A 47,444-nucleotide genomic window follows, 5' to 3' on the forward strand; every position below is an offset into this window, starting at 1 on the left:
CGTTGTCTCCAGCCTGGTTAACCTCGACAGGAGTCGCCGCATAAAAAAAATAACGCTTGAGCGTTAGAGTGTACTCGATATCACCGCCGCTACCGCCTGACTCTTGCCACGTGAATGACTCGATGCTACAGGCTGTATTGATCTCGTAGCGGTCCGTAACCAATACAAAACGGATCGGGCGCTTGGAACGCCTCCATTTTTCCAAATAGTACACGTATGGATTAAACTTAAGGCCGCGGCGTGTCATCGGTGCCAAAACCGGAGCTGCTGAAAACGGGTAATTACGAGCCGGGAACAACCCGTCAAAGCTATACGAAGTAAGTTTAGGGCTCTTTATTACGGATATTTCCCCCACTTTTTCGATGTCATAGGTGGCGGTATTGCTCCCCTCACCCACCTCTATACTGCTTGGGTTAACCGGCAATTGAAGCTCATCCGCTTTGTTGTCCCAGCTTAGCCAAATGCCGTATGCCATTATGCATACACCCCTTTAGCCGACGCCGCAACCTCTTTTTCAAGACCACCCGTGAGTTTAGTAATAAAGCCGCTCATATCCACATCTTGGCTGAAATGATTATCTCCGCTTACTTGCACGATAGGAGTAAGAGTCACGAAATTCTGAATGTTCTTCATCTCGGCCAACTCCCGCATTGTCTTAAGATCCTCGCTTGTGATATCGACGGAATCCTCGATCTTGCCAACCTTGCCGACTTTATCAATATTGTTGGAGCCATTGCCGTTTTCGAGCTGTCCCTTAATCTTGTCGTAAATGGCTTTGGCATCCCCAACAAGATTATCTGCGTCTCCGAATGCGGCCATTACAGCATTGTAGCCCTCCATAAACGCATCGTAGTATTCAGATCCGTTTTTGTACTGCTCCAACGGTGTCTGCTGCAATGCCGGGTTATCAGCCACTATTTTGGCTGCTTCATTTTCATAACTACTTTTGAGTTTTTTCAAGAAGTCTGACACTCCTGAAGGAGAATCCGTATCTACTGTGATAGTTTGAAAGCCTTTCAGACTCTCAAGACCAGGAATCTCACCCAGCTTCCCCGCCAATACTCCAACAGCCCCTAAAATCTTATTGATTGCTCCCCCGACGCTCTTTACAAAAGAGTCAGCGAATTTCTCGGCGCCTTCCGCCCATGTGATCATGAAGCCTAAAAAATTGCTACCTAGATTAAAAAACAGCAATTTAACAGCGGCAACAGGGTCAATCATGAAATTGTGTATGAAATCACCTAGTATGGTCCATCCGTTCTTGATGTACGTGAATACATTTTGTAAATACACTCCGAGAAAATTAAAATAGCCGGCAATCCCCGCGATAATTTCGGGTGTCGAGATCCCGAGGTAATTCAGAACCTCCAGGACTCCAACTAGCGCTAAAATAATCAACAAGATCGGCCATGCTGCAATCGCCCAATCGATCAAGAAAATAACTGCGACGGCAGCTGCAACAACCCCGATAGCCAGAAGGACATTTTGCAGGGTTTTTGCATGATCGATAATGAAAGGTATGACAATTCTCGCAGCAGCAGCGAAACCTGCGAGACCTAATTTAATTGTGTCGAAGAACGGCTGAAACTTCCCCTCTTTAAATGCCTGCTCAAGCATATCGAATAGAGGTTCTAGCGCTTTAAGCGCATCCTTACCAGTCTGCTTCAGCTGGTTTTTAAATCTGGATAAAATGCCTTGCCATTTAGCCGCGGGGGAATCTAGCATTTTCATGAAAGCTTCTTTGGACATATTCTGCTGATTAAGCAATGTATCCATGCCCTTAATAAAACCATCCATATCACCCGCTTTACCTGCAGCTAAGGCATCACTATCTTTAAGGGTGGCCTTGTTAAAACCAAATCTCTCAACAATCGATACATAGTCACCCGATAATAACTCTTTCATCGAGAATGCGGCACCTTCGAGCCCCTCTGCAGGGTTGAGCTTCTGTAACCTCATCGCCATTTCATTTAATTGCATAAGCTTTTCGGGGTCCTTTGTATTGCTCAAGAAGGACATTGAACCTGACAAAGCCTGGTCAACATCTTGCCTCAAGTCCAGAGCTTGTTGGACGATGGCATTATAGGTTGCTTCGCCTAAAGCCCCATCCCCTTGTCGGGCACTAAAGGTATCGATGATTTGTTGCTGCTCCATAGCGCCACCAATGGTTGCTCCTATTAATGCTTTGCCACCTTGGTACCCTAAGTATCCGCCAGCAAGCGCGCCCAGTTGCCCGGCCATTCCACCAAACCCGCCTCTTCCTCCACTACCGCCGCCCCCGCCACCTCCACCGCCTCCAGGAGGTGGGATATTACGAACGGCGGCCGTCAATTCCCTGACTAAGTGAATAAGCTCCTGGAGCAAAGTGGTAAGGTTTGAGCTCAAGTTCACAGTTGCTACAATCGTCCCAATACGGGATAGAATTTGCATCCTCAGCGCTGTTGCTTGTAATAATGCTCGGGTAGTATCAAGCTTAATTTGGACAGTTATAGGCGCATGCGAAGATAACCCGCTTAACTGTGAATTTAATTGATTACGCAATTGGGCCAGATTAATCTGCATATGGGGCTCCAAGCGAACATTGGCATTAATATTGCCTATGCCACTGATCTGCATCCGCAATTGATTGCGCACTGCGGTAGCATCCACATGAATCTGAGGAGTAATATTTATTGGCGTAAGCGCTCCATCAATACGCCCCCTCAGCGCTGCCGCCTCTTGAACTGCTGCCGCCCCATCCAAAGTGACTTGAACAGCAGAAGCAGTTAAACCATTACGTATTTGACTCTGAATATCCGCTATCTTTTGTGTAACATCCGCAGCGTTAATAGCAACCTCAATAACCGCAGCAGAACCCGAAGCGGATATCGTCTGCCTAAGCTGCTGCATTTGTGCAGCTATTTCAGTTGAATTAACTGTGGCATTAATAACCACCGAAGGACTATGAGAACGAATCTGTTGCTCGATTTGCGTCATTTGCTGAGAAATCCCTTGGCTAGATAACGTCACAGCAATTTCTACATCAGATGCAGCTGAGGACACGGCATTTGCAATCTGCTGCACCTGCGCAACTGCCTGTGAAGCATTTACCTTGACCTTAAACTCTGCCGGCGCTTCGACAAGGCGCCTTAACCTCTCCATTGCAACGATAGCAGTATTAACTTGATTAATTGTTTTTCGCAATGGCGAGGAAAACTGATCCATCATCTTTAGATAGGTTGATATTGTAGGCACTCTTAACCTCCTTCCTGCTGAATAAAAAAACAGCCCCAACGCGGGGCTGTTTAATCATGGCTTTTTAAAGGCTATTTCAAATGGATATGTCTTGTCGCCGAAATAGATAAGCTTTTCTCTTTTGCTGTACTCCGCTTGTTCTTTGTCGTCCATTCCCGGACTCTGACCAACAGTGAGTTTAGCTGTGTTGTCGTAAATCACAACATTTCCGAGTAGGCCGCTATTTTCTGAAAAAGCCTCCTTGGAATACAACTCCTTCACTATTTCGTCAGCTGATTCAATTGTCACTTTACCCTTTAATTGCTGGACAGAGTAGTGTCTGCTACTAGGTGTATATTTGATAATCTTAAACGCATATTTACTCTTATAATTATCATCTACCACCATGTCTTTTGGAAGACCCGACTCTTCATATATTTGCTGAGCTGTCTTCGGTGTTTGAGCAGCAGCCGTATCCTTCTTGAATTGGCCAGGTTCAAAAACTGAAAACACTATAATAGCAAACAAAGCAACAAATGCAACCATCACAATAGCGAATATTTTCGCTCCCTTACCTCTTGTTACTTTCTTCACACTCATAATATACCGCCTTCACATTTTAGGAATATAGTACCAAAAATAGAATAGGGCGGTCTAGCTTAATTTGTAAAATCCTATCATTTTTTGCTTTTGAGCTTCGCCCGCTGCTTACTCTCAGCTTCCACCCTAACCTTGATAAAAGCTATTAATGATGCTTTCTTGCGCGAAGGAAGCTCAATAAAATCCCATGGCATTATATTCATCTCATGGAGGGCGTAGTAAGCAAGGTTCGCTTCCGGATCGCCCTCTTCAATTAGTTTTTTACTTCTTCGACCAATTCGTTAAGATCGCGGTCAAAGCCGTTGAGCTCTTGGACTTTTCCTACAAGGCTGGCGAATTCGCCAGGAAGGAGCATTTTTTTAATAAGGACGTCCGCCCCTCTGACATTGTATGATTCCTGCAATTCTGCGTTTTGCAAATCAGGATAGAGGACACTCGCAACGACAAGCTTCGCAATATATGCTTCGCTGTCTGTTTCATTGGTTTTCACTCCGTTTTTCCCCTTGACTTGTTTGGTAGCCGACTTCCGCAACCTCTCATTTTCTTCCTCGGTCATTGTCTTAAGTTGCCAAGGGATAGGGTTGCCGTCCTTGTCCTTCATACGATCAGACACAACAAAGTCAACAGTAATATCCGAAACAACGTTTTGTTTAAAAAATGCGCTCAAGCTCATAATATATTCCTCCGTTTATAAGGCGCCAACTAGACGCCTGTGATTGTATTGAATTGGTCAAGCATATCGACATCGGAAAAAGTGAAGGGAATTTCCTCATCAAGCATATCGTCACTGGTTGCGTCAAATTTAGCAATGACGATACTGTCCATATTGCAATCCTTAAGCAAGATGCTTTGTTTACCCGCGTCAGAACTTGGGTCCTCGTTTTCAACGACTAAATCAAACCAGTTATCTTTACCTGTTTTGACATAATCAATCATCATTTGACGAAATAGGCTTGTGACGTAGTAAATGGTCATGCTTCCGCTTCCGGTCCATCCTGCAGCACGCTTACCCGTATTTGTCTTTCCTAGTATTGGGACGTCGATCTTGTTTTTTTCGATGTTTGCCTCAAGCGATTTTGCATAAAACAATTCTTCTACGCGACCATCAATTTTAGCGTAGGCTACCGCCTGTTTGCCACTAATTGCATCCATTTCTCGAAATAATTTTCTCAAGTTACTTCACCTCGACATTCATGTAAATTTTCTCAATGCTGTCTACCGGCTGGATGTACAAATCAATGAGGACAGCGTCAGCTTCACTCCCAGCTGCCACAATTAAATCGGTCTGGCTATCAAAGTTTTGAATAGCATTGATACCAGTTAGAGTATCCAGGTAACTGATGTACTCGCCCTTGAGGAGATTGCGGCCAGATGCATTATTATCGATTTTCCCGATATAGAAATTATCGAAAGTACGTTTCATGTCATTCGCGATAGAATCCAGCACCCGGACAACTCTGTTCTTGCGGAACGCCTTGCCTTTATCCGGCGTCAGCGATTTGAAAGTGTTAATATCCTGCTCGATGACGGCTTGACCGTTCGCAGCAGATATGACCAGCTCACCGTTATTAAGTGCTGCAATCGTCTCTGTATTGGTGAGCCGTGGAAATGCATCCACCGCGTTAGGGATGGCTCTATAGGTCAACGACTCATTAACCTCCGCGGCTGCGGCCATAGCAGCAACCTCCCACAGAAGCATTTCGGGAGAGACCTGCAGACCATCCGACGTAATGATGCCATTTTTCAAGCTCGTCACGCCTTCATTGTCAGCGGCTGGATAAGAGACAAGCACGGCAGCAACCTTTTTGCCTTCATCCTCCCTTTGGCGGCGGATATAAGCCACGGCAAGCTGCTTGCTGGTGGAGTCTGTCAGCGGCACTCCGAGCACGTTATAATCCTTGCCCTCGAAAGCAGTAAGCGCCGCTGAAAAGTCGGCTCCGCTCGCGGTACCGTCCGTTCCCCCGATCAGCGAAGCGCCGGCAGAAGCGGTAAGCGCCCCGGTACCCGACCAATCGATAAATTTATTCGCGGCCATATCAGCAATTGTAGTAACGGTTTGAGTGTCTAATACCTCGCCATCCAGCAGCGTTTTAACATCGAAGGCGGATACATTGTCAATATTGGCCTGAACAACCACCTGCAGGTCATTGCCGCGTGTACCGCCCCATTTTGCCGTTGCCATAAGCGCACCGACCGTCACCTTAGCTTTGACCGCCCCTGTACCTCCAAGCCTGTACAGCAGCACCTTGGACGCATGAGACATTGCTGCTGTAATGTGCCTAATGCGCGCATCCTCTGCGCGGAAGCCGATAAGCTCAAGCGCCTTGTCGGCATACTCCGCCGCTTCCAGTACGATTACGTTCTCAGGATCTCCCCACGGGAGCGGTGCCGGGAAAGCAGCAACTCCCCGCTCGCCTAACGTACCGAGTGCCTGAGCCTGTGATTTAAAATTGATATATACGCCTGGGCGCACCTTGTTTTGCGTGGTCCATGTACCTCCAGCCAATTACCTCACGTCCTTTCTTAAATAAGACTCAATGGCCGCTACCGCTTCCTCATTCGTATAGGAGCGATTCGCTTCCAGCACGGCGGCCAGAATGTCTCGTTCCTGCGGGCTGAATCGCTTAGAGGTCAAATACTGCTCCTTGGAATACGCAGGAACAGGTGGCGCTTCAGCAACCTCATGCGCTTCATTTTTTGTCTTGCTGCTCATCGCAGTTCCTCCCTCAAATTCATTTTTTCCATCGGTGGTGTTACTGTTGGCTTTTTCCAAACCATCAAGCGGAAGCTCACCGAAAAGAGCAGCACACCGTCCACTACTTGAATATCCATGTCTTGCCCAAATGCTGGGCGCCCACCGACCGTTATCCATTCAAGTGCTGCCGCTAATTGCTCCGCCATGTCATAAGCTTCATGATTGGCTCGCTCCGGACCGAAATAATGCACTACAAATGGATGCTCGCGGCGGTACCGCCTGCCAAGTTCCCGCGTGTGGTCCACGTCAAGCAGGCGCACAAAAAAGTGAGGTGGATTAAGCTCTTGCTTGATCTCCTCGCCTGATATAGGGATGTCCGGGAACGCAGCATCAAGCGCCTGCATGAGTCCATGCCGAACATCATTTATGGTTACTTGCATGATCAATCCCCCAGGTATCGAGCCAAGAAGCGCTCAAGCTTACGTTCCAAGATGGGCGGCAACTCACGCTTCAATTCAAGGTGGGAATTGGTCATGAAAAACTGCCCCTCTACCCATCCCTTATGATTCGCCGTCCTATGCCCGTATTCGACGTAAGCGGAATAATAGGTGGGGTTGAATACCTCGACCTCGTACACACCGCCAGCTCCAGCACTGTTTTGCTGCAGCGTCCATGCCCGGCGTAAAGCGCCGCCCGTTTTGGATCCGTGGCTGCTTTTGAAGCTGACTCGGATCGTTCGAGCGCGGGCCGTGAAACTCACCCGCTTTCCATCCTTTGTGGTGAAGCTAACCTGCCGCTCCGGAATATTGGCCGTAAAGTTTACCCAGCCGCCGCTGTCGTAGCTGCCGACGGGCGTTCGCCTGACCACCTTTGCTAAAAAACGGTTTCCCGCTTCATTAGCGAGCTCCATCATAAATGCGGGCATGGCTTGTTCCATAGCGACCAGGTTATCTCTGAATTTTTCAAACTCCGAAAAATCAAAGGTGCCCATCCCCGCCATCACGCCCACTCCGTTGCTTCAAGCATGATTTCCTGATGCGACGAGTAAGGCGGAAATGGTTTGCCGGCGCTGTATGTCTCCACCTGCCCTGTCGATTTCCGCGTGATGGCGATAACGTCGCCCTGCAGTACTTCCAACTCCGGCGCAAGAAAGAGCTTCGCATCATATTTGATGTTATTCTCGGCTACTGTCTGCCCGTTTCGCGGAAGCCCGGTCTGCGAAAGCTTACAGCGCTGTTCCTCATATATAGGCTGCAGCGTCTGCTTTGTCTCCTTGGTTACCGGGTCCTTTGCTTCAATGTGTCGGCTGATCGTGCAGCTGTCTTCATACATTTTTTCAATTGCCCGGCGATGCTTCCGGTAGTTTATAGCCATGCTACCACCTCATTTTGCGATACCGATTGAGGTCATGCTTGTAATTAAGCACAACCTCCTCGATGATCGCTTTACCCGTATTGATCACACCGCCCGCGGCGCTCCCAGCAGAAACAGAAGTATCCCCCACTTTGACGTTAGCCGATTCGCCGACCGTATCCTCAACCTCTTCCACGTTTGCCAAATCGACGCGGACCGCATCGATCGTCATAGAAGCCCACGTAAAGAGCAAGCCCCGCGGCAGACTCTCAATGCCGCAGTAATGCAAGATGCGATGCTCGATCTCAGCAATGTACGTATCGATGAGCGGTTGCAGCGCATCGTCCTGAAGCAGCATGCGCGCCTTGATGATAGGCCATACGTCAATGACCGTTATCATAGACTACTCCGGGAAGCGGACAACGTCCGCATCCTGCAGCCTCTGCAGGTCACTAGCATTAATCGTTGTACGCTCGCCTTTGCGGTAAACTCGTCCCGCTTCGCGGACGTTCTTTGTCCAGATAACATCTACCGTTTCGGGCAATTCATTTTCTTTTTCTTTTGCAGCAGCCATTTTCGGTTGCTCCTTTCTGATTTCAAATAAAATAGGAGGGGCCGAGGCCTCTCCTACGCTACTTTAGCAATGAAAATAGTGTCCATTGTCTCGAAAGATGGGAGCACGATTTCAGAAACGATGGTGTTTACATTGACTGGGTGCGGTTCAACGATAGTTGTAATCGCTACACCAGTATTCACGATTTGCACTTCTGCCGCAGTAGAACCAGACATTAAATCCGCTTCCTCCGGCGTTGTACCGTACCAAGTCGTACCCAAGTTGCCCTCAGGGAACAATGTGAAGTAATCGTCAGGATAGAATTGATGTGTACTGCCATCCAGCAGTGCATATTTTTTGTTATACACAACAATCGTAAGCCCGAATTTATCCAGCAAATATTGTCGCATCATTGCATCGGTAACGATAACATTTTGCCATCCTACTGGATTCATGTCTTTTAGGAATCCTTGGTTACGCATGATGTATCCCCACGTCTTACGAGTGCAAAGCCCGCGTTTAGGTCGAACGCCTGTGTCTTCTTCGATTTTATCCTGATACCCCGTAATATGGCCGGCAATATTGGCAGTAGGTGAACTCCATTGCTCCGAAACGTCCGTAATGGTCTCTTTGTGGTCAGGATTGAAGCGGTAGTCATAACGTTGATCCTGACGTGTCGCCGCGGATGTAATCCTAATTTCCCCGCTAGAAAGTAGCTGCATGATTTGGCGTTCGGGAATAACATCGGCGCCACTTACTAGCGTTGCAATGTCATTATAGATTTGGCTTACCAATGGCATGATGTAAGCATCGTTAGAATTCTCCTGAAGCTTGAGCAATTCTTGGCGATCCTTTTCACCCAACCGCATTGCTTCACGGAAGAACGGCATTTCTGTTTCAACCTTGTCAAATCCAATGCGGTCCCGCAGAGTAGCTTTTGCATCAAATGCAGATGGCTGTAGTGATACAGGCAATCCCCGCGCTCCCTTAATCCAAGCAAGGTCCAATCCTAGTTTTTTCTTAGCTGGGAACAACGTCGCCCCCAGATAAGGAACAGCATTACTCGGGTTATTTGCCATAAAGGTAGCGATAGCCCTAGCACTGAAATAATCAAAAATAGTTTTCATTTGAAATATGCCCCTCCCCGCCTATTAGGCGATGAATGTAATTTGTTTAAGTGCTGTAATTTCGTCCGCGGTTGGCTGCACGGGCAGCTTGGTTTTGTCGATGTAGCCGTGAATGATCATTGCGCCCGGAGCTGGGCCATACGTAACATCAACGTCATACTGCAGAACACCCTCAGCATTGCTCACTCCTGTTGTAGTCACAGCTTTTTTCGCAAGCTTTGTCGGATCGGCCAGCATGCCGTTACCAATGATCGTCCCAGCAGGAACAATCTTCTTACCATCCACCGCAGTTATGCCGGTGTCATCCACCGTTACCGGAATATCAACGTAATGATCCGGAGTTTTGAGAATTTCTTTTGTGTTCCCATAGGTTTGTGAAGTGAACTTCATTTCCTAATCGCCTCCATTATCCAAAATAAAGTTTTTGCCCTTCTGCAGCCGCAGCATTCGTTTTTGCAAACTCAGCTACACGTTTGCCTAATTCTGCAGCTTCGTCCTTGCCGCCACCCGATCCACCAGCTCCGCCGCCTTCATTCGGCTTAGCGCCTTTGAATTGAAAGCTTCCATTACCGCCCTTGTCTTCCGGAACAAACAAGAATCCTTTGTCCTTTTGAAGCGTTGTGATTTGGTCGTCCAGACCGCCCTTCACGTTGCCAGCTTCGTCTAGCTCGATTTTACTGCTGTCGAGCTGACCGGCTACAATATCCAGATCATGCACCTTACCAGCAAGCGCCAACTTAATAGCGGTGCTGACACGTAATTGCTTTGCGTCAGCCTCATACTGCTCTTTGTTCGTTTTGTTCTCGGCCTGCAGCGTCTCGATTTTCTTCGTAAGCTCCGCGGTGTCGCCGCTGCTCTTCTTCAAATCCTCCAGCTGCTTGTCGCGGTCAACCAAGTTTTTCTCCGCTTGCTTTTTCGCATCGTTGATTTCCTTGAAACGGTGCTCCGGTACCCACGACTTATAATTCGTTTCCACGCCGCCTACAACCGCCGTAATCTGCGCGTCCGTTAGGCCCTGCGCTTTAAGCAAATCCTTCAACCACTCCATGTATATCAATCCTTCCACTTGGTATCCCGGGTGTGTCCGGTAATCGTCCAGTTTATAGCGTCATATGACAGGACAACAAAAAAAGCCGCTATTCAGCAGCCTCCACTAACTCATATTCACTTTCCAATGCCGCTTTGGTCATCAACTGCAGTTGGCCCGTGGCATCCTTGACGATAAACTCCCCTTTGCGGGCAATGATTACGCTGTATGCGTCACGGATCACCCGGAGCTGCGCGCCGTCCGAATTGTACTCTACCTGGATTAGCAAGCCGGTGAAATCCTTAATGGCCTGCGCGTTGTCTGGCTCGTTGGTAAACTCAATGGCATCGACAAAGACGCTCTTTTTATAACGCTTCATAGGTTGCCTCGAAGATGTCTGGTTTGCATGGATAAATCTCACCTTGAACACCACGAATAATGTAATCACCGGGCTGCGCTTCCATCACGCCCTCCAGCGTTTTAATAAACATTCGACCGTTAGAAAAACTAACTTGCCCCATCCTGATTCGATTAACAATCCATTCAGGGTCTTCGGACTGATCAAGTCCGCCAGTCCATCTAAACGCATCAATAACAACAGGCTTTTTACGGTATTTCCCCATAACTCAAGCACCTCCCAGCAAAATAAAAAGACACCCTCGCCGCAGCATGAGTGTCTTAATCAGATTATAGGTAATTCATTCAAAGCTTCTCGATCTGCCCGCTGCATTTGCTGCAGCAGCTTCTCGAAATCCGGCTTCACTGCTTCGGGAGCATTCGGCTTTAGAATGGCTGTGTTATTCCCAAACTCAATCCAGGGCGCCAGTTTCGGCGGAATAAGCGGCATCATAATAAGCCGGCCTCCTTTAATTTTCTTCGCAATATATTAATTACCTCCACCGACAAACGGCGGGGCTTCTCCGTTCCGACAACCTCCGCAAATGCTTCGGCAAGGAACTCTTTGCTGTTTTTATTGGCGTATCCGCTCAGCTCATCGGTTATGTTCTTCGGTAGGTTCGCAATTCCGAGGCTTTCAAGCGCCTCCAGCATAATAGCCTGGGACAGCACACCTTTTTGCACTCTGGACCATATCACCTGTGCATCATCAACCGATAACGCTACGCCTGTCCATGCGCCCATAACCCTCATAGCATGGGAATACTCCAACAAATGACCAAACTCGTGAATAAACAACGATTCCCGCGTGGAGCCGACAGGCCAATGCTTAGCCTCAACTGATGCCTTGATTATATCATCAATCTCGGAAGACTTATAGTAGCGTGATGACACCTGAAGGCTGGCGGCAACCTTGCCGTCGGTGTAAGCGAGGCTGGCTTGTGCGACGAAGTCCTCTGTATCAACAGCCTTGATCTGCTTTGCGAATCCCTTTATAGCTGGGAAGTCACTCATAGCCTTGTGCATTGCACGGTTAACTGAATTGACGCTCTCCAAATCTAAGCCGCTATAATCAGCAGCATCGAACCCGTAATCCTTAATGGCTGCCTGCTCAGCTGCTCGTATTGTCTTAGCCGGCACAAACGCTTGAGGAACTTGCTGCGGCTCAGCAGGAATGACTTTTGGTGGTTCTTGCGGCTGCGGATCGTCAGTGCTCGGCGGCTCCGTCGCATCCTTCGGTGCATGCTGCGCTGTCCAATCCTCATAGCTCATATTACCTGGCACTGAATAGGTTTTGCCGTCCGCTCCGCCACGAGCTGTGCGTTCCCCTTCTTCACCATCCTCGTAATAGGGGATGGTTGTCGAGCGGCAGCGCACATGCAACGGCGGATAGTTGCGCCCAGCCTGCGCCTCTGAAACAGGCAATATCTCGCTGTCCATGCCGCGGCACTCTTGCGAGGTCCGGCTATCTAGCGTTGCAATGAACTGGTACCGCTCAACGCCTGTTTGCTGGTAACCATCTAGGCGTGATTGCCCCGAGAAGTAAGCAGCCTCCGTCCGAATCAACGTCTCAGCAGCTCGCTTGCTGACGCCCATCCGCTTCGCAAAATCGTTAATAAGCTTGTCCGATGGCTCGCCGCGGATTAAATCCTGCGTCATGATCGTCTGCAGCTCCGCAACTAGCTTATCCCTGTCCCTCCAAATGCGCGCCGAGAAGTTGCTGCCGTCTGGCGCCCACGGCTTCGACAACACTTTATCAATCTGCCGCGAGTCCAAGCCGGCAAATGGTACGCCTTTGCCTATCCCGCGCTGCACCTCATAGATGCCTTTGTAATAGCCATCCTTGTAAATGCCACCCAACGCCCCCGCTGAACCCTTCTGCCGCTTCCCAGCCAATACCTCTACTTCCTGCTGCAGCTTTGTCTGCAACTCCTCCAGCCGGGTTATGTGCGCCTTCGCGCTGGCATTTTCGAGTTGTTTTAACCATCGCTGATCAACAGCGTTTTCTCGTCCAGCTTTGATATACTCGTCAACGGTCCAACGGAACTCCTTTAGCTCGTTATTGGTGAGGAGTTTACGCGCCTCCGCCATGCTGACGCCGTTGTTTTTAGCAAGTCGGCCATACCAGGCTTCCGTTTCCTTCTTTATTCGCGCCATGGCCTTGTCGTATTCGGCGTTCTGCGTCTTAATGTAATCCTCGCCCTTATCCAGCATCGATTCGTTCAGCTGATCCATACGGCGGGACCAATAATCAGCCGACCTCATGTGTCACCGTCTGTTTTAATCGGTGTTGACGTTGGCAAACCACCGGTAGCTTCTTCATCGGCATCCTTTTGCATTTTAGCCCTATCGGCTGCCTTTCGTTTCATTTCCGTCTTGGCATCCTTGACATATGGATGCTGCGCGACGAGCGTTTCGTCAGAGAGAATTCCAACGCTGTCCTTAATGCCGGTGATAATGGCCGCCTCGTCAACTGGCATATCGCGGTTAAAGATGAATTCCGCCTTTTCACCGCTGAAATCGACGCCTGTCGTATTGTAAAGGTGCTTGTCTATAAACCACCGAAGTTGCTCCAGCGATGCTTGAAACTCCGTCTCGATCAAGCTGGCGTCCATATCCAAATCGCTATAAAGGAAGCGCAGCGCTATACCAGAAGGAGCACTTCCAATATCTACGCCCTGAGTGTCCACACCGCGGCCGAACTCGTAAATGTCTTTGCGGGCTTGCTCCATATGCGTCTTATACGCTTCGCTGTTCATGTCGATGCTTAACGAATCAACACCGCCCTGATCCTCAACAAAAGCCGTACGGTATGTGGCCATGTTTTTTCGGAACTCTGATGCAGACTGGCCGCCGTAGTCTTTTACAACAAAGATGCTGTCTGGCATGTCCTCCAAATTGTTGCTGTTGTCAGATTTTTTATTGTCGTAGTCATCGGCCAGCGATTTGATGATTTCGACAAGTGGCTGCTCCTCTTCATTGTATTTCCATGCGATGAAGGGAACGCGCTCCCAGTTAAGACCCTGTTCCTTTCCATCGCTTGATTTGACGCTGAAATGAGCTCCAACCGCTCCTGCTTCCACGTCCGGAATAAACCCGGTACCTCCTGTGGTGTAACGTCGAACACCCGATGTATCCCACCATTCTATCTTTTTAACCTTTTTACGCTGCAACCCCTCGTATACCTCAACCTCGTACACGCGGATAATAGCATCCAACACGGTATGAGCTTCGTCGCGCCATAATGGTATGATCTCTGGGCTATTCATGAGTTTAAAGGATAGCTGGCCGTCCTCATCGTAATAGACATGCCACCAGGCGATGCCGTTATTCACCGCCGTTTTGCCAGTGCTTTTTAAGCGCCGGTGTTGATCTTTATTAAAAATATTGTCTAGTTGCTCCTGGTAAGCATCATTTTCCGCTTGGATTGTAATCGGCTTGCCTAGCAGATACCCTACCTTTTGATCAACCAATTTTCTTATAAAAGCGTTGGCCAGCTGGTTATTGGCAAGGTTAGCTACAGGCTCTTTTGCCCCGCTCGCGCCGATCGCTGTCCGCTGACGCTTGTTAATATCCGTATCGTTGCGATAGTACCTATTGCCAATCTGCATCCATGCAAGCTTGTGAGAACTGCTCCAATCACCTATTTCAAGTTGAATGATTTGCTCGAGCGAAGCTGCAGTTCTGGCTCCACGAATGATGATATTCTCTATCGCTTTTTGTTCATCGCCATTCGGCCATAACATTGTCATCATGGCTCCTCCTTTCATCGCTGCCCTGGGAAGAATACTCCGCTCCGTTCTGGCTGCGCAAACGCCAAAACGACCGCATCCGCCCTGTCGGGTGAATCCAGTCCACGTTTTTTCATATCTTCCTTGCGTTCCAATGCAATTTTACCTTTACTGGTCATGCGGTACTTACGCTGTGAGAGCTGCGTAACAAGACGTTCATCGTCCGGCAGCTCAATCATAGGAGCCTGCCCCTGTATATGCTTGGAGAAGGATTCCTGTAGCAGGTCGCGCAGGTCCGCCCACGTCTCGGTACCACGGTTTTCGTAATGTTCTTCTTCCTTCCGTGTCGGCTTACTGCCGTTGTTGATCGGCGTAACCCGCCAGCCCTTTAAACGATCCTCCCGGATGACTTCATTTAGCCGATCCGTGACGCCGCCGCCTACACCGCTGTCATCTACCTTAATTTCAACGTTGCGGAGCTGTGTGTGCTTTCGAATCATGTCCCTAGCAAGAGCGATAACCCAACCGGCCGTGACCATGGTATCTTGCTTATTGTACCGATGAAGCTTGAAGACCTTCATTCCCACCCGTGGTGCAATAACCGTTTCATCATCGCCAAATCGCGCAACGTCGACGCCCAGGTGTAGTGTGTCTCCAGCAGGCTCGACCGTGGCGTTAGCAGCCAGCTCGGCCAATTCAAGCGCAATGAAGGCATCAGCCTCGGCCTTCGGAAACTCTCCATACACTCGAACACGAACAACATCGCTTTCAGCGCCATACTTATCAATAAGCATTTGAATATTGTCTTTGCTAGTACGCTTACTGTCCCTGCTGTCTACCTTGTGTGTACGGAAACGGCTTCTGTCTCGGTTATGCGAATCATAAAAAACCCCACTCGTTCGAGTCGGGTTCCCGCACATCAGCAACTTATTTTCATAACCGGTTAATGTACCTATGATGGCTTCCATGATCGGATCGGCAACCCCTGAAGCCTCATCGACAATGAACAACATATAGTCTGCGTGGAAGCCCTGCATGTTCTCCGCTTTGGTGGCCGTCCTGGCTGTTGCGAACCAGCGTTTTTCATGGCCGATCATGTAGACCTTCGTTTTGGTCCATTTAAGCAAATTCTTTACCATGGAGCTTTCCAGCCACTTTGCCACCTCGGCCCATAGTACGTCGTTAAGCTGCTGCTTAGTGGGAGCCGTACATACAACCCTGCAATTCGGCCGACAACACAGATACCATATGACTAAAGCAGCCTCGAAGCCAGTCTTACCTACCCCTTGTCCAGAACGGACGCTAGTCCGCGGATATTTAGCCACGTCTATCATAGCTGCCCGCTGCCAGTCATCCGGATCAAAGCCCAGCATGTCCTCAGCAAAAGCGACCGGGTCATCCCAATACAAATCAAGCAATAGCGCAATGTCAGAAACGACGTTATACGGCTTACTCATCGGCAGCCGCCTCCGCCCGCAGCGCATTACGCCGCTCGGCAATCTCTTTCAAGGCATCTGTCCAACTTTGAGTCGAGCCAGTTCCACCCTGAAGCTTTTGCAGCTCTATCTGCAGCATAGCAATGCGGATTTGCTTTTCCTCATCAGCCATCCTATTTTTGAGCTCAACTGCCTTGATCTTCTGGCCCTGTACCCGAGTCAGCGCATCCTCAATACGGATGATGTCCTCAATGGCACGATAGGCCGTCTCCTCGATCTCCGTAACGACCAGTTCCTCCTTGGAACCGACAACCGTTTTTGTCTGGCCGGTCCGCTCATCATTGACAGGGAAAGCTTCTTTCTTCGTCCGGAGCTGCTGCAGCGTACGGCGCTGATTTTCGGTAAGCCCGCCCATCAGCCGCTTGATACGCTGCAGCATGCGCCGCTCCCGGATAGTAAATAGGGTGATGGCATCGTCAGCTTGTTTAATCGGATCCGTATCAATCTCCCCGAGTAGCTGCTGCTCATCCTCATCGAGCGTATCGAACCAGATTGATTCATGCTCGCCGGTGCGGACGGCTTTCTTGTTGCCCACGGGACCGCCCTGCCCACCACGATTACCCTTGGCATTCTTATTCCCTTTAGGAGCGCCGCCCTTATTGCCAGCAGCGTTCCTGTTACCCTTCGGGGCTCCTATCCGTTTGGTAACGTTACTATTCGTTTCATCGGTAACGTTACCGTTCAGGGCAATGTCCCAACTGTCTAGATTCTTCCACTTGCGAATCTGAGAATCACCGACCCCGAGTTCGGCGGCAATGTCCTTCAACTTCCGTTCGCCGCCGCTGGCCAGCCACATTTGTTTGGCAGCGTCTCTGTTCGGGCTGCGCTCTTTAGCCATTACATGATCACCACCCCCGTCTATAAACTTTCTACCATTTTTACCGATATATATAAAAAAACAAAAGGAGACTGAGCAATGAAAATCTTTTGCATAGTATTTCTACTGGTTTATTTCAGTTCAGAAATCTATTTTACTTTTCGGCGCTACCTGCTATTAAACCAACCGTTATCAAAACCTACAGACATTTCGCCGGTACCTGGCCACAAAAGCTCATTTAGAAGACGCCTAGCCTACGAAAGGTTGCCGGACGATCAATTTCAGATTATAAGCGAAGGGTTAAGATCATTAAGTACAAGCGACCCTATTGAAAAGATAATTGACGTTTACGCTAAAATACTTTTCACAACTTTGCTTGCTGTATTTACAATCGCGGTAACTGCGAATGCCGCTCTGCTCCCCCTATACGAAATGGATGAGTTAAAGGAAGGCAAGGGGGCATTCATAAAAACTTTCATATCTTATCTAGGCCTTTCTGACACTATTCTTTTATCCGCCCTAACTATTACTATAATCACTGCCCTTCACTTTTTCTTTTTTGACCTTAGAAACAATCTGACTCACGCCCATCTTACTACCATAGAAGCTATTGAAAAAAGCCGCCAGAACCAGCCGCAGCCTTAGAATAAATCATCCTTTTGCAACTCTATATCAAGCTCGATGAGCTTTCGGAGGTCATCGACTGTCTTTATCTCGATGTTGCCGTCTTGAAAGTCCCTCACCCAGCGGGCAATGCCTGCCTTGATGATCTTGCGGTATTGCTCCTTGGATTCGAGTATTCCCGCAATGGTCTCCAGCTCGTGCCGGCGCAGCAGGTCTTCGTTTTCAGTCGTTCCCATTGTTGTTCCCCTCGGCTTTCCGTTATGATGGAATGCGAGATAGCGGGTATATCTGCAAAGTGCCGCGCGCGGCGGACCGCTATCTCAGCCGGGGGAACCTGGTTCAGGGGAGGGGCGTTCGTGCGCCTCTCCTTTTTATTTACTCAGCCATTGCTCATGAATCTGCTCGGCAATGCGCTGCATCATCAGCGGTGGAACGCTCATACCGCATACATACTGGACATCAGCATCCATAAAGTCATAATCGGCTGGGAACGTCTGCAGGCGGATAATATCCGTATCACTTATTCGGCACGGCTCGTCATAGCGTACATAGAACGAAGAAGACAGCAGCGTATTGGCCACTTTGCCACGCCTCATTAACCGAGTATTGAAACTTGACTGTTTCCCCTCATGCCTCAACGAAATATCTCCCATATCTGCATCAACAGGACGCCGCTTATGCCACCGCTGATATGTGACTCCTCCAGCCTTCAGAGGCTTGCCCTCACCGCCTTGAATATCACCGTAAAGTACAGGCGGTTCATTGAATTCCAGCTTCAGCAACGGAAAATTGAGGTCATTCCTTGCAGCAATAAAGATAAGGCGCTCCCGCTTTTGAGGAACGCCCATAGTCGCCGAGTTAAGAAGGAACAGCTGCGGTCTGTATCCAATGGACCGGAGCCTAGAAAGCACCAAGCTGACATACCCGCGAGCCTTTCCGTTTATCATCCCCGTTACGTTCTCGGCCACAATAACCCGCGGCTGCAGCAGCTCGGCAACATCAAGGAAATCAAAAAAAAGGTCATCCAGCCGCTGTACGGCCTGACCTTCCCTGAATTTATGCTCGTTGCCCCATTTCTTATCTCGCTGCCCTGACATCGAAAATACGCTGCAGGGCGGAGATCCGTCCAGGATGCTCAGGTCAAATAACTCCTTCGGCAGTTGGCTGGCTGGAAGCAGCTTAAACTCCTGTATAGGCATCTGAAACGGAAAGCGGGGGTTATGATTCTTCTTGTATAGCCGCATCATCTGCGGATCGATTTCCACATTCCCCAGCACCGTATAACCCGCCCGCTTGTAGCCCATTGTTGAGCCGCCGCCGCAGCTGAAGCAGCTAAACACGGTCCGACCATGCTGCGGTACAGCCGACAGATCAGACAGCCGCCAATCCCATGCGGGGCGGGTCATGTTGCATCCTCCTGGTCAAACAGAAAGCCACACCGAGGGCATTTACAATCAAAGCGGGATTCATCGAATTCATCGACGTCCAGCTCCTTATTGTTGAAGTCACCCAATTGGTCATCTGGCGGCTCCGTGAAATCAGCGATTAGGCGGTCTGCTTCGGCTGGATCAAATCCCGATAAGTCCAGCTCCGCTCCACCGGCCTGCAGCTCATCCAACAGCCGGGCTAATGCCTCATCATCCCAGCCGCCTGACACTTTGTTAAGCGCAAGGTTAAGCAGCCTCTCCTGCTGGTCATCCAGGTCAACGACGGAAACGGTCAGCTCCGTATGCCCAAGCTCGTTAACCATGATCTTATACCTCTGATGACCGCCTACCATATTCCCGGTGCGCTCATTCCATACGATCGGCTCCACGTATCCAAAGCTTTCGATGCTACGGCGAAGCTTTTCATATTCGGGATCTCCCGGCTGCAGATCGATGCGCGGGTTGTAGGCTGCTGCATTAATTCGGTCTATCGGTATGGTTTGAATGTTCATGATTTTCCCTCCAATAAAAAAAGCACCCGAGAGGGGCGCTCTATCATTATAAAAACGCTGACCAAGGACCTATTGAAAAAATAAGAATGACCCCTACTCCTGATCCAAAATAAAAAGCTCCTTCTGGTCTTCTAAAGACTCTTTTCAATAGAACTACGCCCAAAAGTCCGGGTGCTATAATCCAAATAATTATCGGATATAACATATTACTCATGATTCCTGACACCAATTCACTCACTCAATCATCCCCCTTTGATTTTCTTCCAGTATCCGACAAATTAAGACACTGGTCAAGGAAGAAACTGCAGAAGGAATAATCCCCGCCGCTTGCTGCGGCCGATCCGCCGGAAGCCCGCAGACAAAAAACAAAAGCCCGGATTCGAACTCCGGACTTTCGACGAATCAACGTATGTGATTATGCCGTCTGGAGGCGGCTGTCCCCATTCATCCATTGTAGCAGCGATAGCGGTCCTTATTAGACTGCTGCTTAAATGCTGGGACTCGTTGCGAAAGATCGTACATTCCCACGCCTGAAGGCCGTCGTCACGGATGCCTGACCATGTAACCCAAACAGCATCCGCTGCTGCTGTGCGCAGGACGAGGTTATGCCCAGGGCGGGTAAACATCGGGTGACCTACATGCTGCCGGGAGTAATGACGATCGGCGAGTTGCCGGCATGCTCGATCTCCTTTATTGGTGAGCAGCCACGGACCATATTCAGCGATATCAAGCATGATCTGGAGCATGATGTCTGTCTCCCTTCAATCGGCCTTACACCGAATATAGGTTTTGGAAAACGCGTCTGCTGCTCCCTCATTTCCTGAGCCCAAACTTTAAGATTCTTCAACATATTCTCGCTCGAAATCGGCAAAGCGACCATCTCCTTGTGTTAAGTCGGTTTTCATCAGGTCGCCCGCTGGACACCCTCTCAGAAACCACCAGCGCCGCCCTGTGCTCCTCTAAGAATCATGTCGAATGTTCGGACGTCAAAAAACCCTGCGCCTTAAATCGGCAACAGGGCATATGTATTGAAGCAAAAGAAAAAGCACCCCGAAGGATACTTTAATCTTTGGATTTTCCTGTTTGATATAAAAATTCTAATTCTTGTATCGCGTGGCTAAGGGCATTCACTCTTCCAACAGCTTCCCAATGGACTTTTTCATCTGGTTGTCCCTTGTCAATAATATCCTGTTTCTTTTGGCAGTGTTCTTTCAAATTGTTTATTATTTTCTGAACCTCGTCATTGTATTGCAAAACATACACCTCCCCCGAAGTCAAAATTCGACATAAGGAAGGTTTTTCCTTCTTTTCAAATCAGAAGCCGCCCCAGCCAAAGGACGGCTCGTAGCTTAGGAGCCAAGGATTGTCGACTCCATGTTTTTTAGAGGGTTATCCCCTCTTGAGCAGTCCGGAATGTCCGAACCATTCAGCAGAGGATAAAATAGCCGCCCCCGGAGGAGCGGCATATAAGAGGAGGAGGTCGGTTAACCTCAGTTGGCACATTACTATAATATCACGGCTAGAGCCTAATGCTCTGCCGCTTTTCTGCCAAAAATCAGCCATTTATCTGCCACTAATCTACGTAACGTTCCAGCCTCAAGGCGAATGCCAGTTTATAGATGGCATTGGACTTGATCCTATAATACTTCCGCTCACTCAAGTGAAGTTCGGAGTATACGTTGTAATCGAATGTCTCTCCATCCTCCATGTAACGCTTCTGTATAAGCTGGCGCTCGAGCTTGCCCAACCGTGAAATTACCTGTTGGACCTGTTCGCATTCTTTTTCAAGTCGCTGCTCTGTATCCACGTTATACGTAGCGGTATCCTCTACCGGGCTGCTGGTAACATTCGTCGCGCCGTGAAATCTAGGCTCGGGCGATGAGGTCATTTTGGTCTCTCGACGAATGAAGCCGAGCTGCGCGAACAGTCTCGCTGATTCCAAACGCTGCTCCACCGCTTCCCGTGTTGCTTCTCTATCTATCTCCCAAGGAAATTGCAATTGTGTCATTCCCTGCACCTCCGTTATAATTGGTGATGCAGGTTTAATAATTTCAAACTCCCCCGCGGGCCGGCCAAGGTGCGGGGGATTGTTTTATTTACGCCAGGTCCATAAGCCCTGCTGTCCCTTCGCCGGGATCGGCGTTTGAAGCCTGGTTACCCCCGACATCTCCCAAGCAAAGCGACCTTGGGTGTAATCACCGAATTTGTCTTCTTGCAAGCTGATTCTCTTGGTTGTGCCTCCTGCACCGTTATATAGAGTTGGCATCCCGCTTTCGTAATCTTCGCCAACCGACCAGCACTCTGAAAGATTCGCAATGGCGACTACCGCCCCTGTAGGCAGGTTATCTGCTGTATATCCATGCTTGGCCAACGTTGACTTGATTGGCTCCGTCTCACAGGCTCCGCGGTCTATCTTCTTCGCCGCATGAATAGCGATTTTGCCGCGGTACTTAGTAGGCCATCCGCGTGTCTCGAAGCCCTTCTCTTCGAGCGCCAATAGCGTTGCCCAGGGCTCCCAAACGGTAATTGCCTTCATTTCTTCGAATTCATTCATCCTTTTTAGTCTCCTCACTGACAAGTACAATCCCTCGCTTGCCCATACGCTTGATGTATCCTTTGCGCTCCAGCATCTCCGTGATGTGATGAGCGGTCGAAGAAGAAGCGTACCCCATGGCATCCTGAATTTCTCTTGTAGTTGGGCTGTATTGATTACGACGGATGAAGTCTGAAATGAATCTGTACGCTTCAGATTGCTTATTGCTTAACGGTTTGAGATTGGCAGGAGGAGTTGGCTGCCCCAATTCAGCTTTCAAACTCGCATTCTCTTTTTCGACGCGCATCACCCGTTCGTGCCAGCGCTGTATGCTGCCATGCATCTCGTTATTCTCAAGAATCAGCGAGTCTACTTTATCTAGCAGCCCAGTAAGCCACTCGCGAGCTCCAACGATGAGAGCGGCATCCTCTTCGCTTATATCGATCGTAATGCGGTCGTCATTCTCATCATAGACGTTGAGCTCTCCAAATTTTCCGTAATTGGCTGTCCATTTGCCCTGGGAAGCAGCGGCCACGACCTTTCGAATTTTCTGCCTTTCTGCTTCGTTGAGTTCAATCATTGCCGATCCCCCATTCGCTTTTTGCTCATCGCTTTAAATGCACGCTTATGAAACTCCTTTGCGTGAGCCTCAGTGATCGTTGTACGCATGAAATCATAGGAACACTGCGCAGTCATAACCAGTTGCTCCTTCTTAACGCTTGGCGGCACATGAAACAAAATGAACTGTGCAGCATCGTGAACCTCATCTGGCCTGCCATCTTCGTATTGAATAGTAATCTTTGCCATGATGTATCTCCTTAAAATAAAGTAGGCTGCTCCACCGGCGCCTCTACCACATAACCTTTATCGACCCAGCTCCGCGGAACGGTAAGTCTGCGCACCAGTCGGCCCTCATGTGACTCCATGACCGTATCACCGGATTTGCGGTGAATGCCGCGTTCTGCGGACAGCCGTTCAGCCAGTTCCGTCCACATCCAATAGGTGACTGTCGATTTGTTCATTGCCGTTCCTTTTCATCCGTCTGAATCGGATACCCTTCCGAATCAACCTGCAATTTATAAATGATTCCGCCAAGTCCAATTCTACTGTTGTTCAATTTTTCAATTTCACTCGGAAGCAGCGGCCTGCAATCACTTTTCTGGTACTTCACTTCCATGAAGCCGAAACCTTCAACAAAGTTTCCGATGAAGTGGTCTTCGGTTTCCGACTTTACAATAATAAGCTCATCTTCTTCCCGGCGGATATCTCCGAGTTTGTGAATCGCCGGGCTTCCGCCCTTAACAATCATATAACGAGATCCGGTCATTACCGTTCACCCTTTCAATTTTACTAGCGTACATATTCCGCTCACGCTGACGCCGTTCAAACTGCGTCATGCAAGCAAATTCAATCTGTTCCCAATCGCCCATATCTTTGTCTTTGACGTCAATAACGATATAATACGGGATTACCAGAAACTCTTTGCCGCACTCGCTACAGTGTGGACGATCATACGCATAACACCCGTACACTTCGTCGGTCGGTATGTCCTTAATATCAAAATCAGCATTCTCAAATACCACGAAACCTTTGCATTCAGGTTGATTACACTTGTGCGCTTCTATTGCCACGCTAATTCCTCCTCATTACTTTGCTGGACACCATTTCTTTGACGTCTTCAGCGTTAGGGGGCTGGGATAAGTCATATCACCGAAGCCAACGAAATTATAGATCGGGCGGCCCCTATCGTCCGTCAGGTCTTTTGTTTCCGGGTGAACGCAATAATATTTTTTACGTCCCAGGCGGTTCCGTTGCGATTGCATTCTGCCTTGTTCCTTGCAGAAATTGCAATATTTACACTGCCGTTTCATGTTCTCCCCCTATTCATTGAGCTTCTAACCTGTCAATATGGTGGGATCTCAACCAAGCTAACAGTTCATTAAAACAAAATGATCATTAGAATACCGAGGATCGCACACCCAGCCTCGCCTCTGCATTCACTCCACTAAAGTTCAGCGCCAGCTTATCCCCTTATGCCATCCTGGACGAGAAAGGATGCTTTTTACTTTTAGCAGCATCTCCTTATCAAACCAGCCAAAATGGCATTCATTGTGAGGGATGCCCAGCACATTCGCCAGGCGCCCGTAAGCTTGAACTCGCTTTAGGTTTTTGTTTCCCTGCCACACTGGATCAAACAAAGCGTGGCATTCCTTTTTCAACTTTCGCATCTCACGGTTAGCGAGCCGGCCAAGTGGAGTGTTGGTGCCGGTATGAACGCCGACATAAGCGTCACACCTGGTGCATTTGTAACAGCGGCCGTTTCCATACACCTTGCCGTAAATGACCGCATTGCTTGTATAAACGACGACGCTGCCACAGTATGGGCAGCTCGTCGGAACAGGATAGTTGTCAACCTTCTTCATTTTCTCTTTCTCCCCCGCGTCCTCTCACTGATTTTCCCTATGAGGTCCGCCATAATAATGCCTGTTCGCGTCAGATCAGCATCCTTTTTGATTAGCCCTCTTCTATTCATAATTGCTAATTGTCCGCGAGTAAGCAGTATCAAGTTGTCAGGTTCAAAATTTCTCTTGTTGCCATCACCGAATATAACTGCATGGCCCTCTGGGACGGAACGTTCGTTTTGCTGCTCCCAAACAATCAAGTGCTTCCCACGCCATTTATTCGGATCGGCTATTTTGATATCAACATATTCATCACTGTTTACCCTCTCCGAACCTACTGGCACGTAATTGTGAGGTTTGTGACCCTTCCGATATTGAGTAACTTCCCCGCCATTAGATAGCCCTTTTGTGTCTTTATTAAATGGCACATGCCCTGTTTCAAAACGACCGGTTAACCCACTGCTAATCCTGTTGTTAGCCTTAAAGCCTTTCATTTGCTCTTTTGATAGATTCGTATTGAAATTCTTGTTAAATAAGCTGGCCAATTCTGCATTTCCCTTACCCAGGGCATTGTTTTTGATGAATTCCCGTTGTTCCATCGTGTAACGGTGAATCATCTGCTACCCCTCCAGCATTTTGGGAATTGTGGTGTTAGCGTTCATCCGATCATCAACTAGCTTTCTAGCTTCCAAAACGAGAGAGCCGTTTGCAATGATCTGAGAGGCCACACTTGTAACAGCCCTAGCTCGGCTGATTTCCTCGTTCAATTTTTCCCCGGTCAGCTCTTCATCTGCTAACCGCTCCAGTTGAGCAAACAAATGGTTATTCAAGTCTCCTAGGGTGTTTCTCAATTTAAACAGCCTCCTGCTGCGCTGTGACGTTATCGATGTGCCGGCTGTTGTAGTAGCCGAAGAAGTCATGAACGAATTCAGCAACGCTTTGGCCAGGATGCAACTCAGCCAGATCAGCGGTTACGAAGTTAACTACCCGCTGCAGCAGATCAAACAACTCCTGCATGACTCGCTCGCGATCGATGTCCGCGGCTTCGACATCCGAGCTCAAAGCTCCCACCGCATCATAAATGCGAGCTCTCTCCACATTGGCGATGGCCACCGACAAAATCGGCATACATAGCGTGATAATGTCGTTCTCTTGAATAGCAGCTTGCTCGGCAGCCTGCTCGAGGGTAGCGAGAAGAATCTGCTGTTCTTCGTCCATTTTCTTAAGCTTTCGCCCAGCCTCAGCAGCCTTATCCGAAGCACTTTCAAGTGCGGTTTTCATTTTTGCGTTCTCGGCCGTCTCGTACTCCATGGCGCGAGCTGCCGTATCCACCTGCTCGATCAGCTCCGCCTTTTGCTGCTGAAGAATAGCAATTTCAGCTTGCGCATCCGTCAATTGAGTTGCGAAGCGCAAATTCTCCGCCTCCAGCTCGTCATTATTGTCAATTTCCTTCTGCAACTGGTTCTGCAGCGTGAGGATTTCGACATCCTTCTCTGCAGCTCGCTCCTGGATGCGATTAAGAGCTTCGGATTCTGCCTCTTGCTCCCTCGCTGCGTTAATGGCGATCAAACCTTGCGGCTCAGCTGAAGCGGCTGCGTTTGGAACAAGCATTTCCAAGGCCCGCTGCTCCGCATCGCCCTCCCGGATACCCCATTCCGACAAGATAGAGTTGAAATTCCGTTTGCTCATCGGGGCAAGGGTATTAAAAATCTGCGTCCTTCCCTCACCCGCGGCACGCCGGCGCAAATACTCATCTTTGGTTAATCCAGTCTTTGTTTCTGCCATTTTCTTAATCCCCCATTCTTTAAGTTGCTTAGCGAACTCTTGGCGATCGTTATTGAAATGCTTCAGCATGATGTCTGCGGCACTCTGGCCGCTCTCAACTGCCTGCAGATACTGCTCTTGCGTCATGCTCCGTTTCCATCGTTTAATCTGCGGACCATCGACCTTTGTGCGCAATCGCGCATTATGGTCAGCCTGCTGCTCCGGTGTCATAAACCACGATTTGACTGCTGAATAGCCGTTTTCTTTGCCCAAGGTTAACCCTCCTTGATCGGTGCCGGCTTAAAAACTTCCGCCCCCGTTGCATCCGTATCCACCGTTTCCATACCGTCCCACAACTCGCGGATCTCCGTAGCTTTAGCTTCAACCGCCTGCTTTTGGCGTGGTGTAAGCTCGATGTCCATTGCCTCACTGTAATGCCGCTGAGCAGCTGCGTAAGCCCTGGTGTGCAGTACATTCATCGCTTCCCAAAATTTATCGTTACTCAGCGATTTGAGCTGTTGGAACTGCCGGCGTTTGTCGTCATATTTCCCCATAGTCCCCTCCATGGAAGCCTGCTGCCCTAATGAGCAGCAGGCCGTGTATTAGGCAGCTCCGTTTTCTAGCTGCTGCTGAACAAGCTTTTTGTATTTACCCCATGCGGTTGAAAGCTGGCTGGACTGAATACCCAGACTGGCGGCAATCTTTAGCCATGTTTCACCGTTTTTCCGACGAGCCAACAACGTCGGGAAATCGAATAGAATATCTGGGAACGATGGCTTGGCTTTTAAGATATACTGGTCTAAGTCGTCCCCCGTGATAGGTAAAGTCCCCTTGGGAGTGCTTGCTCCTGAATCGGAAGAAGGAGTTTCCGTTTCCTTTCCAGCACCCTCGGCATTGGAAGAAGGCTGATCGGGCTGTTGGCCTTTTCCTTGTTCCTGCACCGTCACCGGCTGCTCACCTTTCCCGTCCGATTCGGAAGCTCCATCTTGTTGCTCGGAAGAAGGTTCTTCCTGGCTCTCATCCTGCTGTTCTTCGTCAAGATCGTCTTCTGGATCATCGCCTAAACGTGACTGCCTCCATTCGTCCCACTTAGCAGCGAGCGGTGCCACATGCTGACGGTATCCATCAATAATCTCAATGAGTCTGCCGCTGCTTAGTCCTGCGTCTGAAGCAATGCGGAGGTAAGTCTCGCTGGCATTAAAACGCTCAATCCACTCTTTAACTGGATACCAGCGATTCCCTTCGTATTCTGGTGCTAATCCAGAAAGGATAAATGCGTCCACAACCTCGCGGCCGATCTCCGTGGGAACGTCTTTGAGCTTTTCTTTTGGATCCGTCACACCGAGATCCAATTTCATTTGTTCTCCCTCTGGCTTAATCTCACTAACGATGCCTGACTCATCGACCTTATATGACCTAATAGGCTTCTCGGTTCGGGCATTAATTTGGACGTTATAGGTCACAACGGTCGACTCCATCGACAAGCGCACCTTTTGATCGATCATTTCCGACAACGTTTCTATGCTGCCGCGAAGATCGCTAAGCGCCGTCGTCAAAATAACTTCAACCACGCCGCCTGGTTTAAGGTTTACTTTCGTAACCTTCGGCTGAAATTCTGCGTATCCCATTACGTTCACACTCCGTTTTTATTTTTTTTATGAAATGCCCAGCAAAGCGCCAAGGCATCTGATGGGTCAAATAGCCTTTCCTTTACGTCCCCGATTTTGTATTTCCCTCTCGAATCGTTGACTTTATACAGAACAGGTACGGCAAGCTTGTCATAATCAATATCAAAGAGCATTTGCATTTCTACTGCCACCGTCTCCTTATCCGCGTTGCCCTTACCAGTCTGCATCTTAAGCTCGGTAGGCCGTATGCCCTCGATTCGGACACCTTGATGCAGCGCAGCCAACGTGACCATTGAATAAGCTCCGACCAGTGCCAAGACAGAATTGGCATTTTTGAAATGGACAGGCCTTTCCAGCACAACTACTGACGGCTTTTCCTGCCCTATTAATGCAAAGGAATCCTGATATATTTCATTTAAAACTTTCGGCATCGCTGCGGCGCTATAATCAAATAACCCTAGGGCCAGAGGCTTGCCGTCTCGCATCGTAGCCCATCCTGCATAGTTTGTTCCGTGATCAATCCCTAGCAGCTTCACGCGCTCCGCCCCTTCCTGTTGTACATATCCGGTACCCGCTTGCCATTCGGAGGAGGATCAGGAGTTTCCGGGCTGGTGCTGTAGGTATGCTCTAAACTAACAAATTTGTTGTAATTCTTCAGGAACAGCAGCTCCACCGTGCCAACCGGACCATTACGCTGCTTGGCAATAATGATCTCGATAATATTTTTCTTTTCTGATTCCTTGTCGTAATAATCATCACGGTAAAGGAACGCTACGATGTCCGCATCCTGCTCGATCGCTCCGGATTCCCGCAGGTCGGACATCATCGGACGCTTGTCCTGTCGCTGTTCAACGCCACGGCTGAGCTGGGAGAGCGCAATCACCGGAACCTCAAGTTCACGAGCAATCTGCTTCAAAGTGCGGCTGATCTGCGAAACTTCTTCCTGTCGGTTACTCCCGCCGCGTCCTCTGCCCTGGATAAGCTGCAGATAATCAATCAAAATCATTCCCAAGCCCCGCTCCTTCTTGAGACGGCGACATTTGGCGCGAATTTCACTTACCGTTATACCTGGCGTATCATCGATGAAAATATCGGCCGTGGCCAAACTGCTCATGGCCTCGGTCATTTTATTCCAATCGTCCTCTTCAAAATACCCTGTCCGCATTCGGCTCGCATCGATGTTACCCTCCGCACAAACCATGCGTTGAACGAGTTGCTTTCTCGACATCTCTAAACTGAAAATGGCGACTGTCTCTTTCCCCCGAATACCAACGTTTTGCGCAATGTTTAAAGCGAGAGCTGTCTTCCCAACGGAAGGGCGTGCCGCAATGATAATTAAATCGTTTTGCTGGAATCCAGATGTCATACGGTCCAGATCGATGTAGCCTGACTCGATACCGGTGATTCCTCGATTTACTGCCCGAACCGTGTACCGATGTTCCGCATCCTCCCATACTTCCAGCAGAACGTCCCTTAATCCGACAAATTCCTTTGCTGGAGTAGCCCGGTCCGTAATTTTGGCCATGGACGTCTCCGCCATTGCGACGAAGCCATTAATGTCCTGATCATGAGCAGCTGCTCGAAGTAATTCCAGCGATGTATCAATTGCTTGCCGCTTTAGAAACATTTCCAGAACACGTTCAGCATAAAATCCCGCATTGGCTGCTGTTGGTACTGAACTAGACAACCTAGCAAGATAGCTAACGCCGCCTATCTGGTCAATTTCCTCCGTATCCTGCAGCTGCGCGGTCAAAGTGACCAAGTCAATCGGTTTATCATCGGCGTTCAAGCGGCGCATTGCCCGAAATATACGAGCGTGAGCCTTGTCATGAAATTCACCGCCGTGTAACGTGCCTACAATCGTTTCATATGCCTCTGCTTCTAGTAGCGCAGCGCCTAGCACGGCCTGCTCGGCTGAGAGATCACACGGAAGCTCAATACCTAATAGCTCGTAGTAATTAATCTCCAACCGGGTCCCTCCTCAGCAGTTGCCGACCAGCTTCCCAAAATCCTGCCGGTGGAGGGCTGCTTGCTGCTTCCCACTCTTGGAGCTGAGCCTCGAAAGCTGCGGCCTGCTCTTTACCGCGCTGGCTGTCGAGTTGATCGCCCAGCTTGCCGCGAATATCCGCGATTGCCGGCGGCCACTTGTTGGTTTTAATGTGCTGCTCCACATTTTGCTTGGCAGCTTCGAAAGGAAAATCGTGAAGATATTTAAAATGGCGATCTACTTCCGCATCGCTGGAATCAAAAGTAGGATACTCCGCAGCAATTTCCGCGAATAAATCCAACACATCAGCTCTGTCCACGCTCTCTCTCCTCCCTTGCTCGTCTTCGCAAATCCTCAGCAGCGGTCTGCTTCTTGCCCGGCTGAGGTTGCTTTTTCACAACCGGCTGCTGATCTTCGGCAGAAGCAGGCTGAACATCAACCGCTTGGGAATTACGCCAGGCATCCTCAATGCCGCTAACGTAGTACAGGAAACTGCTAGGATTCTTGAAATCGTCACCTTCGCGTTTGCGCTTTTCCTCGAGGAGGAGCGTCATAGTTTGGATGGTAAAAGGGAACGGCATCCCTCCGGCGACCATCTTACCCATGGCTAAGCGCTCGTTTGGTCTGACGTGTAAATCAAGCCTCCTGTGTAATTTGCAATAAGCATCCAAAATAGCAATCATCCCGGCATCGATGTCGGCTTTGCTAATAGGTTTTAAAATAGTAGTAGTAATAGTAATATCTTTTAGATCGGACATTTTTGTCTGATCACTCGACATTTCGGGGCTGTGATCGGACAATAATGTCTTATCACTCGCCCCCTGATCGGACATTTTTGTCTTGTCAGAATCTATGTGATCGGACACAAATGTCTGATCACTTTCTAGTGATCGGACATTTGTGTCCTGGGTCATTATGGTATATTTTTTGGAATTTCTGACCGAAAGAATCAATCCTCTCGGTGCTCTTGTCACCCTGATATATTGATGCTCCTCCAGCGTGCTGAGCCATCTGCTTACAGTCTTCACGCTAACCCCAAACTTGTCGGCTAGTTCCGCCAGTTGGAGTGGCTTGTTCCCGAGGACGACGCCCCACACAGTTCCTTCCTTTTCCTTTTCCGTAGTTGTGGAGCTGACGCACCACAGGAATAGCCATATCGCGCTGCTTATTTTGTTGTAGTGTTCAGGCTCCAAAAGTCCGGAGTACATCGGAAAAGGGTAACTGCCTGGCATGCAATCATCCCCTAAAGTTGAATAATTCTTTTCGCACTTGCGAAACGGTGTACCAAGTGCAGCTCATTCGGTAGATGCTTGGTCACTAGCCAGTTCTCTACCGTCAATCCTGCTGCTGCGATAGCCGCCTGCTGGCGCCGCGTCGGACGCTTGCCGTTTTTCATGAGCTTCTCCGTCCTGTCACAATGGTTAGCTCCCCAGGCACATTAGCAATCTTGAGCCCAGTTTGAATACCGGCAGCGACTGCTTCCATAATCGTAGTGGTGAAGGGAATAATGCTTTCCTTCTCTACCGAACTTGGTATGAACGAACCAATAGTAAACACTGTCGCGCTTAGAAAACGCTGCAGTTGCTCCTCGCCGCCCTCTGCTGCCTGTAGGAACTCCGTGTGAAGGTACTTTACAATTCGATCTGTCGCTTCATCTAACTCTGTTTTACTCAAATCGATCTCTCCTTTTTTATCTTTGTTTGCCATGCCTTGCTGAATGTGCAACGCTTGGCCGAAACCTCGTAATGACGGCGCCCTAAGCTGAATGAAACGAATTTATCGGTACTGGCCTCGTAGTAAAAGCCCCGTAAAATAGGAGACGCCTGCGGTGCTGCAGGACGCTCCTCTTGGTTAAATGAAAACAAATCTAGCTGCTGGATACTCATGCGATTTGAACAGCGACTCCGCCGTCAGAATTATCGAATCGGATAACCTGATCAAAGGCAGCCTGCGCATCTTCAATATGAGTAATGACCAATACTCGCTTAAAGCGTCCAGCCACAGCCTTGATGCTATCCAGCACAAGTGCACGGTGCTCAGCATCCTGCGAGCCAAGCCCCTCATCAATCGTAAGCCACTCTACTTTGCTACCAGCACGCTGAGCAAGCAGCTCGGCCAGTGCAAAGCGGATGGCGTAATCGATGCGAAGCTGCTCCCCGCCGCTGAACGTCTCATATGGCCGCTCAGCGGACCAGTCACCCACCATGATATCGAGTGTCTCAGATAAGCCGGCACGAGATTTAAGCTCGCGCTGCGTCTCGAAACGCACATAGTGCTTGCCCTTGCTCATCTGGCCAAGAATCTCATTGGCGATGCGCTCCAGCTGCGGAACAGCATTTTCAATGATGAGCGCCGGGATACCGTCGCGGCCATAGGCTTTAATAAGCGTTTGGTAGCGGGTCCACCGCACGGACAATGGCTCAAGCTCTGCATAGATCCGGTCACGCTCCTGCTGATCCGCCTCGAGCGACGCAAGTACAGCCTTAATGCCGCCGATATGCTCGGTCAAAGATGATTGCTGCTGTTTCACACGCTGAATAGCCACTCTGAGAACGGTCAGCTCCGCATCGATGCGGTCATGATCAAGCGTATCTAGTACGAGTGCATCATGCTCTATCTGTAAATCGGACTTGCGGACTTGCTTTGCCGCTATCGATAAGGAGATTGCGGCTATCCGTTCAGTTGCTGCCAGTCTGGCTTCCTGGGCAGCTGCGATTTGATCTTTAAGCCTCGCCCAGCGCTCTAGTCCTTCCGCATCCAGCTTTAATTGTGGAAGTGGCGCGAGTGCTGTTGAAAGCTGCTCAACCTGCTCTGTGACCTGTTGAAGCTTTTCTTGCTCGGCCACCCGCCGGGCAGCCGCTTCCTCATATTGGGAGCTAAGCTGCTCCAGCAACTCCTCTTTGCTAGCAAGCTGCGCATAGGCCGTATTGGCCTTATTAAGCTGATCAACCCTCTGTCGGCAGGCTTTATGCGACATATTGTGATATTGAAGTGCATCTTGCTGCTGCCGTTTGTCTGCGATAACAGCGGCTTGCCTGTCCAATTCAGAGCGGTCAAGCTCCGTGAGTTGACGCCGCAATTCCGGAAGCTCGGCAACCGCCACTGAGGCCTCGTGCTGAAATTTGCAGGTTGGTAAGCAACCGCTGTCGTGCATCAACGCCTCTTTTTGCTCAAGGACGCCGATCTTGTCGCCAAGAACGCGCTCCTGCAGCTCAATATAAGCTCGCTGGCGCTCATGCTCCGTGTCAGCAATGCGTAGTTCGGCGGCGAGCAGATTATGCTGCTCCGCCTGCTCCTCAAAGGCTTGAAGCCTAACCAACTCCAGTTCGTATTCGTTTGCTTGCTGCCGAAGAGTCTCGCGGCCAGCAAGCTCAAGTTGTAGGACATCCATCCGCCCTGAAAGGGATGATACCGACACGTCCAGCTTGGACAGGTCGGATGAGATAAGAGTCAAGCTCTGTTGCAGCCGGTTAAGCTCTGGCTGCTGCGCCTCCAAGGTGACGATTTGTTGATTAAGGATAACCAACGCGGCGGACTTGCTCTGAATCGTGTCAGCGTTAGCCAGAATCTTCTCAGCCCGATCAAGACGGCCAACATGCTCAGATTGCTCTGCATGCAATATGGAAATGTCATCATCTTCGCTGCCGATCTCACGATTGATATGACCGATACGCTCAGTCTTTGCCTTCAGGCTAGTTAAGGCAGCTTCGCTTGATTTAATAGCCACCTCATCCTGCTCGATCATGGCTAGCGTAATGCTGAGTTGATCCTCTGCCACCTCCAGCTCGATTGCCTTAGATGGCTTAACGGATAGGCGCTCATCCAGCGTCAGCAGCTTGTCCTTGCTCTTTTCAATTTCAATATTCAGGTCGGCACTCTTTTGCCGCGCCCTCTCCTGCAGTTGCTCGTATACATTGAGACCGAGGATTTGTGAGAGGATCTCCTTACGCTTGCCAGCCGTTGCACCCGTAAAGGCGTTGGCCTGCCCTTGAAGGATCATGGAGCTGGACGTGAACGTCTCGTCGTCCAGATTAAGCAGCTCCCGAATAACTGCCTCTGTATCGACAATCTTCTCGGCGGAGCGACTCTCCCATGCGCTATTCACACGCTGCTGTAACTCCAAGGTGGATTTACCTTTGCCCTTGGTGCTGCGCGTCCGGATAGCCCGGAAAATACAGCCCTGATGCTCAAACCAAAACTCTACGGACATTTCCTGCTCGCCGCGGCGAACGAGGTCGTCCAGGCTTACACCCTTGACCACATCCCCAAAAAGTGCGAAGCGCGGAGCCAAAGTGAAAGCGGAACTCTTACCCGCTCCGTTCTTCCCTGCGATGGCCGCCAAGGAAACCGCCGACAAATCAATGTCGGCGTGGCTCACGGCTCTGAAATTATTAAGGACTATGCGTAATGGAATCACCTGTAGCAACCTCCTTGTTCAATACCTTCCATTCTTCTGGCCATACGTACTTTCCATTAATCATTTGAACAACGATATGATCGCTGCTATCTGTCACACGAATTTCTTTAAACATTCCTGTTTTCCCGTGCAACTGCGTATATCGATGAACTTCCTCAGGCGAATTGAGTTTCACGGAAGGGGTATGCCATCCATCAGGTTCGGGAAAGCAATACCCGTAGAAAACTTCGTTCAAATCGCGGTCACCTCTATCATGTTTTCTTTTGAGGAAGCTACTTCCGCCATAAAAGCGGGTGGAAATATTCGTACAATGGCATCAACTATCTGATCAGCCATTTCCATAACTAAATGAAGACGTGTGTTTTGCAGAACGAAATATTCCATAAAGCCACCTACGTTCACAATTCCGCTTATATGATAATCACCTACAGGGGTAAGATCTTTACCCACCCCCGCCCCTGGTTTTATAGGACCAATACCAGGCTGTAACTTGCCTACACTAGAAACGCGTCCCAAGCATGCGTCAATTGCAATGACCTTCCTCTTAGGAGGGATTTTTTCCAAGCATTCATTCAAATTCTCGGCATGGCAAGGGTCCTCTAACGTACCAATGACATGGTAACCCAACCGTTTTAGGGATGTACCAACTAATGGGCCGAGTGAGTCGCCCGTCGAGCGATCGGTACCGATGCAAACGAAAGTGACATGCTTCAATCGGTTTGGAATAATCCTTCTTAATTCCTTTGTGAAATCGTTCATGTCGGCTCCTCCATTAGATCCGTCGTCATGGCCAGCAGCTCCTCGATCTCATCTGCATCAAGGCCTTGATTGTTCCCCCAAGCAGCAAGAGCGGTAAGCGGGCTCAGCCCCTCAGTGACCTCAACGTCACGAATGCGTTCGCTCCGCTCAACCTCTGCCCGGATCTCGGCAACAAAAAACGCGCCGGCATCATACAGTGCCTTTTCAAGCGATCGGCGGTCGAACTGTTTCTGCAACTCCTCGCTGCAGGCGTAACGGACTCGGACGATTGCATCCTGAATGCTTGCAAAATCGTCCACCTGTCCATCAAGCCAGGCTTGAATGTCCATGTCGCACCAATCGATCGTTTTAAAGCGGCGGGCAAAAGTCTTGATAAACTCGGAATTGGCGAATTTAGTAGTAAACGTCTCCGTATCATGAATCCAAAATCCCGGCTCCGTATGCTCATCCCCAAAGTTATGCCGTTCTGGCGCCCCGCTGTAATATACATTGCTGCCAGCGAACTGCGGCCTGTGAATATGCCCCAAACAAACTAGATCGAACATGCGAGCCGCCTCGTCCGTGAGGATCGGCTCGTTTTGCAGCAGCGCGTCCTCGAACCCTGTGTCTGCTAAATCAAAGCTTAAATGACTTAGGAGGATGGTCGGAACAGCTTCACCGGCATGATAGGCCGTTGCATAATCTGCTAAATCCCGGCATTGATCCGTAATCCATTCCGTCATTTTGCTGTGAAATTCATGTGGTGGAAGTCCAGCAAAAGCTGCTTCCGTCGCGAAGTTGGAACGATTCATCCCAGGCAAGCAAGCAATATTCACACCGTGAACATGTACGTTCTCGGGTTCCGTAAATACTTGCACCCTCGGAATCTGCATCTCTCGGATCAAGTGATAGGCGCTGATGGCGTCATGCGACGGTGTGCCGCTGATTACGATAACCTCAATGCCTGCATACGACAGGCGGCGTAGCCACGCGACAAACGCCTGAATCTCGGCCGTCGCCCGATCAATGAATACTCGGGCATCCTTAAAGGCATCGCCTGCAAACAATACCAGCTCGCATTCCTCAGTGATAATTCGGCTGGCCACCCAGTCCATTGTGCTAGTGATATCCTCAAAGCGTGAGGCCGGCGTGGGGCCGGCATAGCCGAACCCCCAATGACTATCAGCAACGTGAGCAATTTTCATCGCAAATCACCCGGCGGTTCTTCATAATCATTACCTTGTCCGGCTTGCTCAAGGTCTTCCAGATAATCAGCGACTGTTCGCCAGTCAGCCGCAGTTACAACTTCCTTCATGACTTGCTTAATCTCACGCCCCAAGGCGTTTGATGCTTCAGCGGCCAGCCCGTTCCAGTCCATCTCAAGTCGATTTTTGATAGCCAGCGCCCGATTTTTAGGAAGGGCAGCATTATCCCCTGTGCCGCCAGAAGGTCGCGGGGAGGTTGACTGCCCCGCTGAACGATTACTTTGTTGCCGCGGCGGTGCGGTTGACCGCCTTTCCTGCTCTCCTTCTGGATCTTCGCCATGGAGGTAAGCGTCCAACTCCTCCTGAGTTTGAGAGAAAATTCCGCTCGAACGAGTAGCAGAAAGCACAGCATCAACCAAAGCTCGTTTTTTCGACATCTTTAGCACCGTGTTCCAAATGGAGTGCATATCGTCATTTTCGAGACGATATTTAATCCACGGCGGCTTGCCGGTTTTGGCGAAGTCCTTGCTCACCAAATCACGCACATCTATTTCACGGGGAAGATCGCGTTCGGTCACCCACCGCCAACGGTAGCGACTCTCGTAGGTATTTGCGTGGCCAAGCCCTTCCGCTATGATTGCGCCTGTGTGGCGGTGAATCAGTCGAATGGTGACGTCAACGGCATAATAGCCTGTCTCGTGAACCTTGTCCTCCACTTTGGCGGCAATCGTAGGAGCAAGATTATAAAACTCGCAAAGCCCCTCAGCTCCAGCCTTATACAGCGTTGGTTTGTTGGTGCCGGGAATAATGCCGTAATCGACACCTTCCACCATGACCTCGCGGAAGAATTCTTTTGTAAGATTAAGCTTTTGTTTCATGCTATCCAGCTTCTTTCTGAGATCGGCTGCACTGCCGAACTCAAGATCAACGATCGCTCCTCCTCCAGAGTTTCCGCCGGAGGACTGAGGCGCTGCGGTGAGGTTGTCGCTCAATTAAGCAGCCCCCTTCAGGAGATCCGCTACCGCACGGAGTGCGCGAAGCTCATCTTTACCTTTTCCGAGACGAGCAACAGCGTTCTTCAGGCGCATTTCCGCATCGGCTAGCGCTTCGCGTTCGTGTTCCGTGAACTGGCGAACTTGTGCGGCGCGAATCTCTGCATTCTTACCATCAATGACATTGCCGAGCAGCAGCGAATCTTCTTTCTGCTGCAGCGACTCCTTTGCACTTACTACTAGCATGTGCTCCTGCAGCACAATATCCTCAGCTGCAGCAATCTCCGACGGCAGCTCCAATAAACGATTAATAAGGGCTTGTTTATCCATGATCGTTCTCCTTTACGCCCCCATGCTTTCATGCTAGAATGGGGGCATCCATAGTTTGGTGATAGCCCGGTGCAACGGGCTATTTTTCATGCTTGCATAATTGAGCGGGCAAGTGCCTACTTCGTTACGTCAATCTTCTGGAGCCACAGCTCTGCTGTCTCCAGTTGTGTGATAGCTACGCTCGCCTCACGGCTGCGATCCAGATCCTGAGCTGCTTTAATTGCCTCTGCTACCTTTTTCAAAGCTGTTTGCAATTTCGACATGTCCCTCTCCTCCTTCCGTTTGAATTTGATGTGTCAGCCACATCTCCGGACACCGCAACGAGGAGACGGTGCGATGCCTGGAGACAAGGCTGAGCCTTGTCCTGCTTAAATGCCTGCATGTGCAGCGAGCTGCTTGATTGCTTTGCGGCTGTAAAGCTTGCCTTGGAACATAACGAGATCCTCATCGCTACCGCTGATCACACAGCCAGGAGCATATTTTTTAAATACGATAGAATCGCCGTTCACAAAAATTTCGAGCGGATCTCCTTCTGCGATACCAAATGTGCGACGAAGCTCCATTGGAAGAACCACGCGACCCAAACTATCAACCTTACGAACAACACCCGTTGCTTTCATATATAAAAACCTCCATGTAATTTGTAATTTTTAAAAATCCGTGTTAAAGTGAAAAAATCAAATTTAATAAACAGAACTCAAAACAAGTGTTTCACCCCTGAAAATCAGTCGCCCCCCCAGGCGGCTGTTTTCGTTTTCCTCCCCTCTTTTAATCAACTCTAGCTGCTCCGCTTCAACTGCAGCGATTTCGCCTTCAACCCAATCTTGTGCTGCCGGCAGTACGTCGGCGTTAAACCATTCCGGATGCACCACCGTTGCAGTGAGCATGACGTCCAACTCATCGACTCGCCGCTGCAGTTGCTGCAATTGTTTCCTCAAGCTCTCTCACCCCCTCTCCAGCGTATTCACCACGGAGGATCGCCTCTGTGATCTTGAGTGCCTCCTGTAGATGATCCGCATTGCTATTTATTGAGCGAAGCGTCTGGACGGACTGTAATCCGCCATCGCCATCCCTCTTGTAAACATCGAAGTGCATGCTGCATCCTGATACGAGCATAAATTGAAGAACATACTTATCTGACAATGACACTTGTTGAATCTTTCCCCCTTTTTTCAAGGCGCTGCAATCTTTTTGAAGCTCTATATCTGTCGAGCTCCTCTTGTTCGTAATTTACAGTAGTGCGAATACGTGTCGGAGTAACTTCCCCGTCGTCAGTTATCCTTCGGAGGGTCGAAATAGATATTTTCAAATAACGGGCGGCTTCCTCAGAGGTAAACAAATTGTTGTATAACCTCTGGGTAATTGCCGGCTCGAGCTCCGCAAGGATTTCTTCGCGAAGCTCCCTTTTCACATCGGCCCTGAATGCTTCAATAAAGTCGACAGTGTTCAAGGCTTGCCTCCCCCCTTAAGCTCCTCGACGATTTCCCGAAGTAATTGTTCCTTTTTCTGTTTCTTTTCTGCAGCTGTCATGATTGCTCCCCCTCAAAAGTCGCCTCAGTGTTGACTTTGTCGACAAAAAAAATGGTCCAATCCAAGCCTAGTTCACTCGCGATCTCTTTTGCCAACTTTACCGAAGGAACGCGGTTATAGTTGACCAATTGATTGTAGTATTGGCGGGTGATATTTAGTTTTTCGGCCATTTGTTCTTGGGAGAGCTCCCTTTTTTTTCGCTCCCGCTCCACTACGTGCGGGGTATCTGCTGTACGAGTCATATTAATCAGCCCCTCTCTTGTCGCCCAGCTGTTGACTTAAATAATAAATCAACGCTGTGTGTATGTCAACTGATATATTTCAATCAATTTTATGATTTTGTCAACTATGTGTTTACTTTTTCAGGGAAGTGTTTATAATAAGGAGCAAAGGGAGGAATTACTTTGTACGGACCTAAATTGAGGGCTTTAAGAAATATTGAAGGTTGGACGCAAGAGTTTGTTGCCAAGAAATTGGGTGTATCTAAACAGACTTACTCCCATTATGAAAATGAAAAAAGAACACCTAGTTTAGATATGATAAAAAAACTTGCTTCTTTTTATGGAGTTGACATAGATGATGTGTTTGCAGATGAATCAACCAGTAGTGTTGTTACCCTTCCGATTTACACTAGAATCGACCTTATTACAGGGATTCCCTCCCCTGAGGATATTGTAGGTTTTGAAGTCACTCCAAAAGAATGGTTATCGGCCGGAGAATATTTTTATTTCCGTGCTGCAGATGATAGTATGACCGGTGCTCGTATACATAAAGGTGACTTGTTACTTATCAGAGCGCATTCTCCAGCAGCAAATGGCGAGATTGTATTAGCTGTGGCTAATGGATCCGCCGTGTTAAGACGTATTTATCAAAACGGAGAACAAACTGTACTGCAGGCTGAAAACCCACAGCATCCGCCTCTTTTTTGTGCTGCTTCAGAAATCACAGTAGTAGGCAAGGTCATTAAAACAGTTATTAATTTTTAAGGAGGTGATGCTTTTGATTTGAGCAGGGGCTGTTTCAATACAAAATATATTATAGGAGAGGAGTTACCTTCGGTTGGCTTATTATGAACACAAAAGCGGCAACAAATATAAACTTGTCGCGAAGGACCCTGATTCGGTGGGATGGAAACGTAAGAGTACAACAATAGAAGTCCCCGCTGAGATTGCGAAGAATGAACGGAAGTTGCAGCTATATCTAGCTTCCGAGTTGCTCAATTTCGAAAAGAAAGTTTCTAACGGAGAAATAATAAAGACCAAGAATATCTCATTGTCTGATTTTGTACAGACCTGGGATAAAGGTTACGCCGAATCGAACATGGGGGAATATACCCAGTTCGTAAATAATAACTTTCTCCGGATTTACATTCTGCCAAAATTCGGCGCTATGCGGATCGATAAAATAACTACGTTGCACCTTGTGAATTTTTTTGCCGAGCTTGTCAAAAAGAATGGACAGCCTATGGCAACAAATACAAAGCTTAATATTTATAAGGCCGCAAAGAGTGTCTTCGATGCTGCAGTTTCATGGAACATTATTATGATTAATCCCATTGATGGAGTAAAAAGGCCAACTGCTCAGAAGAAGGAACGCAGGGCTTTGCGACTAAAGAAGAAGTCTTATACTAGGAAAGAAACCACGGTGGTCATACTCGCCCTATTCCGTCTCCCTAAAAAATGGATGTTATACTTCCTTGGGGTTTTGCTTGGCGGATTCCGTAGAGGGGAGTTTCTGGCCACGGAATGGGAAGAAGTTTATTTTGATGAAAGATGCGGGATCGATATTACAAAACAAATTACATTTGATAAGGAAGGCAAGAAAATCGAAGGAGAATTAAAAACTGACGAGAGCGAGGCCTTTGTTCCTATGCCTCGTTGGTACATGGATGCTTTGCGTGAATATTATCTTGAGTGGAAAAAAGAGAAGCTTCTCCGCCGTAAATGGAAAGGCGGAAAGAAAAATTACATTTTCCATAAAGGATGGGGCGAGATGTACTTCCCTGGATCGGCAACGAAGAAATGGAGCGATTTCCTGCAGGATAATAATTTACCGATTATTCGTTTGCATGACCTCCGTCATACAACGGCCATGCTACTTCGTGAGAGTGGTGCAGATATTAAAACCATTCAGGAGAGGCTGCGCCATGCCCGTACAGCCACAACCACCGATATTTATATGCATAAATCGGAAATGGTAAGCCGTGACGCTGCCGATCGTTTAGAGTCATTAAATCCAATGGCTGGTCAAAATTCCCCCCAGCATTCCCCCGGAGCAGCGGTTTAGTTTCCCGGAAGTTATCCCGATATAAAAGAAAAAGCCTTGCGCTACAAGGCTTTTAAGGGTATTGCTTCGTTAAGCGGGTGATGGGAATCGAACCCACGCTATTAGCTTGGAAGGCTAAAGTTCTACCATTGAACTACACCCGCAAATATGGTCGGGACGACACGATTTGAACATGCGACCCCCTGGTCCCAAACCAGGTGCTCTACCAAGCTGAGCTACGTCCCGACAGACGATTCTTTTGTAAAGAAATGGCGTGCCCTAAGAGATTCGAACTCCTGGCCTTTTGATTCGTAGTCAAACGCTCTATCCAGCTGAGCTAAGGGCACACAATATGGAGCGGACGACGAGATTCGAACTCGCGACCCTCGCCTTGGCAAGGCGATGCTCTACCACTGAGCCACGTCCGCATAATATTTTCGCCTAAGTTTATTAACCATTTCATCGCGGCGACAAGTAATAATATATCATGTTGAGAAGGGAATTGCAACTGTTATTTGATCTTTTTCAAAAAAACTTTTTTCTCCGTTTTGAAATTCGCTTTGCTTCATGCCTTGCCGTAAAAACAACAAACCGCGCTCCTTCAAGCACGGTTTGATGACAGACTATACAACTCCAGCTAATGCTGGTTTCTTATCAAGAATAGCTTTGGATGCAGCTGATTCCCCTGCGAGCGCATAAGGCATGCACAGCGGTACACCAGTGCGTGGATCAGGCATAATATCCGCTTCAATGTTAAACACCTCACGCAAAATCTCAGGTGTCATAACCTGTTGCGGCGAGCCTTCTCCGACGACACTGCCTTTTTTAATAGCAATCATATGATGCGCATAACGCGAAGCGTGGTTCAGGTCATGGACAACCATAACGACCGTTCGTTTATTAACCTCGTTAAGCTTCTCAAGCAAATGCAATACTTCAAGCTGATGCGCCATATCAAGGAAAGTTGTCGGCTCATCCAAAAATAAAATATCCGTTTCCTGTGCCAATGACATCGCAATCCATGCACGCTGACGTTGGCCACCTGACAGCTGGTCAACTGGACGGTCTGCAAAATCAACCATCCCTGTCGCTTCGATTGCCCATTGGATAATTTTACGGTCATCCTTGCTCACAGAGCCAAAGCCCTTCTGATAAGGAAAACGTCCATACGATACAAGCTCGGATACGGTCAGACCGTCTGGAGCAGTCGGATTTTGCGGCAAAATCGCCAGCTGCTTCGCCACTTCCTTCGTCGCTTGCTTATGAATCGACTTCCCATCCAGCAATACGCTGCCTGCAGATGGATTCATCAGACGAGCCATCGTTTTCAAAATCGTCGATTTACCCGAACCGTTAGACCCGACCAACGCAGTAATTTTTCCTTGTGGGATAGCAATATTCAGATCTTGAACGATTAACCGTTCATCATAAGCAATGTCGAGATTCGATGTTGTGAGGCGAATCATGTGACATGCACGCTCCTTCCGATGCCCGCTTAGACGGGTTTTTTGCTGAATTTATTATATAAAAACATTGGACTTGTCATTCATTAAACATGATAACTATTATCAGTATCATTCAATAATTAATGATAATCGTTCTCACGTATAATGTCAATGAAAATAAAGCAATTGTTAAGGCTAAAATAATTTTGCATAGCCCCTACACGGCCCAAAGGCTTCTTATTTTTGCAAGAAGCCTTTGCTGCGGAGGAAATCGCCCATATGCAGACGCGGATGATTGATTTTGGCCGCCATTGATTCGGACCAGCTCGTATTCAGCTTGCCTTCCGAGCGCTCCAGCATATACTGCCTAATCGTCCCGTCATACTGCTGGATGCCGCTTTCCACCGCTTCCTGATCATAGCTGTTTTCATGCAATATCGCCTGCTGTGGCAATCTTGGACGCGTCAGCGGCGCTTGATCCGGCTCCCCCATGCACATCCCGAATACGGGGTACACATGCGATGGCAGCCCTAATAGCGCTGAAACCTCTTGTGGATTGTTGCGGATACCGCCAATATAGACGATTCCGTAGCCAAGCGATTCCGCCGCGATCGCTGCATTTTGAGCAGCCAGCGCTGTATCTACCGTTGCAACGATAAAATTTTCAACCGTACTCGTAAGCTCGCCTTCATAATGGAGCTTGGCTGCCTGCTCATAACGGTACAGATCGGCGCACCACACGAGAAATACCGGGCATTCCTCAATATAGGCCTGGTTGCCAGAAAGCTCGGCCAGCTTTTTCCGCTTATCTTGGTCACTCACGTTGATTACCGTGAAGCATTGCATGCTGCTTGAGGTAGAAGCCTGCTGCGCCGCCTCTATTATTTTTGCCAGTGCCGGCTGTGGAATGGGGGTCGATTTAAATTTCCGTATGGATCGGTGATTAAGCAGCACGTCTATCGTTTCAGGCCACATCGCAATCAACTCTTTTCTTATATAGTTTCACTTATTAACTTACATCTTCCTTATGCAAAAAAGCGACCGCTTCATCAAGCTGCCCATCAATGGCAAGCGGCGAATAAACCCACCATTTGTTAAAAGGGACAATATGCATTCTGCCACTGCGGACAGCCGCGAGATTCCGCCATCGTTCGGACATTTTCAACTCGTTAAAAGCTTCTGGAGCCCCTTGATCCTTCGGATTGACCATTATAATGAGCCGATCAGCGTCGTATTTTGACAGTTCATCATACGGCTTAGGCTCGGAAAAAATAAACGGCTCTCCCGCCTCCATATGCTGCTTCACAAGTGGATGGGGATTGAGGCCAAGTGTCCGAAAAAAGACATGTCCCATATTGCGGCTCCCTACTATTCTGAACGTATCACATTCCATGACCAGCACGGCGCAAGTCTCCATGCCGCCAATATGATGCTGGATCCGTTCCCTCGCTTGATCAGCTTTAGCCAAATGCCGTTCCATCCATTCTCGTTCCTGTCTCCGCTTGCCTACAACTGCTGAAATTTGTCGCAGCTGCCCATAAACGTCCTGGGTATGCCAATCGATAGGAATAACCTCAGCCAACTGGCTAAGCTGCTCCTGCTCCTCAGACAGCATATGCTCATAACCAAAAATCAAGTCAGGCTTCATGGCACGAACAGCATCCATGTCACAGGGTTCCCATTTGAAGGGCGTCATTGCTCTTGCATGCTCACGCACATAATAATTTTCGAATAGATGGTAATCGGGGGCACCTACAGGCACATGACCAAGTGCGAGCAAATGCGACGTATAGAGAAGGCCAATAACCCTTGGTTCTCTCGTTTGCATATATACTCGAGGAGATACCCCCACATGCTGCTTAAACTTTCTGCTAAAATAAAATTCATCCTTGAAGCCAACATGACTGGCTACTGTGACCATATCATTCGAAGCCACCAGCAATAGCTTCTTGGCCCGTTCCATACGCAGCTTGCCCAAATAATCCATCGGGCTTGCTCCCGTAACCTGCTTGAACAAATGAGTATATTGTCGTATGCCCACACCCGCTAAATCCGCGAGCTCCTGCAGTCTCATTTTGCCTTTATAGTTTTCCTTCATATATAAAATCGTTCGTTCTACGACATGCTCCGCATCCTTAGAATCGTTAGAAGCTGAAGCGGAAGTGGCAAATAAATAAATGGCCTCCTGCAGCAAAATATTGCGCTTAAATCGCTCCATTCCGCTCACAGCCGTTCGTAAATCAAACAGTAAATCCAAAACGTCCATTAATGGTGCAAACGGCTTAATGAAGAGGGGGCGGCCAGCAGCGAAGGAAAGCAGCTTTTCCCCATCTTCTTCATCGCCAGCAGATGCTGCTTCAAATTCAAGCGAATAATACTGAATCCGCCCATCCACTGATCCATCGACCTCTATAGTTGCCTTGGGCTCGAACAGAACGCAAGTGCCTGGCTGAAGCGGTATAGGACGCCCATGGAGCAGCACCGTTGCCGTTCCTTGCGTTATGGTCCATAACGTGTGCACCTTAGCATTCTGAGACAGCGCTGGCTCTCCTCCGGTAAATGAGCCTTTGCCAAGCTGAACCCAGCGGAGCTGCAAATCATCTATATGCTCACCTTTATCGGCCATTTGTCCCTATGCTCCTTTCTTTATGATAACCGTTCTCAGCAATGTTACCATTTTATTTTAGCGGAAAAATGCCATAAAAAAAAGCTTTCCTGTTGAATCAGGAAAGCTGCCTTGCCAACACTTCGTTTATTTTTTGAATAGCTGCATGGTTTCATCCAGCAGAGCATCAGTTGAGAACAAAGTATAGGACCACCATTTTTCATGCGGCACGATATAAACTTTGCCATTTTTCACTGCGGAAAGACTTTTCCAAATTGCTGATTGCTGCATTTCTTCAAAAAATTGCTCGGAACCCGGCTGCGTAATATCTACTTTGACGATCAACCGGTCGGCATCATACTCCGGCAGTTTTTCAAGTGATAGCGAATCGGTATAAACAAAATAATCATCGCTTTCATCGATTTGCTTCTGAATCGACGGCAGCGGTTTAAGCCCCAGCAAATCATAGAGGACATGTCCCATGTTGCGATTGCCAGCTACCTGAAAGGAGTTTTTGAAAATCTGGATAGCAGCAACTGTCTCATCCGGCTCAACATACTGCTTGATTTCCTCCTTGTATTTCGCCGCTTTCTCTTCATGCTGCTTAATCCATTGCGCGGCCTCTGCTTCTTTCCCTACAATACCGGCTATGAACTGCAGCTGCTCATACAAATTTACTTCCCATGGATAGATGACCGTAGGTGCAATTTTACTCAGCTGATCAACTACATCTGCTTCGACAAAGGAAGAAGCGATAATGAGATCAGGCTTTAATTCCAAAACCGACTCATAATTAATCGGATAATCTCCAGCAATCTTAATTTGATCTTTATAACTATTTAAATAGTAATCCGGTGTAATTTCATAATTCAAGCCGCCAATCGGCGTAATGCCTAGTGCCAGCAGTGGCGTAGTAGCGCTCACTGAAAAAATGCGCTGCGGGTTAGCCGGGATTTCTTTCTCTCCATATGAATCAGTGACCACGCGTGTATTAGAAGCGCCAGCCGGCTCTTGCTCAGTCGTTGCACTCGTCGGTTGTGCTGGAGATGCTGTTGATTCCGAACCCGAATTTGCTGCTGTTCCACAGCCTGCGAGAACGATCAGGCACCCTATAAGCAACGTGGCTAACCTAATCGTGTATTTCCTTGTTCCATTTACCACCGAACCCACCCTTTTCTGTTTCTTCATTGATAGTAATTCTCACTGCTATGCCATTATACACAATCAAACCATCAAGCAACATGGAAAATCAGGCGTATTTTACTGGATTAATTGGAGGAAGGGCTTTGATAAAATGAACATCAAAAAACCCTCTTATCATTTTCAGATAAAAGGGTTGAATTTAATTAAATGGTGCGCGTGGAGGGACTTGAACCCCCACGTCGTGAAACGCCAGATCCTAAGTCTGGTGCGTCTGCCAATTCCGCCACACGCGCATGGGTAAAGCTATAAGGAAAATGGTGAGTCATGTAGGATTCGAACCTACGACACCCTGATTAAAAGTCAGGTGCTCTACCAGCTGAGCTAATGACTCATATAAATGGCTGGGGATTCAGGGATCGAACCTGAGAATGACGGAGTCAAAGTCCGTTGCCTTACCGCTTGGCTAATCCCCAATAGATGGTGACCCGTAGGGGATTCGAACCCCTGTTACCTCCGTGAAAGGGAGGTGTCTTAACCCCTTGACCAACGGGCCTTACGAATAAAGCTGGAGCTCTCAACCGGGATCGAACCGGTGACCTCATCCTTACCATGGATGCACTCTACCTACTGAGCTATGAGAGCATATGGCTCCCCGAACAGGACTCGAACCTGTGACAACTCGATTAACAGTCGAGTGCTCTACCAACTGAGCTATCAGGGAATATTTCAGCTGTTCGTTGAATGACCTGGTAAAAAAGGTTCAACGGTAAAGACGCTACGATTGAGTTGCGCCTTGAAAACTGGATGCGAAAGACAAGTTTGAAACTTTAGCGTGTTTGTTAGGATAAGCCCTCGACCGATTAGTATTCGTCAGCTGCACGCATTGCTG

Annotated in this window: 66 protein-coding genes and 10 tRNA genes (1 of these 76 only partly in view); 3 read left to right on the top strand and 73 right to left on the bottom strand. The window is 48.8% G+C overall.

Annotated features, from left to right (window positions below):
* The 22 genes from WH37_RS26505 to terS all read right to left on the bottom strand — a co-directional run.
* Positions 1-475, bottom strand: partial view of a LysM peptidoglycan-binding domain-containing protein gene (locus WH37_RS26505; RefSeq protein ID WP_046233669.1) — the 5' portion only. Its footprint begins 212 nt before the window's first position; 475 of the gene's 687 nt are visible here — the first part of the coding sequence; the start codon lies at positions 473-475; the stop codon falls past the left edge of the window.
* A complete protein-coding gene (locus tag WH37_RS35780; RefSeq protein WP_156182377.1) occupies positions 475-3,234 on the bottom strand; it encodes a hypothetical protein in 2,760 nt (919 codons plus the stop codon). The genes WH37_RS26505 and WH37_RS35780 overlap by 1 nt, the downstream gene beginning before the upstream one ends.
* Before the next feature lie 54 nt (positions 3,235-3,288).
* Positions 3,289-3,813 (bottom strand): hypothetical protein, encoded by a 525-nt coding sequence (locus WH37_RS26520; protein ID WP_046233671.1) that lies wholly within the window; start codon positions 3,811-3,813, stop codon positions 3,289-3,291.
* A gap of 253 nt (positions 3,814-4,066) precedes the next feature.
* Positions 4,067-4,489, bottom strand: a complete 423-nt coding sequence (locus WH37_RS26525) for a phage tail assembly chaperone (RefSeq protein ID WP_414812414.1) — start codon at positions 4,487-4,489, stop codon at positions 4,067-4,069.
* 26 nt (positions 4,490-4,515) lie between these two features.
* Positions 4,516-4,965: a phage tail tube protein gene (locus WH37_RS26530; RefSeq protein ID WP_046233724.1), complete on the bottom strand. Its 450-nt coding sequence runs from the start codon at positions 4,963-4,965 to the stop codon at positions 4,516-4,518.
* A 22-nt stretch (positions 4,966-4,987) separates the two neighbouring features.
* On the bottom strand, positions 4,988-6,319 hold the full coding sequence (locus tag WH37_RS26535) for a phage tail sheath family protein (protein WP_046233673.1): 1,332 nt from the start codon (positions 6,317-6,319) through the stop codon (positions 4,988-4,990).
* The gene (locus WH37_RS26540; RefSeq protein WP_046233674.1) at positions 6,320-6,526 is read right to left on the bottom strand and encodes a hypothetical protein; all 207 of its coding nucleotides are present in this window, start codon (positions 6,524-6,526) and stop codon (positions 6,320-6,322) included.
* Positions 6,523-6,948, bottom strand: a complete 426-nt coding sequence (locus tag WH37_RS26545) for a phage tail terminator family protein (RefSeq protein ID WP_046233675.1) — start codon at positions 6,946-6,948, stop codon at positions 6,523-6,525. Before WH37_RS26545 ends, WH37_RS26540 begins: the two co-directional genes overlap by 4 nt.
* A gap of 2 nt (positions 6,949-6,950) precedes the next feature.
* Positions 6,951-7,508, bottom strand: coding sequence for an HK97 gp10 family phage protein (locus tag WH37_RS26550; RefSeq protein ID WP_046233676.1), 558 nt, complete (start codon positions 7,506-7,508; stop codon positions 6,951-6,953).
* Entirely contained in the window at positions 7,508-7,882 is a 375-nt protein-coding gene (locus WH37_RS26555; RefSeq protein ID WP_046233677.1) for a hypothetical protein, read from the bottom strand. The genes WH37_RS26550 and WH37_RS26555 overlap by 1 nt, the downstream gene beginning before the upstream one ends.
* Before the next feature lies 1 nt (position 7,883).
* Positions 7,884-8,261 carry a hypothetical protein gene (locus WH37_RS26560; RefSeq protein WP_046233678.1) on the bottom strand — a complete coding sequence of 126 codons (378 nt, stop codon included), beginning with the start codon at positions 8,259-8,261 and terminating at the stop codon, positions 7,884-7,886.
* 3 nt (positions 8,262-8,264) lie between these two features.
* On the bottom strand, positions 8,265-8,435 hold the full coding sequence (locus WH37_RS35785; RefSeq protein WP_156182379.1) for a hypothetical protein: 171 nt from the start codon (positions 8,433-8,435) through the stop codon (positions 8,265-8,267).
* 53 nt (positions 8,436-8,488) lie between these two features.
* Positions 8,489-9,541 carry a major capsid protein gene (locus WH37_RS26565; RefSeq protein WP_046233679.1) on the bottom strand — a complete coding sequence of 351 codons (1,053 nt, stop codon included), beginning with the start codon at positions 9,539-9,541 and terminating at the stop codon, positions 8,489-8,491.
* 24 nt (positions 9,542-9,565) lie between these two features.
* Complete coding sequence (locus WH37_RS26570) at positions 9,566-9,931, bottom strand: hypothetical protein (protein ID WP_046233680.1); 366 nt, start codon at positions 9,929-9,931, stop codon at positions 9,566-9,568.
* Between the two features lie 16 nt (positions 9,932-9,947).
* On the bottom strand, positions 9,948-10,589 hold the full coding sequence (locus WH37_RS26575; RefSeq protein WP_046233681.1) for a phage scaffolding protein: 642 nt from the start codon (positions 10,587-10,589) through the stop codon (positions 9,948-9,950).
* Between the two features lie 88 nt (positions 10,590-10,677).
* Positions 10,678-10,947 (bottom strand): hypothetical protein, encoded by a 270-nt coding sequence (locus tag WH37_RS26580; protein WP_046233682.1) that lies wholly within the window; start codon positions 10,945-10,947, stop codon positions 10,678-10,680.
* Entirely contained in the window at positions 10,934-11,191 is a 258-nt protein-coding gene (locus WH37_RS26585) for a hypothetical protein (protein WP_046233683.1), read from the bottom strand. The genes WH37_RS26580 and WH37_RS26585 overlap by 14 nt, the downstream gene beginning before the upstream one ends.
* Positions 11,192-11,250: 59 nt before the next feature.
* A complete protein-coding gene (locus WH37_RS35790; protein ID WP_156182381.1) occupies positions 11,251-11,418 on the bottom strand; it encodes a hypothetical protein in 168 nt (55 codons plus the stop codon).
* Positions 11,415-13,229 carry a minor capsid protein gene (locus WH37_RS33970; RefSeq protein ID WP_052737238.1) on the bottom strand — a complete coding sequence of 605 codons (1,815 nt, stop codon included), beginning with the start codon at positions 13,227-13,229 and terminating at the stop codon, positions 11,415-11,417. Before WH37_RS33970 ends, WH37_RS35790 begins: the two co-directional genes overlap by 4 nt.
* On the bottom strand, positions 13,226-14,719 hold the full coding sequence (locus WH37_RS26595; protein ID WP_231594379.1) for a phage portal protein: 1,494 nt from the start codon (positions 14,717-14,719) through the stop codon (positions 13,226-13,228). The genes WH37_RS33970 and WH37_RS26595 overlap by 4 nt, the downstream gene beginning before the upstream one ends.
* Before the next feature lie 11 nt (positions 14,720-14,730).
* Positions 14,731-16,152 carry a DEAD/DEAH box helicase family protein gene (locus tag WH37_RS26600; RefSeq protein ID WP_046233684.1) on the bottom strand — a complete coding sequence of 474 codons (1,422 nt, stop codon included), beginning with the start codon at positions 16,150-16,152 and terminating at the stop codon, positions 14,731-14,733.
* Positions 16,145-17,029: a phage terminase small subunit gene (gene terS / locus WH37_RS26605; protein ID WP_046233685.1), complete on the bottom strand. Its 885-nt coding sequence runs from the start codon at positions 17,027-17,029 to the stop codon at positions 16,145-16,147. Before terS ends, WH37_RS26600 begins: the two co-directional genes overlap by 8 nt.
* A gap of 78 nt (positions 17,030-17,107) precedes the next feature.
* On the opposite strand from terS, the gene WH37_RS26610 reads away from it, so the two are divergent.
* A complete protein-coding gene (locus WH37_RS26610) occupies positions 17,108-17,653 on the top strand; it encodes a hypothetical protein (protein WP_046233686.1) in 546 nt (181 codons plus the stop codon).
* On the opposite strand, the gene WH37_RS26615 is transcribed toward WH37_RS26610, so the two are convergent.
* From WH37_RS26615 to WH37_RS26780, 37 genes are all read right to left on the bottom strand, one after another.
* The gene (locus tag WH37_RS26615) at positions 17,650-17,868 is read right to left on the bottom strand and encodes a hypothetical protein (RefSeq protein WP_046233687.1); all 219 of its coding nucleotides are present in this window, start codon (positions 17,866-17,868) and stop codon (positions 17,650-17,652) included. The two genes, WH37_RS26610 and WH37_RS26615, sit on opposite strands and share 4 nt — an antisense overlap.
* Positions 17,869-18,003: 135 nt before the next feature.
* The gene (locus tag WH37_RS26620; RefSeq protein WP_046233688.1) at positions 18,004-19,038 is read right to left on the bottom strand and encodes a DNA cytosine methyltransferase; all 1,035 of its coding nucleotides are present in this window, start codon (positions 19,036-19,038) and stop codon (positions 18,004-18,006) included.
* Entirely contained in the window at positions 19,035-19,571 is a 537-nt protein-coding gene (locus WH37_RS26625; protein ID WP_046233689.1) for a ParB N-terminal domain-containing protein, read from the bottom strand. Before WH37_RS26625 ends, WH37_RS26620 begins: the two co-directional genes overlap by 4 nt.
* Before the next feature lie 46 nt (positions 19,572-19,617).
* Entirely contained in the window at positions 19,618-19,809 is a 192-nt protein-coding gene (locus WH37_RS35795; protein ID WP_143088641.1) for a hypothetical protein, read from the bottom strand.
* A gap of 52 nt (positions 19,810-19,861) precedes the next feature.
* Entirely contained in the window at positions 19,862-20,317 is a 456-nt protein-coding gene (locus WH37_RS26630; protein WP_052737240.1) for a hypothetical protein, read from the bottom strand.
* Between the two features lie 316 nt (positions 20,318-20,633).
* Positions 20,634-20,825 carry a hypothetical protein gene (locus WH37_RS26635; protein WP_046233690.1) on the bottom strand — a complete coding sequence of 64 codons (192 nt, stop codon included), beginning with the start codon at positions 20,823-20,825 and terminating at the stop codon, positions 20,634-20,636.
* 319 nt (positions 20,826-21,144) lie between these two features.
* The gene (locus WH37_RS26640; RefSeq protein ID WP_046233691.1) at positions 21,145-21,579 is read right to left on the bottom strand and encodes an ArpU family phage packaging/lysis transcriptional regulator; all 435 of its coding nucleotides are present in this window, start codon (positions 21,577-21,579) and stop codon (positions 21,145-21,147) included.
* 84 nt (positions 21,580-21,663) lie between these two features.
* Positions 21,664-22,107, bottom strand: a complete 444-nt coding sequence (locus WH37_RS26645; protein WP_046233728.1) for an ASCH domain-containing protein — start codon at positions 22,105-22,107, stop codon at positions 21,664-21,666.
* A gap of 10 nt (positions 22,108-22,117) precedes the next feature.
* Positions 22,118-22,684, bottom strand: a complete 567-nt coding sequence (locus WH37_RS36710) for a LexA family protein (protein WP_063838047.1) — start codon at positions 22,682-22,684, stop codon at positions 22,118-22,120.
* Positions 22,681-22,911, bottom strand: coding sequence for a hypothetical protein (locus WH37_RS26655; RefSeq protein ID WP_046233692.1), 231 nt, complete (start codon positions 22,909-22,911; stop codon positions 22,681-22,683). Before WH37_RS26655 ends, WH37_RS36710 begins: the two co-directional genes overlap by 4 nt.
* Before the next feature lie 11 nt (positions 22,912-22,922).
* Positions 22,923-23,126, bottom strand: coding sequence for a hypothetical protein (locus WH37_RS26660; RefSeq protein WP_046233693.1), 204 nt, complete (start codon positions 23,124-23,126; stop codon positions 22,923-22,925).
* A complete protein-coding gene (locus tag WH37_RS26665) occupies positions 23,123-23,431 on the bottom strand; it encodes a hypothetical protein (RefSeq protein ID WP_143088640.1) in 309 nt (102 codons plus the stop codon). The genes WH37_RS26660 and WH37_RS26665 overlap by 4 nt, the downstream gene beginning before the upstream one ends.
* Positions 23,403-23,735, bottom strand: coding sequence for a hypothetical protein (locus tag WH37_RS26670; RefSeq protein ID WP_046233695.1), 333 nt, complete (start codon positions 23,733-23,735; stop codon positions 23,403-23,405). The genes WH37_RS26665 and WH37_RS26670 overlap by 29 nt, the downstream gene beginning before the upstream one ends.
* 381 nt (positions 23,736-24,116) lie before the next feature.
* Positions 24,117-24,527, bottom strand: a complete 411-nt coding sequence (locus WH37_RS26675; protein ID WP_046233696.1) for a zinc-finger-containing protein — start codon at positions 24,525-24,527, stop codon at positions 24,117-24,119.
* Positions 24,524-25,123 carry an HNH endonuclease signature motif containing protein gene (locus tag WH37_RS26680; RefSeq protein ID WP_046233697.1) on the bottom strand — a complete coding sequence of 200 codons (600 nt, stop codon included), beginning with the start codon at positions 25,121-25,123 and terminating at the stop codon, positions 24,524-24,526. The genes WH37_RS26675 and WH37_RS26680 overlap by 4 nt, the downstream gene beginning before the upstream one ends.
* A 3-nt stretch (positions 25,124-25,126) precedes the next feature.
* On the bottom strand, positions 25,127-25,357 hold the full coding sequence (locus WH37_RS26685) for a hypothetical protein (protein WP_046233698.1): 231 nt from the start codon (positions 25,355-25,357) through the stop codon (positions 25,127-25,129).
* A 1-nt stretch (position 25,358) separates the two neighbouring features.
* On the bottom strand, positions 25,359-26,543 hold the full coding sequence (locus WH37_RS26690) for a coiled-coil domain-containing protein (RefSeq protein ID WP_046233699.1): 1,185 nt from the start codon (positions 26,541-26,543) through the stop codon (positions 25,359-25,361).
* Between the two features lie 2 nt (positions 26,544-26,545).
* A complete protein-coding gene (locus WH37_RS26695) occupies positions 26,546-26,824 on the bottom strand; it encodes a hypothetical protein (protein WP_046233700.1) in 279 nt (92 codons plus the stop codon).
* Positions 26,825-26,872: 48 nt separating this feature from the next.
* Positions 26,873-27,898, bottom strand: coding sequence for a hypothetical protein (locus tag WH37_RS33975; RefSeq protein ID WP_052737241.1), 1,026 nt, complete (start codon positions 27,896-27,898; stop codon positions 26,873-26,875).
* 5 nt (positions 27,899-27,903) lie between these two features.
* The gene (locus tag WH37_RS26705; RefSeq protein ID WP_046233701.1) at positions 27,904-28,434 is read right to left on the bottom strand and encodes a crossover junction endodeoxyribonuclease RuvC; all 531 of its coding nucleotides are present in this window, start codon (positions 28,432-28,434) and stop codon (positions 27,904-27,906) included.
* Entirely contained in the window at positions 28,431-29,861 is a 1,431-nt protein-coding gene (gene dnaB / locus WH37_RS26710) for a replicative DNA helicase (RefSeq protein ID WP_046233731.1), read from the bottom strand. Before dnaB ends, WH37_RS26705 begins: the two co-directional genes overlap by 4 nt.
* Positions 29,857-30,204, bottom strand: coding sequence for a replicative helicase loader/inhibitor (locus tag WH37_RS26715; RefSeq protein ID WP_046233702.1), 348 nt, complete (start codon positions 30,202-30,204; stop codon positions 29,857-29,859). The genes dnaB and WH37_RS26715 overlap by 5 nt, the downstream gene beginning before the upstream one ends.
* Complete coding sequence (locus tag WH37_RS33980) at positions 30,191-31,117, bottom strand: MarR family transcriptional regulator (protein ID WP_052737242.1); 927 nt, start codon at positions 31,115-31,117, stop codon at positions 30,191-30,193. Before WH37_RS33980 ends, WH37_RS26715 begins: the two co-directional genes overlap by 14 nt.
* Before the next feature lie 11 nt (positions 31,118-31,128).
* Positions 31,129-31,281 carry a DUF6906 family protein gene (locus WH37_RS36095; protein WP_177218054.1) on the bottom strand — a complete coding sequence of 51 codons (153 nt, stop codon included), beginning with the start codon at positions 31,279-31,281 and terminating at the stop codon, positions 31,129-31,131.
* Positions 31,278-31,559 (bottom strand): hypothetical protein, encoded by a 282-nt coding sequence (locus WH37_RS26725; protein ID WP_074904957.1) that lies wholly within the window; start codon positions 31,557-31,559, stop codon positions 31,278-31,280. The genes WH37_RS36095 and WH37_RS26725 overlap by 4 nt, the downstream gene beginning before the upstream one ends.
* Positions 31,560-31,767: 208 nt before the next feature.
* The gene (locus WH37_RS26730) at positions 31,768-34,302 is read right to left on the bottom strand and encodes an AAA family ATPase (RefSeq protein WP_046233704.1); all 2,535 of its coding nucleotides are present in this window, start codon (positions 34,300-34,302) and stop codon (positions 31,768-31,770) included.
* Positions 34,277-34,537: a hypothetical protein gene (locus WH37_RS36100; protein ID WP_046233705.1), complete on the bottom strand. Its 261-nt coding sequence runs from the start codon at positions 34,535-34,537 to the stop codon at positions 34,277-34,279. Before WH37_RS36100 ends, WH37_RS26730 begins: the two co-directional genes overlap by 26 nt.
* Positions 34,534-35,061 carry a spore protease YyaC gene (gene yyaC / locus WH37_RS26740; RefSeq protein WP_052737243.1) on the bottom strand — a complete coding sequence of 176 codons (528 nt, stop codon included), beginning with the start codon at positions 35,059-35,061 and terminating at the stop codon, positions 34,534-34,536. The genes WH37_RS36100 and yyaC overlap by 4 nt, the downstream gene beginning before the upstream one ends.
* On the bottom strand, positions 35,058-36,245 hold the full coding sequence (locus WH37_RS26745) for a metallophosphoesterase family protein (RefSeq protein ID WP_046233706.1): 1,188 nt from the start codon (positions 36,243-36,245) through the stop codon (positions 35,058-35,060). The genes yyaC and WH37_RS26745 overlap by 4 nt, the downstream gene beginning before the upstream one ends.
* Positions 36,242-37,237 (bottom strand): hypothetical protein, encoded by a 996-nt coding sequence (locus WH37_RS33985; RefSeq protein WP_052737244.1) that lies wholly within the window; start codon positions 37,235-37,237, stop codon positions 36,242-36,244. The genes WH37_RS26745 and WH37_RS33985 overlap by 4 nt, the downstream gene beginning before the upstream one ends.
* On the bottom strand, positions 37,238-37,567 hold the full coding sequence (locus tag WH37_RS26755) for a hypothetical protein (protein ID WP_046233707.1): 330 nt from the start codon (positions 37,565-37,567) through the stop codon (positions 37,238-37,240). It lies immediately after the preceding gene.
* 116 nt (positions 37,568-37,683) lie between these two features.
* A complete protein-coding gene (locus tag WH37_RS35800; protein ID WP_156182383.1) occupies positions 37,684-37,830 on the bottom strand; it encodes a hypothetical protein in 147 nt (48 codons plus the stop codon).
* 105 nt (positions 37,831-37,935) lie between these two features.
* On the bottom strand, positions 37,936-38,187 hold the full coding sequence (locus WH37_RS26760; RefSeq protein WP_046233708.1) for an AbrB/MazE/SpoVT family DNA-binding domain-containing protein: 252 nt from the start codon (positions 38,185-38,187) through the stop codon (positions 37,936-37,938).
* A gap of 63 nt (positions 38,188-38,250) precedes the next feature.
* Complete coding sequence (locus WH37_RS26765; RefSeq protein WP_143088638.1) at positions 38,251-38,505, bottom strand: hypothetical protein; 255 nt, start codon at positions 38,503-38,505, stop codon at positions 38,251-38,253.
* Positions 38,465-38,716, bottom strand: a complete 252-nt coding sequence (locus WH37_RS36105; protein ID WP_046233710.1) for a hypothetical protein — start codon at positions 38,714-38,716, stop codon at positions 38,465-38,467. The genes WH37_RS26765 and WH37_RS36105 overlap by 41 nt, the downstream gene beginning before the upstream one ends.
* On the bottom strand, positions 38,700-39,017 hold the full coding sequence (locus tag WH37_RS33990) for a helix-turn-helix domain-containing protein (protein WP_052737245.1): 318 nt from the start codon (positions 39,015-39,017) through the stop codon (positions 38,700-38,702). The genes WH37_RS36105 and WH37_RS33990 overlap by 17 nt, the downstream gene beginning before the upstream one ends.
* Before the next feature lie 76 nt (positions 39,018-39,093).
* Positions 39,094-39,339, bottom strand: coding sequence for a helix-turn-helix transcriptional regulator (locus tag WH37_RS26780; RefSeq protein WP_046233711.1), 246 nt, complete (start codon positions 39,337-39,339; stop codon positions 39,094-39,096).
* 162 nt (positions 39,340-39,501) lie between these two features.
* Between WH37_RS26780 and WH37_RS26785 the strand changes: the two genes are divergently transcribed.
* Positions 39,502-40,083 (top strand): LexA family protein, encoded by a 582-nt coding sequence (locus tag WH37_RS26785; protein ID WP_231594380.1) that lies wholly within the window; start codon positions 39,502-39,504, stop codon positions 40,081-40,083.
* A 73-nt stretch (positions 40,084-40,156) separates the two neighbouring features.
* Positions 40,157-41,383: a tyrosine-type recombinase/integrase gene (locus WH37_RS26790; protein WP_046233712.1), complete on the top strand. Its 1,227-nt coding sequence runs from the start codon at positions 40,157-40,159 to the stop codon at positions 41,381-41,383.
* A gap of 72 nt (positions 41,384-41,455) precedes the next feature.
* Here the strand turns inward: WH37_RS26790 and WH37_RS26795 are convergent.
* From WH37_RS26795 to WH37_RS26860, 14 genes are all read right to left on the bottom strand, one after another.
* A tRNA-Gly gene (locus tag WH37_RS26795) sits at positions 41,456-41,526 on the bottom strand.
* 5 nt (positions 41,527-41,531) lie between these two features.
* A tRNA-Pro gene (locus tag WH37_RS26800) sits at positions 41,532-41,608 on the bottom strand.
* A gap of 24 nt (positions 41,609-41,632) precedes the next feature.
* Positions 41,633-41,709: transfer RNA gene (locus WH37_RS26805), tRNA-Arg, on the bottom strand.
* Between the two features lie 6 nt (positions 41,710-41,715).
* A tRNA-Gly gene (locus WH37_RS26810) sits at positions 41,716-41,790 on the bottom strand.
* Between the two features lie 195 nt (positions 41,791-41,985).
* Positions 41,986-42,828: an ABC transporter ATP-binding protein gene (locus WH37_RS26815; RefSeq protein ID WP_046233713.1), complete on the bottom strand. Its 843-nt coding sequence runs from the start codon at positions 42,826-42,828 to the stop codon at positions 41,986-41,988.
* 216 nt (positions 42,829-43,044) lie between these two features.
* Positions 43,045-43,782: an oxygen-insensitive NADPH nitroreductase gene (gene nfsA, locus WH37_RS26820; protein ID WP_046233714.1), complete on the bottom strand. Its 738-nt coding sequence runs from the start codon at positions 43,780-43,782 to the stop codon at positions 43,045-43,047.
* 34 nt (positions 43,783-43,816) lie between these two features.
* Entirely contained in the window at positions 43,817-45,433 is a 1,617-nt protein-coding gene (locus WH37_RS26825) for a helix-turn-helix domain-containing protein (RefSeq protein WP_046233715.1), read from the bottom strand.
* A 126-nt stretch (positions 45,434-45,559) separates the two neighbouring features.
* Positions 45,560-46,531 (bottom strand): ABC transporter substrate-binding protein, encoded by a 972-nt coding sequence (locus tag WH37_RS26830; protein WP_177218053.1) that lies wholly within the window; start codon positions 46,529-46,531, stop codon positions 45,560-45,562.
* A gap of 232 nt (positions 46,532-46,763) precedes the next feature.
* A tRNA-Leu gene (locus tag WH37_RS26835) sits at positions 46,764-46,848 on the bottom strand.
* A gap of 22 nt (positions 46,849-46,870) precedes the next feature.
* Positions 46,871-46,946: transfer RNA gene (locus tag WH37_RS26840), tRNA-Lys, on the bottom strand.
* Positions 46,947-46,953: 7 nt separating this feature from the next.
* Positions 46,954-47,028, bottom strand: a tRNA-Gln gene (locus tag WH37_RS26845).
* Positions 47,029-47,033: 5 nt separating this feature from the next.
* Positions 47,034-47,108 (bottom strand) — tRNA-Glu (locus WH37_RS26850).
* 13 nt (positions 47,109-47,121) lie between these two features.
* Positions 47,122-47,197 (bottom strand) — tRNA-Thr (locus tag WH37_RS26855).
* A 3-nt stretch (positions 47,198-47,200) separates the two neighbouring features.
* Positions 47,201-47,276 (bottom strand) — tRNA-Asn (locus tag WH37_RS26860).
* Positions 47,277-47,444 lie beyond the last annotated feature (168 nt).

Source organism: Paenibacillus algorifonticola, from assembly GCF_000971975.1.
Classification (GTDB): Bacteria; Bacillota; Bacilli; order Paenibacillales; family Paenibacillaceae; genus Pristimantibacillus; species Pristimantibacillus algorifonticola.

Coding starts and splice junctions, on each gene's coding strand:
- WH37_RS26825 (WP_046233715.1), bottom strand. CDS start 45,433: ATGGCCGATAAAGGTGAGCATATAGATGATTTGCAGCTCCGCTGGGTT.
- WH37_RS26575 (WP_046233681.1), bottom strand. CDS start 10,589: ATGGAGTGGTTGAAGGATTTGCTTAAAGCGCAGGGCCTAACGGACGCG.
- WH37_RS26640 (WP_046233691.1), bottom strand. CDS start 21,579: ATGACACAATTGCAATTTCCTTGGGAGATAGATAGAGAAGCAACACGG.
- WH37_RS26560 (WP_046233678.1), bottom strand. CDS start 8,261: ATGATAACGGTCATTGACGTATGGCCTATCATCAAGGCGCGCATGCTG.
- WH37_RS26695 (WP_046233700.1), bottom strand. CDS start 26,824: ATGGGGAAATATGACGACAAACGCCGGCAGTTCCAACAGCTCAAATCG.
- WH37_RS26655 (WP_046233692.1), bottom strand. CDS start 22,911: ATGGCAAAGATTACTATTCAATACGAAGATGGCAGGCCAGATGAGGTT.
- WH37_RS26565 (WP_046233679.1), bottom strand. CDS start 9,541: ATGAAAACTATTTTTGATTATTTCAGTGCTAGGGCTATCGCTACCTTT.
- WH37_RS35790 (WP_156182381.1), bottom strand. CDS start 11,418: ATGATGCCGCTTATTCCGCCGAAACTGGCGCCCTGGATTGAGTTTGGG.
- nfsA (WP_046233714.1), bottom strand. CDS start 43,782: ATGTGGCCTGAAACGATAGACGTGCTGCTTAATCACCGATCCATACGG.
- WH37_RS33975 (WP_052737241.1), bottom strand. CDS start 27,898: ATGGGATACGCAGAATTTCAGCCGAAGGTTACGAAAGTAAACCTTAAA.
- WH37_RS26755 (WP_046233707.1), bottom strand. CDS start 37,567: ATGGATAAACAAGCCCTTATTAATCGTTTATTGGAGCTGCCGTCGGAG.
- WH37_RS26520 (WP_046233671.1), bottom strand. CDS start 3,813: ATGAGTGTGAAGAAAGTAACAAGAGGTAAGGGAGCGAAAATATTCGCT.
- WH37_RS26815 (WP_046233713.1), bottom strand. CDS start 42,828: ATGATTCGCCTCACAACATCGAATCTCGACATTGCTTATGATGAACGG.
- WH37_RS26580 (WP_046233682.1), bottom strand. CDS start 10,947: ATGAAGCGTTATAAAAAGAGCGTCTTTGTCGATGCCATTGAGTTTACC.
- WH37_RS26675 (WP_046233696.1), bottom strand. CDS start 24,527: ATGAAGAAGGTTGACAACTATCCTGTTCCGACGAGCTGCCCATACTGT.
- WH37_RS26610 (WP_046233686.1), top strand. CDS start 17,108: ATGAAAATCTTTTGCATAGTATTTCTACTGGTTTATTTCAGTTCAGAA.
- WH37_RS35800 (WP_156182383.1), bottom strand. CDS start 37,830: ATGTCGAAATTGCAAACAGCTTTGAAAAAGGTAGCAGAGGCAATTAAA.
- yyaC (WP_052737243.1), bottom strand. CDS start 35,061: ATGAACGATTTCACAAAGGAATTAAGAAGGATTATTCCAAACCGATTG.
- WH37_RS26600 (WP_046233684.1), bottom strand. CDS start 16,152: ATGAGTAAGCCGTATAACGTCGTTTCTGACATTGCGCTATTGCTTGAT.
- WH37_RS36095 (WP_177218054.1), bottom strand. CDS start 31,281: ATGAAAAACGGCAAGCGTCCGACGCGGCGCCAGCAGGCGGCTATCGCA.
- WH37_RS26585 (WP_046233683.1), bottom strand. CDS start 11,191: ATGGGGAAATACCGTAAAAAGCCTGTTGTTATTGATGCGTTTAGATGG.
- WH37_RS26645 (WP_046233728.1), bottom strand. CDS start 22,107: ATGAAGGCAATTACCGTTTGGGAGCCCTGGGCAACGCTATTGGCGCTC.
- WH37_RS26680 (WP_046233697.1), bottom strand. CDS start 25,123: ATGATTCACCGTTACACGATGGAACAACGGGAATTCATCAAAAACAAT.
- WH37_RS26595 (WP_231594379.1), bottom strand. CDS start 14,719: ATGATGACAATGTTATGGCCGAATGGCGATGAACAAAAAGCGATAGAG.
- WH37_RS26780 (WP_046233711.1), bottom strand. CDS start 39,339: ATGACTCGTACAGCAGATACCCCGCACGTAGTGGAGCGGGAGCGAAAA.
- WH37_RS26615 (WP_046233687.1), bottom strand. CDS start 17,868: ATGGGAACGACTGAAAACGAAGACCTGCTGCGCCGGCACGAGCTGGAG.
- WH37_RS26760 (WP_046233708.1), bottom strand. CDS start 38,187: ATGAAAGCAACGGGTGTTGTTCGTAAGGTTGATAGTTTGGGTCGCGTG.
- WH37_RS26555 (WP_046233677.1), bottom strand. CDS start 7,882: ATGGCTATAAACTACCGGAAGCATCGCCGGGCAATTGAAAAAATGTAT.
- WH37_RS26570 (WP_046233680.1), bottom strand. CDS start 9,931: ATGAAGTTCACTTCACAAACCTATGGGAACACAAAAGAAATTCTCAAA.
- terS (WP_046233685.1), bottom strand. CDS start 17,029: ATGGCTAAAGAGCGCAGCCCGAACAGAGACGCTGCCAAACAAATGTGG.
- WH37_RS36710 (WP_063838047.1), bottom strand. CDS start 22,684: ATGATTGAACTCAACGAAGCAGAAAGGCAGAAAATTCGAAAGGTCGTG.
- WH37_RS35785 (WP_156182379.1), bottom strand. CDS start 8,435: ATGGCTGCTGCAAAAGAAAAAGAAAATGAATTGCCCGAAACGGTAGAT.
- WH37_RS26545 (WP_046233675.1), bottom strand. CDS start 6,948: ATGCAAGTAACCATAAATGATGTTCGGCATGGACTCATGCAGGCGCTT.
- WH37_RS26665 (WP_143088640.1), bottom strand. CDS start 23,431: ATGACCGGATCTCGTTATATGATTGTTAAGGGCGGAAGCCCGGCGATT.
- WH37_RS26620 (WP_046233688.1), bottom strand. CDS start 19,038: ATGACCCGCCCCGCATGGGATTGGCGGCTGTCTGATCTGTCGGCTGTA.
- WH37_RS26540 (WP_046233674.1), bottom strand. CDS start 6,526: ATGAGCAGCAAGACAAAAAATGAAGCGCATGAGGTTGCTGAAGCGCCA.
- WH37_RS33970 (WP_052737238.1), bottom strand. CDS start 13,229: ATGAGGTCGGCTGATTATTGGTCCCGCCGTATGGATCAGCTGAACGAA.
- WH37_RS26745 (WP_046233706.1), bottom strand. CDS start 36,245: ATGAAAATTGCTCACGTTGCTGATAGTCATTGGGGGTTCGGCTATGCC.
- WH37_RS26530 (WP_046233724.1), bottom strand. CDS start 4,965: ATGGATGCAATTAGTGGCAAACAGGCGGTAGCCTACGCTAAAATTGAT.
- WH37_RS26550 (WP_046233676.1), bottom strand. CDS start 7,508: ATGGCGGGGATGGGCACCTTTGATTTTTCGGAGTTTGAAAAATTCAGA.
- WH37_RS26660 (WP_046233693.1), bottom strand. CDS start 23,126: ATGAACAAATCGACAGTCACCTATTGGATGTGGACGGAACTGGCTGAA.
- WH37_RS26625 (WP_046233689.1), bottom strand. CDS start 19,571: ATGAACATTCAAACCATACCGATAGACCGAATTAATGCAGCAGCCTAC.
- WH37_RS33980 (WP_052737242.1), bottom strand. CDS start 31,117: ATGCCAGGCAGTTACCCTTTTCCGATGTACTCCGGACTTTTGGAGCCT.
- WH37_RS26630 (WP_052737240.1), bottom strand. CDS start 20,317: ATGCTCCAGATCATGCTTGATATCGCTGAATATGGTCCGTGGCTGCTC.